Raw genomic sequence first — 57,157 nt, forward strand, 5'->3', positions numbered from 1 at the left:
GCCGCGGACAAGACGCTCGGTCGTCTGGCTACCGAAATTGCTCGCCGCCTGCGTGGCAAGCATAAGCCGGAATACACTCCTCACGTTGATACCGGCGACTACATCGTCGTGATCAATGCCGAGAAGGTTAAGGTCACCGGCAACAAGGCCAGCGACAAGATGTACCATCGTCACACTGGTTACCCGGGTGGCCTGCGTTCCATGACCTTCAGCCAGCTGATCGACCACGCTCCCGAGCGTGTCATCGAAGGTGCCGTCAAGGGCATGCTGCCGAAGGGTCCGCTGGGCCGTGCCATGCACGCCAAGCTCAAGGTCTACGCCGGTTCCGAACATCCGCACGCTGCCCAGCAGCCGCAAGAACTGAACATCTGAGGGGATCTTCGCCATGACACAGCAGTATTACGGTACCGGGCGCCGCAAGACCTCAACCGCGCGCGTCTTCCTCAAGCCGGGCACCGGCAAGATCACCGTCAACAGCCGTGACCTGAACGAATACTTCGGTCGCGTGACTGGCCGCATGGTGGTTCGCCAGCCGCTGGAACTGACCGAGACCCTCGGCCAGTTCGACGTCTATGTCACCGTCAAGGGTGGCGGCGGCAGCGCCCAGGCCGGCGCCATTCGTCACGGCATCACCCGTGCCCTGATGCAGTACAACGAGGACTTCCGTCAGCCGCTGCGTGCTGCCGGCTACGTCACTCGTGACGCACGTGAAGTCGAGCGTAAGAAGGTCGGTCTGCGCAAGGCGCGTCGTCGCCCGCAGTTCTCCAAGCGTTAATCACCCACGCTTGCCGATCAACAACGCCCGGGCCATTGGCCCGGGCGTTGTCGTGTCCGGGGTTCGAAAAATTGTGTGCTGTAGTGCTCTGGTGGTGGGGGTCATCGGGTCGCCTGGCGGCGCTTGTTTCCCTCGTTAATCTGTCATCGTCTATGCCTTTTGAGCCGCCCTGTCCCTCAAGGCGAACAGGCACAGTGGTATAAAGTTGTTCCACGTCAATTGTCTGGGGCTTGCGCAGGGGGTCTGGGTCAGCCGGCTTCTTGTGCCGGTGGGGGGGATTTCCTAACATACAATCCACTTGTATCCGTGGTCACGGACATTCAAGGGGCCGTGAAAACAACAACGGATAAAGTCTGATGGGAGAAACCAGATCATGGCAGACAACGGCGTGAACAAAGGGCGACGCCGTTTCCTCGTAGGGGCGACCTCCGTAGTTGGAGCAGTCGGCGCCGTCGGGGTAGCGGTACCCTTTGTGGCTTCCTGGCAGCCTAGTGCCAGGGCTCGGGCGGCGGGTGCGCCCGTTCAGGCGGATATTTCGAAGCTCGAACCCGGGCAGCGAATGACCGTCGAGTGGCGGGGCCGTCCTGTATGGGTCATCAATCGCACGCCGGAGATGATCGAACGTACCGAGGCGTTGACCGACGAGGTGCTGGCAGACCCGGATTCCGCCAAGCCGATGCAGCCGGACTATGCCGGCGGTTCGCTGCGCTCCATTCGGCCCGAGATCGGTGTGCTGGTCGGCATCTGTACGCATCTGGGCTGTTCACCGCTGTTCAAGCCGGAGCCCAACGCCGAAGGCGTCGGTGTCGATGACTGGCCCGGTGGCTTCTTCTGCCCGTGCCATGGTTCGCGCTTCGACCTGGCGGGCAGGGTGTTTCGCAATGTGCCCGCTCCGGTGAACCTGGAAGTTCCACCCTACTACTTTGTCAACGAGTCGGTCATCGTGGTCGGCGAAGACGGGGAGGGCGCATAATGGCGAATCCCAACAAGGCCAAGGCCGAACGCGGTTTCATGCGCTGGGTCGATGATCGCTTCCCCGCCACCCAGATGTGGCAGGAGCATCTGTCCGAGTACTACGCGCCCAAGAACTTCAACTTCTGGTACTTCTTCGGCTCCCTGGCGCTGCTGGTGCTGGTCAATCAGATCCTCACCGGTGTCTGGCTGACCATGAGCTTCAACCCCAGCGCGGAGGGTGCCTTCGCCTCCGTCGAGTACATCATGCGTGATGTCGAGTACGGCTGGCTGATCCGCTACATGCACTCCACCGGCGCCTCGGCGTTCTTCCTAGTGGTCTACCTGCACATGTTCCGCGGCCTGCTCTATGGCTCCTACAAGGCGCCGCGTGAGCTGGTGTGGATCTTCGGCATGGCGATCTACCTGGCGCTGATGGCCGAAGCCTTCATGGGCTATCTGCTGCCCTGGGGACAGATGTCCTACTGGGGTGCCCAGGTCATCATCTCGCTGTTCTCCGCTATCCCGAGTATCGGTCCCGACCTGGCCCAGTGGGTGCGCGGTGACTATCTGATCTCCGGGATCACGCTGAACCGCTTCTTTGCCCTGCACGTGGTGGCGCTGCCTATCGTGATCCTGGCGCTGGTGGTGTTGCACATCATTGCCTTGCACGAGGTGGGGTCCAACAATCCCGATGGCATCGATATCAAGGCCAAGAAGGACGAGACCGGCAAGCCGCTGGACGGCATTCCCTTCCATCCCTACTACACGGTGAAGGATATCGTCGGAGTGGCGGTGTTCCTGTTCGTGTTCTGTGCGGTGATCTTCTACTTCCCGGAAGGCGGCGGCTACTTCCTCGAGAAGCCCAACTTCGAACCGGCCAACCCGCTGAAGACGCCGGATCATATCGCCCCGGTGTGGTACTTCACGCCCTTCTACGCGATCCTGCGCGCCATCACCTTCTCGCTGTTTGGGCTGGACGCCAAGTTCCTCGGGGTCATCTTCATGGGGGCGGCCATTGCGGTGCTGTTCGTGCTGCCCTGGCTCGACCGCTCTCCGGTGCGCTCCATGCGCTACAAGGGCTGGATCTCCAAGGTGATGCTGGTGCTGTTCGCGATCAGCTTTGTCATCCTCGGGGTGCTCGGGGTGCTGCCGCCGACCGGCGCCAGGACACTGCTGGCCCAGATCTGCACCGTGATCTACTTCGCCTTCTTCGTGTTGATGCCCATCTATACGCGGCTGGAGAAGACCAAACCCGTTCCTGAAAGGGTGACTGGCTAATGAAAAAGCAACTGTTCGCACTGCTCTTCGCGCTGGTCCCGCTTTGCTCCTTCGCCGCGGGCGGCGAGGGGGTGCACCTGCGCAGCATGTCGCCGGATCTGGAGAACCAGGCCTCGCTGCAGAACGGGATGAAGCTCTACGTCAACTACTGCATGGGCTGTCATTCCCTGGAGTACCAGCGTTTCTCCCGCGCGGCCGAGGATCTGGGGATGCCCCAGGATCTGGTCGAGGACAATCTGATCTTCTCGCCGGAACTGGGGTACAACGACCAGATGCACAAGGCGATGAGTGCCGAGGATGCCGAGGTATGGTTCGGCAAGGCGCCGCCGGATCTGACTCTGGAGGCCAGACTGCGCGGCACCGACTGGATCTACAGCTATCTGCTGAGCTTCTATCGTGACAGCGAGCGTGCCACCGGGGTCAACAATGTGGTGTTCCCGGCGGTGGGCATGCCCAACGTGCTCGAGCCGCTGCAGGGGGTGCAGGAGAAGGTCTGTGCAGCCTCCGATCATGCGGTCGGTGACGCCGAACTCGATCCGCTGACCGGCAAGTACCAGTCCTGCGAGACCCTGCAGGTGACGTCGCCGGGCAGCATGGAGCCCAAGGAGTTCGAGCAGGCGGTGTATGATCTGACCAACTTCCTGGCCTACGTGGGTGAGCCGTCCAAGCTGCATGCCCAGGCGCTGGGACCGAAGGTGCTGATCTTCATCCTGCTGTTTGGCATCATCGCCTACTTCCTCAAGCGCGAGTACTGGCGAGACATTCACTGACCGATTGGTCCACCATGGCGGGCGCGGGGTCGATGACCACGCGCCCGTTGCCTTTTCTGGTATCATCGTTGCGCCCGGGCGGACCCGCTGCGGGAGCAAAGATGTGCCCCTGATGCCCCCCCGAGAAGGGGGTTGTCGTGTTATCATCCCGGCTTGAACTGATGCGAGGATTGTTTCATGGGTGTAGTGGCCAAGCGGTCGTCGATGATCTTCTACTCCGGTGGCGAGGACCATTTCAGCCATCGTGTGCGGATCGTGCTGGCTGAGAAGGGCGTGGCCGTGGATATTGTCGAGGTGACCGACGACAAGCATCCCGAGGAGTTGGCGGACCTGAACCCTTACAACAGCGTCCCCACGCTGTTGGATCGTGACCTGGTGCTCTACGAGTCCAAGGTCATGATGGAGTATCTGGACGAGCGTTTCCCGCACCCGCCGTTGCTGCCGGTCTATCCTGTCGCGCGTGCCCAGAGCCGACTGTGGATGCATCGTATCGAGCGCGAGTGGTGCCCGATGGTCGATCGCATCCTGTCCGGCAGCAAGAAGGAAGCCGACAAGGCGCGCAAGGAGCTGCGTGAAAGCCTGATCGGTATCTCGCCGATCTTCGAGGACATGCCCTTCTTCATGAGCGAGGAGTTCACCCTGGTGGACTGCTGCCTTGCGCCGATCCTGTGGCGTCTTCCTGCGCTCAATATCGAGCTGCCCGAGAAGCAGGTACGGCCGCTGATGGGCTACATGGAGCGCGTGTTCGCCCGTGATGGCTTCCGTGCTGCGCTGTCCGAGGCCGAGCGCGAAATTCGTCCCTGATGTTTTGCTTGAACGGAATGCCTGAGCCGTGTGTGTCCGGTCGCCACCGGAGTCGCCCGAGTTCCCATTCGCCAACCAAGAGGGCCATATCATGAAGTCGAGCCGTCCCTACCTGGCCAGGGCGCTGTACGAGTGGCTGCTGGATAATGAATTGACGCCGTATATCGTCGTCGATGCGGAGTACGAGAACGTCGAGGTTCCCAGGCAGTTCGTGCAGAACGGCCAGATCGTGCTGAACCTTGGCCCTACCGCCGTGCGTGATCTGGACATGGGCAACGACGTGATTCGTTTCTCGGCGCGCTTCAGTGGCAAGTCGGAGTTGCTGTTTGTACCGCTGCCTGCACTGATTGCCCTGTACGCCCGCGAGAACGGCGTCGGCATGGTCTTTGGTCACGAGCCTGAGCTTCCCGTCGAAGAGGCCAACGACGTCGATGCGCCGGCCCTGGAGAGCGTCAAGGATTCGTCAGAGGAGGAGTCTCCTGCCGCTTCCGATGAGGACGCAGGCGGTGAGTCCGATGGCGGCGATGGCGTGGATGAAGGTGTCGAGAGGTCCAAGCCGCCTCGCAAGGGGCGTCCATCCCTCAGGGTGATCAAGTAAGGCCATCGGGCGCATCGCGCTCTAAAGGTGGTCGGCGGCGAGCTGTCGTCGGCTTGATCTGCTGGAAAAGCGTGACCTCTTCACAAGCGGGACCTCTTCACAAGCGTGATCTCATAAAAAGCGGCGAGCCCTCAGGCTCGCCGCTTTTTTGTGCATCTTTTGCGCTTGAGGGGCGTGCCTTCTTGCGAGGGCACGCCTGTCGCCATCAGTCGATGTAGTCGAATACCTTGACGATACGCTCCATGCCGCCGGCGTTGGATACCACATTGACCGCACGGTCGGCCTCGGCGTGGGTCACCAGGCCCATCAGGTAGACGGTAGCGTTCTCGGTGACCACGGTGATGCGGCCGGAGTCGACCTGATCGCTGGTGGCGAGGGCGGTACGTGCCTTGGTGTCCAGCCAGGCGTCGTTGAGGCGCTGACTGGTGGGCAGGTTGGCCGCCACGCTGAGTTCATTGTGGACCCGGCGAACGTTGCGCACCTGGCTGACGATCTCTTCGGCGCGCTGCTTGAGCTCTTCGCTGGGGACCTGGCCGGTCAGCAGTACCACGCCGTTGTAGCTGTCGACGTTGATCCTGGCGTCCTTCAGGCGTGCATCGACGCGTCCCAGGTTGTGGGCGGCCTTGGTCTCGATGCTCTCGTCCTCGACGGTCGCGCCCAGGGTGCGCTCGCCGTAATCCTCGTCGATGGTGCCGGGGTTGGTCACCGAGGTTACGGTGGTGCAGCCGGCCAGCAGGGCGGACAGCAGCAGGGCGGTCATCAGGGGGCGTGTCGAACGGGAATCGCGTTGCGTCATGTTATTCACTCGCACCAAAGAGTTGTTCGTCGATAAGGTCACACAGGCAGTGGATCACCAGCAGGTGAACCTCCTGAATACGGGCCGTGGAGGTGGCCGGCACCCGGATCTCGCAATCGTCCTGTCCCAGCAGGGAGGCCATGTTGCCGCCGTCCCGTCCAGTCAGGGCCACCACCGTCATGTCACGGTCATGAGCGGCCTGAATGGCCTGGATGACATTGGCCGAGTTGCCGCTGGTGGAAATCGCCAGCAGCACGTCGCCAGGCTGGCCCAGGGCGCGCACCTGCTTGGAGAACACCTCGTTGTAGCTGTAATCGTTGGCGATGGAGGTCAGCGTCGAGGTGTCGGTGGTCAAGGCCAGGGCCGGCAGGCTGGGGCGCTCGCGCTCGAAGCGATTGAGCAGTTCGGAGGAGAAGTGCTGGCTGTCGCCGGCGCTGCCGCCGTTGCCACAGGCGAGAATCTTGCCGTCGGTGACCAGGCTCTGGACCATCATCTGGCTCGCGACCTCGATGAACGGTGGAAGCACTTCGCTGGCGTAGGTCTTGGTGTCGATACTGTCGTTGAACTGTCCGAGAATTCGGCTCTGGAAATCCATGCTGCCTTCCTGGTCCATGGGGGCTCGCCGGGAGCCCGCTGTGTCAGTTTGCTTCGAATGCACCGGCGATCCACTGGATGTCGAGGCTCGGTGACGAGCCGGTAACGGCCAGGACATCGAAGCGGCAAGGACATGATAGCCCGTTGCGGTGGAGATAAAAACGCGCCGCCTGGATCAGACGGCGTTGTTTGGTGATGGTGATTGTTTCTGCAGGATGGCCGTGGCGGATGCTGCGGCGGTGGCGCACCTCGACGAACACCAGGGTCTCGCCGTCGCGCATCACCAGATCGATCTCGCCTCCCTTGGCGCGCTGGTTGCGCGAGATCGCTATCAGTCCACGCTGGCACAGCCAGGCCTCGGCGTGACGCTCGATGGCCTGGCCGCGGGCGACGGCGTCTATGGCGTCAGGGCGCCGCATCACCGAGGCCGTCACTGAACACGGGTGCCGGCACGCCGCTGCTGAACTGCGCCCATGGCAGTTCGCGGTAGATGCGGCCATCGCTGGCGGCGCTCAGGGTGCCGGTGGCGCCCTGCATGCGTGAACCCGGCAGGGCCTGGATCTGCGGCATGCGGCGTGCCAGTTCGTAGGCGTCGACGCCCATCGCCATCAGGCGGAAGATGGCTGGCTTGTTCTCGGCCTTGAGCTCTTGATAGGTGTCGTAGAAGGGCAGGGCCTCGGCACCGCCCACGGCGGCGTCGGGAATGTTCCAGGGAATATCGGGGAACTGCACGCCGTCGAGGTCGCGGTCCAGGCGCGACTGAGGGGTGCCTTCGTAGAGGTGTGAGGTGGCGTACACCGGCAGATCGGAGGCCGAATAGTATTCCAGTGTCGGCGGCACCTGGCGGGCGAAGTCCGGCAGGGCCAGCAGGAACAGCATGTCCGGACGCGGGTTGCTGATGGCGCGGCGGGTGCTGTCGGTGGCCGAGGCGCCGGGGTTGTAGCGCACCGCCGTGGCGATATCGCCGCCCAGTTCGCTCCAGGTGTTCCAGAAGGCCTCGCCGACCCGCTGACCCCAGTCGTTGTCCGGTACCAGCATGGAGGCGCTGCGGTGGCCGTCCTGCCAGCCGCGGCGGGCCGCCTGGCGGGCTTCGTCTTCTGCCGACAGGCCGTACTCGTAGAGGTTCTTGGTCTGGTTGGAGGCGGACTGGCCGTAGTTCAGCGCCAGGGTCGGCAGGGGCACCTCGGCGCGGCTTTCGAGACGGGTCACGTCGCTCTTGTCCAGCGGGCCGATGACCACCTGGGCGCCGCTGCTCTGGGCCTGCTGATAGAGTTCGTCGAGGTTGCCGTTGGAGGCGTCGAAGAAGCTGAGCTGGGCCCCGTTTCCGCCGCCGTTGACCACATTGGCCTGGTGGCTGCGAATTCCCTTTTCGATGGCGTCGGCGACGCCGGAAAGCGGGCCCGACTCGGGCAGCAGCACCGCGATGCTCTGCACGCTCTTGCCACGCAGTTCGCGCAACTGGGTGATCTGGGTGGGCAGGCGACGGTTGGCGGGGTGGTCCGGATTGGCCACGCGCCAGTCATCGAGGCGAGCGAATAGCCTCTGGATGTCACCGCCGCTCTGGTTGACCAGGCGGGTCAGCTCGAGCCAGCCGGTGACGATGGCGTTGTCGGGCTCTTCAAGTGCCTCGAGCTGGCGGCCGTTGAGTGCGCTCAACTGGTCCCAGATGGCGTCGTTGATGTCCTCGCGGCCGGTGGCGCTCTGCACCTGCATCAGCAGGCGAGCCGACTCGAGAGGTTCGCCCAGCTGGCCCAGCGCCAGCCCCTGGCGCAGGCGCAGCAGATTGGCTTCATCGTTGGGCAGCTGCATCTCGTCGAGCACGCTGGCGGCTCTGACGACCGCCTGGGGATCGCCCTCACTGTCCCCCAGTTCGGACAGCAGCAGTGCCCACTGACGCCGGCTGTCGCCGGAGAGCTGGCTGTCGTCCAGGCTGTTGAGGACTTCCAGTGCCTGGGGGCGGCGTCCGGAGCGTGCTAGGATGTCGGCCGCCCTCAGCCGGGTCTGCGCCGCTTCGGTGCCTTGTTGCTGGGCGGCTTGCGCCAGTAGTTGGTCCGGGTCGTCGTCCATGGCCCGCTGTACGATGCTCGGCGTGAAGCTGCAGCCGGCCAGCGTGATGGCCAGTACAGCGGCGGCCACGGGGCCGCGAGTCAAAGTCCTCATGAATCCTTCCTTGTCCGTGTTCCGGATGGCAGCCCAGGGAGCCAAGATGTCAGAAGCGAAAGCTGGTTCATTGTACGTGGTCGCCACGCCAATTGGGAATCTGGAAGATCTCAGTCCCCGCGCCGCCCAGGTGCTGGGCCAGGTGGCGTTGGTCGCGGCGGAGGATACCCGCCACAGTGGCCGCCTGATGCGTCATCTCGGTCTGTCGCCGGCGATGATTTCCGTGCACGACCATAACGAGGCGTCCCGGGTCGAGACGCTCAGGCAGCGGCTCGTCCAGGGCGACGATGTGGCGCTTATCAGTGATGCCGGGACTCCCTTGATCAGCGATCCCGGCTACGTCGTGGTGCGTGAGCTCAGGGCGGCGGGTTTTCGGGTGGTGCCGATCCCCGGTCCCTGCGCCCTGGTCACTGCGCTGTGTGCCGCCGGGCTGCCTACCGATCATTTCAGTTTTCATGGCTTCCTGCCGGCCAAGGGTGCGGGGCGGCGAGCGCGCATCGAGGCCTGGAGGAATTCACCCGTCACCCAGGTCTGTTACGAGTCTCCCCATCGTATCCGCGACACCCTGGCCGATCTGGCCGCCGTACTGGGCGAGCGCAGAGTGGTGCTCGGGCGAGAGTTGACCAAGACCTTCGAGACCTTCCTCGACGGCAGCGCCGCCGAGCTGCTGACACTGATGGAGTCTGATCCTGATCAGGCGCGTGGCGAATTCGTGGTGATGGTGGCCGGGGCCTCGGGGCCGGCACCGGACCAGCGAGCGGTGGATGATGAAGCGCTGCTGCGCGCGCTGCTGGCCGAAGGGGTGGGGGTCAAGCAGGCCGCGGCAGTGGCCGCGCGCGTGCTCGGCGGGCCGAAGAAGCAGTGGTACGCCCAGGCGCAGGCGTTGAAGGACGCCGATTGATCCAGCCGCTGGTGCACTGGAGGACGCCCTGTGATCGTCGCTGCAAGGCGGGGATTGGGGGCGTCGAGAGGGCATCGAGAGGGCATCAGGAGCGATCGCCTGAAGAGGCTGGGGGTTGTCCCAGGCCCGTCACGGCAAGGCGGGGATTGAGGGCGTCGAGAGGGCATCGAGAGGGCATCAGGAGCGATCGCCTGAAGAGGCTGGGGGTTGTCCCAGGCCCGTCACGGCAAGGCGGGGATTGAGGGGGTGGCAGGGCACTGGTATGCTTGCCGCGGGAGTTGGCCAGACAGTCGCCGCCGCTTGATGCGGGGGAGGAAAGTCCGGGCTCCATAGGGCGGAGTGCCAGGTAACCCCTGGGCGGCGTGAGCCGACGGAAAGTGCAGCAGAGAGTAGACCGCCTACGTCTCCCTCGGGAGGCCGGCAAGGGTGAAAGGGTGCGGTAAGAGCGCACCGCGCGCCTGGCAACAGTGCGTGGCACGGTAAACCCCACTCGGAGCAAGACCAAATAGGGACCCGTTGGCGTGGCCCGCGCTGGGTTCGGGTAGGTTGCTTGAGGGCAGTGGTGACACTGCTCCTAGAGGAATGACTGTCCTCGACAGAACCCGGCTTATCGGCCGACTCCCCATTTTTCTTGCGCGCTCGGGCCTGGCTCGAGCGGCGCGATCACTAGTTTGTGCGGCCAGGAGTCCAGTGGCGTGAGGGTTTTCCACCGCTGACGGCGCTGATGGCTGGCCGCGCGTAGGAACACCGCCGTCGAACGAGACCCGCATGCCGTCACCTTCCCCTGAATCCTCCGTGCGCGGCTTCGCTCATGAAAGCGTCCTGCTCGACGGTGCCGTCGACGCCCTGGTGCATGATCCCGCTGGCGTATATCTGGATGGCACCTTCGGACGAGGCGGTCATTCCCGCGCCATCCTTTCCCGCCTTGCACAAGACGGTGGCCTGCTGGCCCTTGATCGCGACCCCCAGGCGATCGCCGAGGCGGCCAGCATCGATGACCCACGCTTTACCATCGAACGTGCCGAGTTTGCGCGGCTGAGAGAGGTCGCCCGCGATCACGGCCTGGATGGCAAGCTGTCCGGTATCCTGCTCGACATTGGCGTGTCCTCCCCTCAGCTTGACGATCCCGATCGCGGTTTCAGCTTTCTGCGCGACGGCCCGCTGGACATGCGCATGGACCCGACCCAGGGCGAGAGCGCGGCCCAGTGGATTGCGCGTGTGGGCGAGGCCGAGATGGCTTCGGTGTTCAAGCGTTACGGCGAGGAGCGCTACGCTCGTCGGCTGGCGCGGGCCATCATCGCTCGGCGCCAGGAACGGCCTTTCACCCGCACGGCCGATCTTGCCGAGGTGGTCAAGGCCGCCCATCCCGCCTGGGAGAAGGGCAAGCATCCTGCCACTCGCGTGTTCCAGGCCATGCGTATCGAGATCAACGGTGAGCTCGATCAGCTCGATCTGGCGCTGGAAGCCGCGCTGGAGGCACTGGCGCCCGGGGGGCATCTGGTGGTGATCAGCTTCCACTCGCTGGAGGATCGACGGGTGAAGAGATTTATCCGCGATCACGTCAAGGGCGATACCCAGGTGCCCCGGGGTATACCGCTGCGCGACGATCAGATCGCGCGACGGCTGGAGTCACTGGGCAAGGCGATGAAGGCCAGCGCCGAAGAGGTCGAGGCCAATCCACGCTCCCGCAGCGCCGTCATGCGCATGGCGCGCAAGCGCTACTGAGGACCTTCCATGGCTCAAGGACGACTGGACATCAACGCCTTTGGCTGGCCGCTGCCGCGCACCATGTCGCCACGCCTTTTGCTGGTGGTGGCGCTGCTGCTGGCATGCCTGGTGTCGGCGCTGGCGGTGATCAGCGTCAGTCACCAGACTCGCCAGCAGTATGCTCGGCTCCAGGAGCTGGAGCGTGAACAGCAGCAGTTGCAGACGGAGTGGGGGCAGTTGCTGCTGGAGGAGAGCGCCTGGTCGACGCCGTCGCGTGTCGAACGCCTGGCGGTGGAGCGTCTGGAGATGCGGCTGCCCGATATCCATGACATCGAGGTGATCACGCCATGACCGCGGAACTTCCCCGGGGCGTGACACCTCGCCGCCCGCCACCGATGGAACCGATGGGGCGGGCGCGCTACGTGGTGATGATGACGCTGATCCTGCTGGGCCTGGGTCTGCTGGCCGGGCGGATCGTCGATCTTCACGTCATCGATCGAAACTTTCTTCAGGTGCAGGGGGACGCCCGTACCCTCAGAACCGATCCGATCCCCGCCCACCGGGGCATGATCACCGATCGTCACGGCGAACCGCTGGCGATCTCGACTCCGGTGGTGACGCTGTGGGCCAACCCCCAGGACCTGCCCGCCGACGACATCCAGCGGTTACGCCTGGCTCAGGCGCTGGGCCAGGACCTCGATGCCCTCAACGAGCGCATCGCGCGTTACAGCGAACGTGAATTCATGTACCTGCGTCGGCGCATGACCCCGGCCCAGGCCGAGGAAGTGCTCAAGCTGCGGGTGCCTGGCGTCCACGCCCGGGAAGAGTACAAGCGCTACTATCCTGCCGGCGAGGTGACCGCCCAGTTGCTGGGGGTCACCAACGTCGACGACCAGGGCCAGGAAGGACTGGAGCTGGCCTATCAATCCTACCTGTCCGGTGAGCCCGGCAAGCGCCGCGTGCTCAAGGACCGCCGTGGACGTCTGGTGCGCGACCTGGAGGTGCTGCAGGAGGCAGAGCCAGGCGGCAACCTGACGCTGTCCATCGATCAGCGACTGCAGTACATGGCCTACCGTGAGCTCAAGGCTGCCGTGGATGAGAACGACGCCGACGGCGGCGTACTGGTGATGATGGACGCGCGCAGCGGCGAGGTGCTGGCGATGGCCAATCAGCCCTCCTACAACCCCAACAACCGCGCCGGCCTGGACCCCCAGGGGCTGCGCAACCGGGCCATGGTCGACGTGTTCGAACCGGGCTCAGTGATGAAGCCGCTGGCCATGTCGGCGCTGCTCGAGACCGGTCGCTTTCCACGTGACACCGTGGTGGATACGTCGCCTGGCTGGATGCGAATCGACCGCTACACCATCCGCGACGTCTCCAACAATGGCGAGCTGACCCTGGCCGGGATCCTGCGCAAGTCCTCGAACATCGGCATGGCCAAGCTGACCCTGCAGCTCGACGACCCGGTGGTGCCAGATCGCTACCGCGCGCTGGGCTTCGGCCAGGCCCCGGGCACCGGCTTCCCCGGAGAGGCCACCGGCAACATGCCGGCGCCGGCGGTGTGGTCGAGCAGTCAGTGGGCCGCGCTGTCCTACGGTTACGGTCTGTCGGTCACCGCCTTGCAGCTGGCCAGTGCCTATACCTCCATCGCCAATCATGGCGAACGCCTGCCGCCGTCGCTGCTGCGCCTCAACCGCGCCGCCCAGGGCGAGCCGGTCATCGAGCCTGACGTCGCCGACCGCGTCCTGGCCATGATGGATGAGGTGGTGGCACCAGGCACCGGCGCCCGACGCGCGCTGGTGCCCGGCTACAGTGTGGCCGGCAAGACCGGCACCGTGCGCAAGAGCGGCAGCGGTGGCTACGAGCAGAACGCCTACCGGTCGTTGTTTGTCGGGATTACCCCGGTCTCCGACCCGCGCATCATCACCGTAGTAATGATCGACCATCCCCGGGGCGACGCCTACTACGGCGGCGCCATCGCTGCCCCGGTGTTCTCGCGGGTGGCGGGCAGTGCCCTGCGCATCCTCGACGTACCGCCGGATCGCCCCGAACAGGAGGGCGACAGCCCATGACGCAGAAGGCGACGGAATCCGCCATGACCCTATCCCTGGCGCGTCTTGAAGACGTGCTGACCCAGTTCTGGAGTGAGCTTGCGCCGAACGCCGCGGTCGCCGGCGAGGTGGCGACCTGGCTCACTACCGACAGCCGCGAGGTGTCGCCCGGCGCGACCTTTGTCGCGATCCCCGGCGTCGCCGCCGATGGCCGCGACTACATCGACAAGGCACTGGATGCCGGCGCCTGCCTGGTGCTGGCGGAAGGTCCGCAAGACGCTCCGCCGCGGGTCGATGGTCGCGTACTGTGGCTGCCCGGGCTGCGCGCCCGACTCGGCGAGCTCGCGCGCACCCTGTATCAGGTGCCCGATGGGCTCGAGCTGATCGGTGTCACCGGCACCAACGGCAAGAGCTCGGTGACCCACTATATTGCCGAGCTGTCCCGCGCCACGGGCAGCGACTGTGGCCTGATCGGTACCCTGGGTCACGGTCGCCCGGGTGCCTTGACCCAGGGCATGCTGACCACCCCCGAGCCACTGGCGCTGCAGCGCCAGTTGGGTGAGCTCGCCGACCAGGGCATCACTCGGATAGCCATGGAAGTTTCCAGTCACGCCCTGGAGCAGGAGCGGGTGGCGGGCTGTCGCTTTACTGCCGCGGTGTTTACCAACCTGAGCCGCGACCACCTCGACTATCACGGCAGCATGATCGCCTACGCCGCCTCCAAGGCGAAGCTGTTCAAGCGCCCGGAGATCACTCTGGCCGTGGTCAATGGCGACGATCCCCTGGCTCGGCTGATGCTGGCGGGCATCGGCGAGGGCACCCGGGTGCTGGCCTGTGGTGAAGACGATGCCGTCTCGCTCAGGGTGCTGGATGTCGAGCCCGACGTCGGTGGGCAGCGTGCGCTGATCGCCACGCCGGAAGGCGAGAAGGTGGTGGTGCTGCCGCTGCTTGGTCGCTTCAATCTCGACAACGCCCTGCTGGCCATGGCCACCCTCTACGGTCTGGGTGTCGGCATCGACGAGCTGGTGACTGCCGCCGCGACCCTGACGCCGGTGCCGGGACGGATGCAGGCGTTGACGCGGCCCGGGGCTCCCACCGTGGTGATCGACTACGCCCACACGCCGGATGCGCTGGACAACGCCCTGGCGGCGCTTCGCGCCCACCTGCCCGGACGCGGGGCGCTGTGGTGCCTGGTCGGCTGCGGCGGTGATCGCGACAGCGGCAAGCGCCCGCTGATGGCCCAGGCGGCCGCAGGCCAGGCCGATCGAGTGGTGATCACCGACGACAACCCCAGAAGCGAGGACCCGGACGCCATTCGCCAGGCGATGCTCGCGGGGCTGGAGGGCCAGGCCCGCCAGCAGGCATGGAACATCGCCGGGCGCGGTGACGCCATCGCCCGTACCATCGCCGAGGCGAGCGCCGATGACGTGATTCTGATCGCCGGCAAGGGACACGAGGCCTACCAGGAGATTCAGGGCGTGCGCCACGACTTCTCCGACCTGGCCGAGGCCGAAGCCGCCCTGGACCAGCGTCGACAGGGGCGGGACCAATGAGCGCGCCAGGGCTCGCGTCGCTGAGGTCGGTGTGCCGTGCGCTGGGTGTCGATGAAGAGGGCGGCGGCCTTCAGGGGCTTGCGAACTCGCCGATAGCCGCCATCGTCACCGACACCCGTCGGGTGGCGGCGGACACGCTGTTCGTGGCCTTGAAGGGCGAGCGCTTCGATGCCCATGACTTTATTGCCAAGGCCCGCGAAGGCGGTGCCGTGGCGGCGGTGGTCGAGCACCCGGTGGACGACCCCTTGCCCCAGTTGGTGGTGGGCGATACCCGCATGGCCCTGGGGCTGCTGGCCCGTGAGCGGCGCCGGGCCTGGGATGGTCCGCTGGTGGCGGTGACCGGCAACAGTGGCAAGACCACGGTCAAGCAGATGCTGGCGACATTGCTGGCTCGTCAGGGCGAGACCCTCGCCACCCACGGCAACCTCAACAACGATATCGGCGCGCCCTTGACGCTGCTGGCGCTTGCCTCGGATCACCAGAGAGCCGTGGTGGAACTCGGCGCCAACCACCTGGGCGAGATCGCCTGGACGGCAGCGCTGGCCGAACCCCAGGTCGCCATCATCACCAATGTCACCGGGGCCCACGTCGGCGAGTTCGGTGGCATGGGGCGCATCGCCCAGGCCAAGGGGGAGATTCTCGGCGGACTCGGCCCCGAGGGCGTCGCCGTACTCAACCGTGACGACCGTTACTTCTCGCTGTGGCAGCGCCTGGCGTCGCCCCGTGAGGTGATCGATTTCGGACTGACGCCCGAGGCGCGACTCCATGCCGGGGAGCTGGTCTGCGATACGCTCGGGCGCTATGCTTTCACGCTGACTTTCGACGCTCAGGTGCTGGGGCGTGTCGAGCTGCCGCTGATGGGTCGTCACAACGTGTCCAATGCCCTGGCGGCTGCGGCCGGGGCGCTGGCCATGGGACTGCCCGCCGCCGACGTGGTGGCGGGGCTTGGCGAGGTGGTGCCGACGCCGGGACGCCTGACCGTGGAGGAGGGGTTACGCGGTGCGCGGCTGCTCGATGATACCTACAATGCCAACCCGGGGGCGATGAAGGCGGCCATCGACGCCCTGCTGGGACTGCCCGGCCCGCACTGGTGCCTGCTCGGCGCCATGGGAGAGCTGGGTGAAGCGTCTGCCGATCTGCACGCAGAGATCGGACGCTACGCGCGGGAACGCGGCATCACATTTCTCGGTACTCTGGGCGAGGCGGCCGAGACCGCCGCCCGAGCCTTCGGCGAAGGCGGGTACCATTTTTCTGATCAGGCGGCGATGGTCCGCCATGTGCGTCAACATCTGCCCGAGGCGGCCAGCGTGCTGGTCAAGGGCTCCCGCGCCGCGGGGATGGAAGGCGTCGTGGCGGCCTTGCGGCCGGATGTTTCAAGGTGAACCTGATACATGTTGCTTTTCCTGGCTGAATTGTTGGCGAACTATCAAAGCGCCTTCAACGTCTTTGGATACCTCACCCTGAGGATGATTCTGGCGACCATCACCGCGCTGGTGCTGTGTCTGTGGTTTGGCCCCCTGATGATCCGCCGTCTGGTGGAGCGTCAGATCGGCCAGGCGGTGCGCGATGACGGTCCCCAGTCCCACCTGTCCAAGGCCGGTACGCCGACCATGGGCGGCGCCATGATCCTGATGGCCATGGCCGTCAGTACCCTGCTGTGGGGCGATCTGACCAACCATTATGTGTGGGTGGTGCTGGTCGTCACGCTGGGCTTCGGCGCCATCGGCTGGGTCGACGACTATCGCAAGGTAGTGGAAAAGAACCCGCGTGGACTGCCGGCTCGCTGGAAGTACTTCTGGCAGTCGGTGATCGGCCTGGGGGCTGCCGTGGTGCTCTACCTGACCGCGGCCTCGCCGGTGGAAACCAGCCTGATCCTGCCGCTGCTCAAGGACTTCGTGCTGCCCCTGGGTGGCTTCTACATCCTGCTGACCTACCTGGTGATCGTCGGCTCCTCCAACGCAGTCAACCTGACCGACGGCCTCGACGGCCTGGCGATCATGCCCACGGTGATGGTCGCCATGGGCCTTGGCGTCTTCGCCTACGCCAGCGGCAACGCGGTATTCTCCGAGTACCTGCAGATTCCGATGATCCCCGGTGCCGGCGAGCTGGCGGTATTCTGCGCCACCATTTCCGGCGCCGGACTCGGCTTTCTGTGGTTCAACACCTATCCCGCCCAGGTGTTCATGGGTGACGTTGGCGCCCTGGCGCTGGGTGCGGCCCTGGGCGTGGTCGCGGTGATCGTGCGCCAGGAAGTGGTGCTGTTCATCATGGGTGGCGTCTTCGTCATGGAGACCATCTCGGTGATCCTTCAGGTCGGCTCCTACAAGCTGACGGGTCGTCGTATCTTCCGCATGGCGCCGCTGCATCACCACTTCGAGCTCAAGGGCTGGCCCGAGCCTCGCGTAATCGTGCGCTTCTGGATCATCACCGTGGTGCTGGTCCTGCTGGGTCTGGCCACCCTCAAGATCCGCTGAGGTGGCCATGGACGCCAGTCAGGATGTGCGACTGCCGCAACGCCATGTCGTGCCCGCCCACCTGAGCGTGGTGGTAGGGCTCGGCCTGTCGGGGATGGCGATCTGTCGTCATCTCAAGCGTGAAGGCCGCGATTTCATGGTGGTGGATACCCGCGAGGCGCCGCCGGGACTCGACGTCTTCCTGGCGGACTTTCCGGGGGTGCCGGTGCGCCTGGGGCCGCTCGATGGATTGGTGCTGGACGACGCGCGGGAGGTGATCCTGAGCCCCGGCATCGACCCCCATCAGGCGTGCTTCGAGACGCCGGCCAGGCGCATCGATCCGGATACCGGCGAGCCCCGTCTGGTGGGTGAGATCGCGCTGTTCCGGCGGGCCTGTCGCGCGCCGCTGGCGGCCATCACCGGTGCCAACGCCAAGTCCACCGTGACCACCCTGGTCGGCGAGATGGCCCGCGAGGCGGGGCGGCGGGTGGCCGTGGGGGGTAACCTCGGTACCCCGGCGCTGGACCTGCTGGTGCAGGAACCCGAGGCGGATCTCTTTGTGCTGGAGCTGTCCAGCTTTCAGCTCGAGACGACCCCGTGTCTGGGGGCCGACAGTGCTGCCTTCCTGAACCTCAGCGAGGACCACCTCGATCGCCACGGCGACATGGCCGGCTATCGCCGCGCCAAGCTCGCGATCTTTCGTGGTGCCAGGCACGCGGTGGTCAACGCCGAGGACCCCCTGACCTGGCCCGACGAGGCGTTGCCTGCACTGTCGCGCTTCGGCGTGATGGCGCCGCAATCCGGCGACGACTGGGGCGTGGTGGAGCACCAGGGCGAGCCCTGGTTCTTCCACGCGGACCAACCGCTGTTGCCGGTGGCTCGCATGCGCCAGAGCGGCCGTCACCACCAGGCCAATGCGCTGGCCGCCCTGGCCATGGGCCAGCGTCTCGGTTTTCCGCTGGAGGCCATGGCCCGGGTGCTCGAACGTTTCAGCGGGCTTGCCCACCGCAGCGAGTGGCTCGCCACCATCGACGACGTCGACTGGATCAACGACTCCAAGGGCACCAATGTGGGCGCGACCCTGGCCGCCATCGCCGGACTCGGCCCGACCCTGGATGGGCGTCTGGTGCTGCTGGCCGGCGGTGTCGGCAAGGGTGCCGATTTCTCGCCGCTGGCCGCCCCGCTGTCGCGCTACGCCCGTGAGGTGGTGCTGTTCGGCCGCGACGCCGAGGCGCTGGCCCAGGCCCTGAAGGGCGCGGTCGCCATCACCCGCGTCGACGACCTGGACGCAGCCATGTGTCGCGCACGGGATGTGGCAAGGCCCGGTGATGCGGTGCTGCTGTCACCGGCCTGCGCCAGTCTCGATCAGTTCGTCAACTATCAGGCCAGGGGAGACGCCTTTCGCGCCTGGGTGCAGGACCTTTCCAGCGGAGCCAAGCCATGAGTCGTCTCGCCCGATCTCGCCAGCGCCTCGGTGCCCTGCGCGAGCGTCTTTCCACCCGCGACCATGCCTTCGATGGCTGGCTGGTGGTGGCTACTCTGTCGCTTCTGCTGATCGGCTGGGTGATGGTGACGTCGGCCTCCACCGAGGTGGCGTCGAGCCTGACCGGCAACGCCTGGTACTTCAGTATTCGCCACGGCATCTTCGTGCTGGGTGGGTTGACCGTGGGGTGCCTGGCGCTGCGCGTCCCCCTGGCCTGGTGGAAGGCCAATGGCCCGCTGCTGCTGGTGGTGGGGCTGGTGCTGCTGTTGCTGGTACTGCTGGTGGGGCGCGAGGTCAACGGCAGCCGCCGCTGGCTGTCGATCCCCGGGGTGCCCTTCAATCTACAGGCCTCGGAGGTCGCCAAGCTCTGCTTGATCGCTTACATGGCGGGCTATCTGGAACGCTTTCTGCCACAGGTCAGGCGTCAGTGGGGGGCCTTTCTGCGCCCGTTGGTAGTGGTTGGAGTGGTGGCCGTGCTGCTGATCCTCGAGCCCGACTACGGCGGTGTGGTGGTCATTACCAGCTGCGTCATGGGCATGTTGCTGATGGCCGGGGCGCCCTGGGGGCGCTTTCTGCTGTTGTTCGTGCTGGTGGGAACCCTGGGTGCCATCCTGGCGGTGGCCGAACCTTACCGCATGGCGAGACTGACAAGTTTCATCGATCCCTGGGCGGACCAGTTTGCCAGCGGTTACCAGCTGACTCAGGCGCTGATCGCCTTCGGTCGCGGCCACTTGATCGGCATGGGCCTCGGTAACAGCGTACAGAAGCTGTTCTACCTGCCGGAGGCCCACACCGACTTCGTCTTTGCGGTGCTCGCCGAAGAGCTCGGCATGGTCGGCGCGATCGCCGTGGTCGGCCTGTTCGCACTGCTCATGTGGCGGGCCATGGCGGTAGGGCGTCGGGCCGAGCTTGCGAGGCTGCCGTTTGCCGCCTACCTGAGCTATGGCATCGCCCTGGTGATCGGCGCCCAGGCCTTTATCAACATCGCGGTGAGTACCGGCATGTTGCCGACCAAGGGGTTGACCCTGCCGCTGTTGTCCTACGGTGGGTCGAGCCTGGTGGTGAGCTGTATCATGGTGGCGTTGTTGCTGCGGGTGGACATCGAGACGCGCGAGCGCCAGCGTCGGCAGTCGCCGGCGGCGCGGCGTGACCAGGCCCGCGAAGCGCCCAGGAGAACCAAGGCTGCAGGAGTGAAGCCGTGAGTGACACACAGGGAAGGCGAGCGCTGATCATGGCCGGCGGCACCGGGGGGCACGTCATCCCGGCGCTGTCGCTGGCCAGGGGATTGCAGCAGCGGGGCGTCGAGGTGGCGTGGCTGGGTAGTCCCAGAGGTATCGAGAATCGCCTGGTGCCCGAGGCCGGCATAGTGCTTCACCAGATCGCCATCAGCGGCCTCAGGGGCAACGGTCTGGCGGGCTGGCTCAAGGCGCCGGTGCGCCTTGGGCGCGCCGTGTGCCAGGCGAGAAGCGTGATTCGCGAGTTCGACCCACAGCTGGTGGTCGGGCTCGGAGGCTTTGCCAGCGGTCCCGGCGGGCTTGCCGCCCGACTGTGCGGCAGACCGCTGGTCATCCACGAGCAGAACGCCGTGGCCGGGCTGACCAATCGTGCACTGTCGCACCTGGCCAAGCGAGTCTACGCCGCCTTTCCCCAGGCCTTCGGTGGCCGCGCCGAGGTCGTCGGCAATCCGGTCAGGGATGACATCGCCGCCCTTGGCGAGCATGCACGTGTGGCCGACCAGATGCGCGGACGACGCCTTCGTCTGCTGGTGGTCGGTGGCTCCCTGGGGGCGCTGGCGCTCAACCAGCAGATGCCCAGAGCGCTGGCCGAGCTACCCCCCGAGTCGCGTCCCGAGGTGCGCCACCAGGCCGGTAGAGACAAGGACCAGGCGACCCGCGAGGGCTATCAGGCTGCCGGCGTTGACGCCGAGGTCAGCGACTTTATCGCAGATATGGCCGACGCCTACGATTGGGCGGATCTGGTGGTCTGTCGCTCCGGCGCGCTGACCGTGGCGGAGCTGGCGGCGGCGGCCAAGCCGGCGCTGTTCGTACCTTTCCCCCACGCCGTGGATGATCATCAGACGGCCAACGCCCAGGCGCTGGTCGGTGCCGGTGCCGCGGCGCTTATTCAGCAGCGTGACATGAATCCGACGTCCCTGGCCGAGCGCCTGGGGACCTTGCTTGAGCCCGACACCCTGGCGGCCATGGCGAGCAAGGCAAGGGCCGAGGCCCACCTTGACGCTGTGGAACGGCTGGTGGCGGGCTGTATGGAGACAGGTTTTGAGTAATTCGACCCAAGGGCCGGTCCCCGGCCAACTGAGCTCATCCGCTGCCACCAGGCCCGGTCTCGGCATGCGGCGCATTCGTCGTATCCACTTCGTCGGCATCGGCGGCGCCGGCATGTGCGGCATCGCCGAGGTGCTGGCCAATCAGGGCTACCAGGTCAGCGGCAGCGATCTGCGTCATTCGTCGGTGGTGGCGCGACTCGAACAGTGCGGCGCCCAGGTGTTCATCGGGCACGCTGCCGAGCACGCTGCCGGTGCCGATGTGGTGGTGGTATCCACCGCCGTGGACGCGGACAACCCGGAGCTTGTGTGGGCCCACGAGCATCGCGTGCCGGTGGTACGTCGCGCCGAGATGCTGGCCGAGCTGATGCGCTTCCGTCACGGCATCGCCGTGGCCGGGACCCACGGCAAGACCACCACCACCAGCCTGACCGCCACTCTTCTGGGTGAGGGCGGGCTGGACCCGACCTTCGTCATCGGCGGCAAGCTGACCAGCGCCGGCACCAACGCCCAGCTGGGGCAGGGCGACTACCTGGTGGCCGAGGCGGACGAGTCCGATGCCTCCTTTCTGCACCTGCAGCCAATGGTCAGCATCGTCACCAATATCGATGCCGACCATATGAGCACCTATGGTGGCGACTTCGAGCGTCTCAAGCACACCTTCATCGAGTTTCTGCATAACCTGCCGTTCTACGGTCTGGCGATACTGTGCATCGATGACGACAACGTGCGTGGCCTGCTCGACCGCATCAATCGCCAGTTCGTCACCTACGGCTTCTCCGACGACGCCGACTATCGCATCGAGAACTTCACCCAGAGTGCCGGCGAAGTCCGCTTTACCGCAGTGCGGCCCGGCAACCTCGAGGATCTCGATGTCAGTCTGGCCATGCCGGGCCGTCACAATGCGCTCAATGCGCTGGCGGCGATCGCCGTGGCCAGCGACGCCGGGGTCGACGCCGAGGCGATTCTGCGGGGACTCGCGAGCTTTGCCGGGGTTGGCCGTCGCTTCCAGGTACACGGTCACTTCGCCGCGCCCAACGGTGAAGGTGAGGTGATGCTGGTGGACGACTATGGTCACCACCCCCGCGAGGTGGAGATGGTCATCAAGGCGGTGCGCGATGGCTGGTCCGAGCGCCGGCTGGTGATGGTCTACCAGCCTCATCGCTACTCACGCACGCGCGATCTCTACGAGGACTTCGTCAGGGTGCTGTCCGGCGTCGATACGCTGGTACTGCTCGACGTCTACAGTGCCGGCGAAACCGCGCTGCCCGGCGCCGATGGTCGCAGCCTGGCGGGTTCCATCCGTCAGCGTGGCGAAGTCGATCCGATCTTCGCCCAGGACAAGGCGGAATTGCCGGCGCTGCTGGCCAAGGTGCTCAGACCCGGCGATATCCTGATTACTCAGGGCGCCGGTGACGTGGGTGGCATCTCCCAGCGTCTGGCGGATGCCCAGCTTCAGTTCGACGAGGTGATCCTGTGACACGACAAGTACAGTCCTACGGCCATGTGGTGGTCATCTACGGTGGCCATAGCGCCGAACGAGAAGTGTCGCTGAACAGCGGTGCCGCCGTGCTGGCGGCGTGTCAGCGCCAGGGCCTTGAAGTGACCGGCTATGACCTTGCCGAGGGCGACGTTGCCGGGCTGCAGGCGCTGAACCCCGATCTGGTGTTCATTGCCTTGCACGGCAGGGGAGGGGAGGACGGCTGTCTGCAGGGGGCCCTGGAGCTGGCGGGAATCCCCTATACCGGCAGCGGTGTGCTGGCCTCGGCGCTGGGCATGGACAAGCTCAGGACCAAGGCGCTGTGGCAGACCCTGGGTCTGCCGACGCCCGAGAGCGTGCTGCTGTCGCCCGAAGCCGACTGGAACGAGGTGGCCGACCGACTGGGTCTGCCGCTGGTGGTCAAGCCGGTCCATGAGGGTTCGACCATCGGCATCAGCATCGTCAACAGCCGTGATGAACTCGAAACCGCCTATCGTGAGGCCGCCACCTTCGATACTCGGGTGATGGCCGAGCGTTTTGTGTCGGGAGACGAATTTACCTTGTCGGTACTTGGCGACAGCGCGCTGCCGGCCATTCGCGTCGAGGTGCCCAGCGGCTTCTACGACTACGAGGCCAAGTACCTGTCCAACGAGACGCTTTACCACCTGCCCTGTGGTCTGGATGCCGAGCAGGAGACCGCGCTGGGCGAGCTGTGCCTGGCGGCGTTCGAGGCGGTGGGCTGTCAGGGCTGGGGCCGCGTCGATGTGATGCGCGACGCTGAAGGTCGGTTCTGGCTGCTCGAGGTCAATACCGTGCCCGGCATGACAGATCACAGTCTGGTGCCCCAGGCGGCGGCCCATGCCGGCATCGACTTCGACGAGCTGGTCCTGCGTATTCTCGATACCGCCAGGGAGCGCGGCTGAGATGGCCAGGCGCGGCACCTGGCTTGGCGTCGTGCTGCTGGCTGCCCTGGTGGGCGCCGGTGGCAAGGCGCTGTGGTTGTGGCTGGATCGGCCCATCGAGCGGGTGTCCATCGGTGGTGAGTTGCACCACGTGGACGCCAGCTATCTCAAGGGCCAGCTGGCGCCGCTGGTCAGGGGCCGCACCTGGCTGTCGGTGGACCTGGAGGCGCTGCGTGAGCAGGCATTGCAGGTGGGCTGGCTCAAGGAGGTGCGTATTCGTCGCGAGTGGCCCAATGCACTGACCTTCGAGCTCGAGGAGCAGCGCCCGGTGGCGCGCTGGAACGACGATCAACTGCTCAACGGCGATGGCGAGCCCTTTGTCTTTGCCCCGGTGGAGCCGCCCATGGGACTGCCGGATATGGCGGGACCCGGTGGCGCCGGTCCCGAGGTGCTGGCCTACTTCGATGACCTGGGGCAGCGGCTGGACAAGATGGGGCTCGGGATCGACCAGCTACGTCTGGAAGCCCGCGGCGCCTGGCGCTTTCAGCTGGACAGCGGCGTCTGGATCATGCTCGGCCGTGGAGATCTGGACGCCCGCCTCGGGCGCCTCGAGGCGGCCTGGCGGCGTGAACTGGGTGAGGTCGCGTCGCACATTCGCTACATCGATCTGCGCTACCCCAACGGCGTCGCCGTGGCCTGGCATGGCGAGACGGAGCCGGTCGATGATGAGGCCGCGACTCGCGGTTAACGAAAAGACGGCATGGATCAGACGCGAGAACGGAATTATATGGCGACACTTTTCCGGCCATCGGCAAAGTTTTCTCGGTTTCTTTTGTTTAAATGTGTCCGTATCGTGGAATGAATGTACGCCCCGGGCTGGTCGAACAAGCGCTATTGTTCCTATAATCGTCCCAGGTTTTTTTATAACAGAGGCAGGTTCCGAGGTAACGGAATCCGTTCAAGGAGATTTCCCGGCTCATGGCAGGTCCATCCAACGTGTCCAATATGGTAGTCGGGCTGGATATCGGAACATCCAAGGTCGTCGCGATCGTGGGGCAACCCACCGACGATGGTGGTATCGAAATTGCCGGTATCGGCTCTCATCCCTCCCGTGGCATGAAGAAGGGAGTGGTGATCAATATCGAATCCACGGTCCAGTCGATTCAGCGTGCGGTTGAAGAAGCTGAGTTGATGGCCGGTTGCGACATACATTCGGTTTATGTGGGCATTGCCGGCAGTCATATCAGTTCCATGAATTCCGATGGGGTCGTGGCGATCAAGGAGCGCGAAGTTGCGCCTTCCGATATCGAGCGAGTGATCGACTCGGCGCGGGCCAGGGCCATTTCCGAAGGGCAGCGGGTGCTGCACGTGTTGCCCCAGGAGTTCGCCATCGACACCCAGGGCGGTATCCGTGAGCCGCTGGGCATGTCGGGTGTGCGTCTGGAGGCGCGAGTTCATCTGGTGACCGCCGCACTCAACGCGGTACAGAACATCGAGAAGTGCGTGCGTCGCTGTGGGCTCGACGTCGACGCCATCATCCTCGAGCAGCTGGCTTCCAGTCATGCCGTGCTGACCGAGGATGAGCGTGAACTGGGCGTCTGCATGGTCGACATCGGCGGGGGCACCACCGATATCGCGGTATTCACCGAGGGCGCCATCCGCCACACTGCGGTGATACCCATCGCCGGTGACCAGGTCACCAACGATATCGCCATGGCGCTGCGTACCCCGGCTCAGTACGCCGAGGAGATCAAGGTCAAGTACGCCTGTGCGCTGACCCAGCTGGCATCCAGCGACGAAATGATCAAGGTACCGAGCGTCGGCGACCGTCCCGCCAGAGACCTGTCTCGACAGTCGCTGGCCGAAGTGGTCGAGCCGCGTTACGAGGAATTGTTCACCCTGGTGCGCGACGAACTGCGCCGCAGCGGCTTTGAGGATCTGGTCGCCGCAGGGGTGGTGTTGACCGGTGGCACATCGCGCATGGAAGGTGTGGTGGAGCTTGCCGAAGAGATATTTCACATGCCGGTCAGGGTCGCTTGTCCGCAGAATGTGAGGGGCCTGGCCGACGTGGTGCGAAATCCGATTTATTCGACGGGTGTCGGTTTGTTACATTACGCTCTACATGAGGCCCGTCAGGGTCGTGTCCACCAGGGGCAGGGTGGCACCATCTCGTCGCAATCGAGACGCGAGGACGTCTCCCGGCGTGGACCAGAGGAAAGGACTCCGGCGCTGGAAAAGATCAAAGGCTGGTTCAAAGGAAATTTCTGAAAGGGCCGCACAAGCGGCTCAGGAGACGGGGCAAATGTTCGAAGTCGTAGATAGCGCGCCCTCAAGCAGCGCGGTCATAAAGGTCATCGGCGTCGGTGGCGGCGGCGGCAATGCCGTCAATCACATGGTCGAGAGCAGCATCGAAGGGGTGGAGTTCATCTGCGCCAATACCGATGCCCAGGCGCTCAAGCGCGTCTCCGCCAAGACCGTGCTGCAGCTCGGCAGCGAGATCACCAAGGGGCTCGGCGCCGGTGCCAACCCTGACGTGGGTCGTCAGGCCGCGATGGAAGATCGTGAGCGGATCGCCGAGTTGCTCGGTGGCGCCGACATGGTCTTCATCACCGCCGGCATGGGTGGCGGTACCGGCACCGGCGGGGCACCGGTGGTCGCTCAGGTCGCCAAGGAGTTGGGCATCCTGACCGTTGCGGTGGTCACCCGCCCGTTCCCCTTCGAGGGCCCCAAGCGCATGCGCGCAGCGGAAGAGGGCATGAAGGAGCTGTCCGAGCATGTCGACTCGCTGATCACCATTCCCAACGAGAAGCTTCTGTCCGTGCTTGGCAAGAGCGCGACACTGCTGACTGCCTTCAGCGCCGCCAATGACGTCCTGCTGGGTGCCGTGCAGGGTATCGCCGAGCTGATCACCAGCCCGGGCATCATCAACGTCGACTTTGCCGACGTGCGCACCGTGATGTCAGAGATGGGCATGGCGATGATGGGCACCGGTGGTGCCACCGGCGAAAATCGCGCTCGCGAGGCCGCCGAGAAGGCGATCCGCAGTCCGCTGCTCGAGGATATCGATCTGCACGGCGCTCGCGGCATCCTGGTCAACATCACCGCTGGGCCGGATCTGTCGATCGGTGAGTTCAACGACGTCGGCGCCACGGTGCAGGAGTTCGCCTCCCAGGACGCCACCATCGTCGTGGGTACCTCCATCGACATGGACATGACCGACGAACTGCGGGTCACCGTGGTCGCGGCGGGTCTCGACAATCAGGTGTCACGCCAGCAGAAGCCGGCGGCGCAGCAGCAGGTTCGTCGTCCCGAGGCGCGCCAGCGTCCTCAGCAGAGTGCGATCAATCGCGCCCAGGGCGGCGCCGGTGTGGCCGCAGCGAGCAAGCCAGAGGCGCAGGAATCACCGCGTCCGCAGGCCGAGAAGCGCAAGTCTCAGGAGTTGGACGATTATCTCGATATTCCCGCCTTCCTGCGGCGTCAGGCGGACTGATCGAGAGCAGAGTGCGCGAAATTTCCGGGGTGCAGGGATCGAAAGGCGATGTTTTTTTGTTGAAACGTCCGTTTGGTGTTATAGTGAACGGTGTTTGATAACCAACGACTGCCTGGCGACTGCACAATGATCAGACAACGTACCCTCAAGAATGTCATCCGCGCCACGGGCGTGGGACTGCACTCCGGCAAGAAGGTCTACCTGACGCTTCGCCCCGCGCCGGTGGACACGGGCATTGTGTTCGTGCGCACCGACCTCGAGCCGGAGGTCCGCATTCCCGCCCAGGCGTTGAATGTGACCGACACCACTCTCTGCACCGCCCTGTCTCAGAATGGTGAGAAGGTCGCGACCGTGGAGCACCTGATGTCCGCCTTCGCGGGTCTCGGCATCGACAATGCCTACGTCGATGTGAGCGCGCCCGAAGTGCCGATCATGGACGGTAGTGCCGGACCCTTTGTGTTCCTGATCCAGTCCGCCGGGATCCAGGAGCAGAGCGCGGCCAAGAAGTTCATCCGCATCAAGCGTGAGATCAAGGTCAGCGAAGGCGACAAGGAAGCCGTCTTCCTGCCCCATCAGGGCTTCAAGGTCTCCTTTGCCATCGACTTCGATCACCCGGTGTTCGAGGACCAGAAGCAGACCGCCATGGTCGACTTCTCCACGACGTCCTTCGTCAAGGAGGTGTCTCGCGCGCGGACCTTCGGCTTCATGCGTGATCTCGAGTACCTGCGCTCGAACAACCTGGCGCTTGGTGGCAGCCTCGACAATGCCATCGTGGTGGATGACTACCGCATCGTGAACGATGGTGGTCTGCGCTACGACGACGAGTTCGTCAAGCACAAGGTGCTGGACGCCATCGGTGACCTTTACCAGCTCGGTCACAGCCTGATCGGCGAGTTCCGTGGCGTGAAGTCCGGCCATGCGCTGAACAACCAGCTGTGTCGTGCGCTCATCGAGCAGCCCGAGGCCTGGGAGATCGTGACCTACGAGAGCGAAGCCGAATCGGCGCCGATTTCCTACGCGGCACCGGCCATGGCGTGATGCCAGCCTCGGTGATGGCCAGGCCAAGGTTAGCCCCGCAGATCGCCAGTCTTCCGTAGCAACTTGTCTTCGGCCATCACTCGCTTGAACGCCGCCCCTCGGGGCGGCGTTCTGCTGTCTGGGGTTTCATGTTCGCCTCATGTTCACGTCGTGTTCGGCGTCGCCAAGCGGCGCGGGCGGGGTCGGGAGGCCGCGGCGATTCATGCGTGGGGAGCGCCGATGGGGCTAGGTGTCGTCTTTCCCTGAAGGCGACTCGGCGTGGGCCGCCAGGCGCTCCAGGGCGCGCTTGAGTCGCGGATCCTCGACATCGGCGGCGCAGCTCGAGAGCTCGTCACCGGCCTGGGCGGGCAGGCGCCTTACCTGGCGCGGCGCCACCTTGGCCGGGCGCACCGGACGTACCTTGAGGTGGAAGCCGGTCACCGCCTGGAACTCCGGCAACTGGTGCAGGCAGTCGAGCAGACGCGGCTGCTCGTAGCGCAGACGGGTCAGCCAGGCTGCGCCATCGGTGATCAGGGTCAGGCGGCCGTCACGGAAGCCACCGACAAACAGGTGTTCCGCCAGAGTGGGCGAGAGTTCATTGCGCAGATGCTCCTGAGCGCGCTCGATCAGGCGCGCCATGCGCATCAGTCCGCCCAGTTCGCCGCGGCCCTGAAGAAGCCCTGTCATGGACTGGGCGCGGAACCGCTTAACCTTTATACTCATGTGCTTGTGTCTTGGGATGCCCCAGGATCAATGAATTTGTCGCTCGGCGGCGTTCGTCTGTGGAACGCAGGTGTCATGGCCGTTTGCATGATGGCCGCTCGAGTGATGGGCAGCCGGCATGGCGCCGGCCCGAGACTAGCACGCCAGGGAGTTCCCCGACAGCATGACTGCCATCGACCCACATCGCTGCTGCCCCCGCGAGGCTCGTGCCCGTCGGGTGGCCAGATGGTGGTTGGCAGGGCTGCTGGTGGGCTGCCTGCTGCCGGCGAGCCTGAGCGCCGCCGAATCTCCCCGAGCCACCGAGCGACTGGTGCAGATCTGCATCATGGCGCCGGCGGTCATCCGGGCCCATACCATGCTCAAGGCCTGCCGCCATCGGCTGGCCCGACATCCCCTCAAGACCCTGCCCAAACCATCGTCCCCGTCGGTGGCCTGGTCGGCGCCAATGCTGGTGCCGGTGGCCGCCCTCGACGTGGTGTCCCGCCGGGGTCCTCCTGACATCGCCTGAATTCGATGAAGCGTGACGGTCGCCAATGCCTGGCGGCCTCTTTTTCAGGTTCCAGATTTCAGGAAGTTTCATGATCAATTCTCTGCTGCGTAAAGTCGTCGGCTCCAAGAACGACCGCGACGTCAAGCGCATGTCCCGCCAGGTTCGCGCCGTCAATGAGCTCGAGCCGAGCCTCGAAGCCCTCGATGACGCTGCGCTGGCCGCCCGCACCGCTGAGTTCCGTGAGCGTCTGGCGGCCGGTGAGTCGCTCGATGCCCTGTTGCCCGAAGCCTTTGCCACCGTGCGCGAGGCCAGCAAGCGGGTGATGGGCATGCGTCACTTCGACGTACAGCTGATCGGCGGCATGACCTTGAACCGCGGCCGGATCGCCGAGATGAAGACCGGTGAGGGCAAGACCCTGGTCGCGACCCTGGCGGTGTACCTCAACGCCTTGCCCGGCAAGGGCGTGCACGTGGTCACGGTCAACGACTACCTGGCCCGGCGTGACGCCAACTGGATGCGCCCCCTGTACGAGTTCCTCGGCCTGTCGGTAGGCGTGATCTACTCCGGCCAGACCTCCGAGGAGAAGCGTGACTCCTACGCCTGCGACATCACCTACGGCACCAACAACGAGTTCGGCTTCGACTACCTGCGCGACAACATGGCGTTTTCGCTGGAAGACAAGGTTCAGCGGGAACTGCACTTTGCCATCGTCGACGAGGTGGACTCCATCCTTATCGATGAGGCGCGCACGCCGCTGATCATCTCCGGTGCGGTGGACGAGAACACCGAGCTGTACAAGGTGGTGGATCGGCTCGCCAGGGAGCTCACCCCCTGCAGCGACGAGGAAGATCCCGAAAGCGGCGACTTTACCCTCGACGAGAAGCAGAAGCAGGTCGAGGTGACCGAGCGCGGCCACCACAAGGTCGAGGAGCTGATGCGCGCCCAGGGGCTGCTCGGCGAGGACGACTCGCTCTACGCCGCCCAGAACCTCAACCTGTTGCAGCATATGCACTCGGCGCTGCGTGCGCGCCACCTGTACCACCCTGACGTCGACTACATCGTCAGCGAGGGACAGGTGGTCATCGTCGACGAACACACCGGGCGTACCATGCCGGGACGTCGCTGGTCAGAGGGCCTGCACCAGGCGGTGGAAGCCAAGGAGGGTGTGACCGTCCAGCGCGAGAGCCAGACCCTGGCCTCCACCACCTTCCAGAACTACTTCCGCCTGTACGAGAAGCTGTCCGGGATGACCGGTACCGCCGATACCGAGGCCTTCGAATTCCGTCAGATCTACGGGCTCGATGTGGTGGTCATCCCCACCAACAGGCCGCTGGCGCGCAAGGACATGAACGACCTCGTCTACCTCAGCGCCGAAGAGAAGTTCGAGGCGATCATCGAGGACGTCAAGGTCCAGGTCGAGGCCGGCCGTCCGGTGCTGGTGGGTACCGCGTCCATCGAGACGTCCGAATACCTGGCCGAGTTGATGCGCAAGTCCGGCATCGACTTCAACGTGCTCAACGCCAAGCAGCACCAGCGCGAGGCCGAGGTCATCGCCCAGGCCGGGCGCCCAGGTGCGGTGACCATCGCGACCAACATGGCCGGTCGTGGTACCGATATCGTGCTCGGCGGCAACTGGGAGGCCGAAGCGGCCAAGCTGGAGAACGCCAGCGACGCCGAGAGAGAGGCATTGAAGGAGGCCTGGCGCGAGCGCCACGAGGCGGTGCTGGCCGCTGGTGGCCTGCACGTCATCGGCTCCGAGCGCCATGAGTCACGGCGCATCGACAATCAGCTGCGTGGTCGTAGTGGCCGCCAGGGCGATCCGGGCTCGACCCGCTTCTTCCTGTCGCTGGAAGACAACCTGATGCGTCTGTTCGGTTCCGAACGGGTGCAGAAGCTGATGCAGGCGCTGGGCCTGGAGCGGGGCGAGGCCATCGAGCACAAGATGGTGTCCAACGCCGTCGAGCGTGCCCAGAAGAAGGTCGAGGGTCGCAACTTCGATATCCGCAAGCAGCTGCTCGAGTACGATGACGTGGCCAACGATCAGCGTCGCGTGATCTACGAGCAGCGCAACGAGATCCTGGCCGCCAGCGACGTCTCCGACAACGTCATGGGCATTCGTGAAGAGGTGCTGGACGAGGCCATCAGTGCCTACGTGCCACCCCAGAGCCTGCCCGAGCAGTGGGATCTGGCGGGGCTCGAGGCTCACCTCAAGAGCGAGTACCAGTTGGACGCGCCGGTGGTGCAGTGGGCCGAGGAGGACGAGCGCTTCCACGAGGAGCAGCTGCGTGAGCGACTGCAGACCCAGCATCGCGAGACCTATCAGGCCAAGGTCGCCATCGCCGGCGAGGAGCTGATGCGGCGCTTCGAGAAGCAGGTCATGCTGCAGGTGCTGGACACCCGCTGGAAGGAACACCTGCAGTCCATGGACCATCTGCGTCGTGGTATCCATCTGCGTGGCTACGCTCAGAAGAATCCGAAGCAGGAGTACAAGCGCGAATCCTTCGAGCTGTTCCAGAACCTGCTGACCAATATCAAGGCCGACGTCACCCGTATCCTCAGTCACGTGCAGGTGCGTGCCCCCGAGGAGGTGGACGCCCTGGAGCGTCAGCGTCGCGAGGCCCTGGCCCGTGAGAGCGCCCAGGCGGCCAGTCGCCACGACGCACCTGCCGCGACGGACGCCGAGATGGCCGACGAGGGCGGCGAGCGTCACGTCAACGAGGTTGCCGATCAGCGCCCGGTGCGTCGAGACGCCCCCAAGGTTGGCCGCAATGATCCCTGCCCCTGCGGCTCCGGCAAGAAGTACAAGCAGTGCTGCGGCAAGCTCAGCTGAGCAAGCCTCGCAACCCATGACGACGGCGACCCCGGGCTTCAAGGCCTGGGGTCGTCTTTGACGCAAGGAGAAAACAATGGCAGTCGGTGACAGCATTTTTCCGGCAATGGGGCCGATCCCCGGGGTTCGCCTGGGCAGTGCCATGGCGGGCATCAAGAAGCCGGGCCGGCGTGATCTGGTGGTGATCGAGGTGGCCCCGGGCGCCAGGGTGTCCGGCACCTTTACCCGCAACGCCTTCTGCGCGGCGCCGGTCCATGTGGCCCGCCAGCATCTGGCCGCGGGCGACGCGGTTCGCTACCTGGTCATCAATACCGGCAATGCCAACGCCGGCACCGGCGAGATCGGCATGCGCGACGCCCACGCCACCTGTCAGGCGCTGGCCGAACTCGCCGAGGTGTCGGCCGACCAGGTGCTGCCGTTCTCCACCGGCGTGATCGGCGAACCGCTGCCGATGGAGCGACTTCTCGGTGGCCTGCCAGAGGCGCTCGACCAGCTCGACGACGGTGGCGACGCCTGGGCTCTGGCGGCCGAAGGCATCCTCACCACCGACACCCGGACCAAGGGCGCGACCCGCCAGGTGACGCTCAAGCAGGGCACTGTCACCCTCAATGGCATCGCCAAGGGGTCGGGCATGATCCGTCCCGACATGGCCACCATGCTGGGTTTTGTCGCCACCGACGCGGCGATCGAGTCCGAGCGTCTTGATGCCCTGCTCAGGGAGGGCGTCAAGCGCTCGTTCAACAGCATCACCGTGGACTCCGATACCTCGACCAACGACGCCTGCATGCTGATCGCCACCGGCCAGGGCGCAGCACTCGCCGATGACGATGACGAGCGGATATTTCGTCAGGCCCTCGATGAGGTGCTGGTGGAACTGGCCCAGGCGATCATTCGCGACGGCGAGGGTGCGACCAAGTTCGTCACCCTGGATGTCAGCGGTGCCCTGAGCGTCGAGGAGGCGCGCGAGGTAGCCTTTACGGTGGCCCATTCGCCGCTGGTAAAGACCGCGCTGTACGCCAGTGACGCCAACTGGGGCCGTATCCTCGCTGCGGTGGGGCGTGCCCGGGTCGAGGACTTCGATGTCGATCGGGTGACCATCGATCTGGGTGATGTGCGCCTGGTCGAGAACGGTGGGCGTGCAGAGGGCTACAGTGAGGACGCCGGCAGTGCGGTGATGGCGGCAGAAGAGATCACCATTGCCATCGATCTGGGGCGTGGTGACGCTGCCGCGCGGGTGTGGACCTCCGACCTGTCCCACGACTATGTATCGATCAACGCCGACTACCGCAGTTGATTCCGCATGGGTTCGTCGGCGGCAGATGAATCTCGGCCAGTGAATCGGTATCCTGTGTCGTCTTTTTTGCCTGTCCGGCGGGTAGCGGTGGAGCCGATCCATCGGCGATGCATCAGCGGCAGATGAATCTCGGCGAGCGAATCGGTATCCTATGCCGACTTTTATCGCCCTCCCGACTGAAAACTGGTGCGGGCGTGGCCCGCGAACCGAAGCTGGTATTGTTGAATGAACACTATGGTGAAGAGAAGGGTGCACGTGGCGGCGGCCGCCATCATCAGCCCGAACGGTGACGAAGTGCTGCTGGCCCGGCGTCCTTCCAATGTGGACCACGGCGGCCTGTGGGAGTTTCCCGGTGGCAAGCTGGCGCCCTACGAGACCGGGCTTGAGGCGCTCAAGCGCGAGCTGCACGAAGAACTCGGCATCGAGATTCGTCGCGCCCAACCGCTGATTCGCATCCACCACGAGTACTCCGACAAGCACATTCTGCTCGACGTCTGGCAGGTCAAGGACTTCTCCGGTGAGCCCTTCGGTCGAGAAGGACAGGCGGTACGCTGGGTGCCCATGGGCGAACTGATTGGCTATCCCTTCCCGGCCGCCAACCTGCCGATCCTGCGTGCGGTGATGCTGCCCTCGGAATACCTGATCAGTGACGAGGAAGCCGACGAGGACGCCTTCGACGCCAAGCTCGAGCGGGCCCTCGAGGAAGATGGCGTGCGTCTGGTTCAGCTGCGCGCCAAGACCCTCGACGAGGACGCCTACGTGGCCCGTGCGGAGCGTGCCCTGGCGCTGTGCCGTCGTTACGGTGCCAAGCTGATGCTCAACGGTGAACCGGAGCTGCTCGAGCGGATCGATGCCGATGGTATCCATCTGACCAGCGAGCGGCTGATGGGCCTGGAGCGTCGCCCCATCGCCGAGGCCAAGTGGTTGGCGGCCTCGACCCACGACAAGGCCCAGCTCGACCAGGCCCACGCCATTGGCTGCGACTTCGTGACCCTGTCACCGCTGCGCACCACTCCGTCCCATCCGGAAGTGGCACCGATCGGCTGGCATGACTTCCAGCAACTGGTCGAACGCGCCGGCATGCCGGTCTACGCGCTGGGGGGCATGACGCGCCACGACGCCAGCCATGCCCGCGCCGTGGGGGCCCAGGGGATCGCGTCCATCCGTGACTTCTGGCGCTAGGGCATTGGCGAAAAGGGCCAGCACCGGCCGTTAGCTACCAGATGCAAGAAACCCCGCCAGGGAGACCTGGCGGGGTTTCTTGCGTTCAGGGGCATGTCGTTCCATTGCCGCGTGGCTCTGTTCTCAAGCTCGACGAGCGTCGGCGCTTTTCGTACAAGCCCTGGGCTTTATGCGAGAAGTCGACGAAGCCCGGCTCTTTGGCGGCAAGCCCTAGTCGCGGTAGCGGCGGGTCAGATCTCCATAGGCGTCGATGCGCCGGTCCCGCAGGTAGGGCCAGATCCGCCGCACGTTTTCGCCATGGTCGAGATCCAGGGTCACCAGCAGGGTCTCGGGCTCGGTGCCGGCGTGGGCCAGCAGCTCCCCCTGGGGCCCGGCGACAAAGCTGCCGCCCCAGAAGTCGATGCCTTTGCTTACCTTCGAGTGATCCTCCTCGTGGCCCACCCGGTTGGCGACCAGTACCGGGACGCCGTTGGCCACGGCGTGACTGCGCTGGATCAGCGTCCAGGCGTCCTTCTGGCGCGTCTTTTCGGCGTCGTCGTCGCCCGGCGCCCAGCCGATGGCGGTCGGGTAGAGCAGCAGTTCGGCACCGGCCAGGGCCATCAGGCGCGCGGCCTCCGGGTACCACTGATCCCAGCACACCAGTACCCCGAGCCGGCCCACCGAGGTGTCGATGGGGGTGAACCCTTGTCCGAGAGTGGCGTCATGGTCTCCGGGGGTGAAGTAGAACTTCTCGTAGAAGCCCGGGTCGTCGGGGATATGCATCTTGCGGTAGTGACCCACCGCGCCCTTGGCGCCGTCGTAGACCACCGCCGTGTTGTGATAGATGCCCGGCGCGCGGCGCTCGAACAGCGAGCCCATCAGCACGATGTCGAGCTCCGCGGCGAGTTCGGCCAGTCGTGTGCCGGTGGGCCCGTCCAGCGGCTCCGCCAGGTCGAACAGCGCCGGATCCTCGTACTGACAGAAGTAGTGGGTGGCGTGGAGTTCCTGCAGCATCACCAGTCTGGCACCGCGGCCTGCGAGATCGCGGATGCTCGCTTCACTGGCGTCAAGGCTTCTGGCCTTGTCGGGCCAGGCGGGTTGCTGGACCAGGCCCACGGTCAATTGGCGTGTCATCGGCGGTCTCCTTCGGCGGTGGTGAGGGTGCCCTGGGGCCACTGCATGGTCAGGCAGTGCAGGCTGCCGTGTTGAACGATGGCGGCGCTGGCGTCCACCGGGATGATATCCCGGTCGGGGAAGGCCCCGGCCAGGGCGTCGAGCGCCGCCAGGTCGTGACGATCGCCGTAGACCGGCACCAGCACCGCCCCGTTGATGATCAGGAAGTTGGCGTAGGTGGCCGGCAGGCGGTGGCCATCCTCAGCGTCATGGCAGGCGCCAGGCCAGGGCAGCGGTACCAGACGATAGGGCGAGCCGTCGGCGCGGGTCAGCGCCTTGAGCTCGCGCTCCATGGCGGCGAGCTCGGCGTAGTGCGCATCGCTCGGATCATCGCAGCGCACATAGGCGATGGTCTGGGGGTCACAGAAGCGCGCCAGGGTATCGATATGGCTGTCGGTATCGTCGCCTTCGAGATGTCCGTGGCAGAGCCACAGCACCCGTTGGATGCCCAGCGTCTCGGCCAGCCAGGTCTCGATATCGGCCCGCGACATCGAGGGGTTGCGGTTGGGATTGAGCAGACAGGCCTCGGTGGTCAGCAGCGTCCCTTCGCCATCGGTCTCCAGGGCGCCGCCCTCCATGATCACCGCGCTCTCGCTTGTCGGGCAGGCGATCAAGCCGGCATCCTTGAGCTGGCGGGTCAGGGTGTTGTCGCGATCGGCCGGAAACTTGCCGCCCCAGCCGTTGAAGCCGAGGTCATGGAAGGTAACGCCGTCGCCGTCACTGGTCGCCAGCGGGCCATGGTCCCGGGCCCAGGTGTCGTCGGCGTCGACCACGGTCAGGCGCAGACGCTCGGGTGTCGCGCCTCGGGCCAGCAGGCGGCCTGACAGCGCTTCGCCGGTGTCACGGTCGGGCACCCCGATGATCACGCTCTGATAACGACTGATGATCAGGGCGAGCTGCTCGAGCATCGCCTCGATGGCGGGCAGCGTCTGCGCCCAGTCGCTGTCGCGGCGGGGCCAGGTCAGCTGGACGGCATCCTGAGGGTGCCATTCGGGTAGCAGGCGGGGCATGGGTGATGTCCTGGGGCCAAGAAACGGCGAAATGTAGGCGGCTGTGACCGAAGATGCAAGGATCTCGCAATTCCTCTGCCGTGGCGATGCAGTCGCTCGCAAAAAACCGTACCATGACGGCCCGCCGACAAGGAACGAGTCCATGCTTGATCGATTGCCCTTTCTGATCGGGTTGCGTTATGTGCGAGCCAAGCGACGCAACCACTTCATTTCGTTCATCTCGCTGACCTCCATGCTGGGTCTTACCCTGGGCGTGGCGGTGCTGATCCTGGTGCTCTCGGTGATGAACGGCTTCGACCGGGAGCTGCGCCAGCGGGTGCTGGGCATGGTGCCCCACACCCAGATCGAACAGGCCGGTGGGATGACCGACTGGCAGCCCCTGGCCGAGCGCCTGACCCAGCGCGAACATGTCATCGGGGCGGCGCCCTATATCCAGCAGCAGGGCATGTTCTCGGTGGCCGGGCGCAATCAGGGCGCCATGGTCAACGGCATCGAGCCCGAGTGGGAGAGCCGGGTGTCGATCGTCGACGAGAACATGTCGCGTGGCTCGCTGGACGACCTCAAGGCAGGGGAGTGGCACATCGTGCTCGGCTCCATCCTCGCCAACAACCTCAACGTCGACGTGGGGGACAGCGTGACCCTGCTGGTGCCGGAGGCCTCGATCACCCCGGCAGGCGTCTTCCCCAGGCTCAAGCGCTTCACCGTTAGCGGCATCTTCAGTGTCGGTGCCGACCTGGACGCCAACCTGGCCTACGCCAACATCGAGGACATGCAGACCCTGGCGCGCATGGGGGACAGCATTGGCGGGTTGCGTCTGGAGCTCGACGATCTGTTCCTGGCCGGTCAGGAGACCCAGGCCATCGTCAATGAGCTGGGCGGTGGCTATCGCGGCTACGACTGGACCTTCACCCGGGGCAACCTGTTCCAGGCGATCCAGATGGAAAAGCGCATGATCGGCCTGCTGCTGACCGTGATCATCGCCGTGGCTGCCTTCAATATCGTCTCGACCCTAGTGATGGTGGTGACCGACAAGCACGCCGACATCGCCATCCTGCGGACCATCGGTGCCACCCCGGGTTCGATCATGGGCATCTTCATGGTCCAGGGTATCGCCATCGGGGTGATCGGTATCGTCATCGGGGTCGCGCTGGGTATTCTGCTGGCGTTGACGGTGTCCGATATCATTGCCTTCGTCGAGTCGACCTTGGGTATCCACTTCCTCGACGCGGGGGTCTACTTCATCAGTGACCTGCCGTCCCAGCTGATCTGGAGCGATGTCTATCAGATCGTGGGGGCCGCCTTCGTGCTGACGTTCCTGTCCACCCTGTATCCGGCCTGGCGCGCGGCGCGGGTCCAGCCTGCCGAGGTGCTGCGCTATGAATGATTCGGTAATCGCCAAGCCTGGTGTCGAGGCATCGACCCCCGCCGGCAACGACCTGATGCTCGAGTGCCGCGAGTTGTCCCGGGTCTACGATGAAGGTCCCGCCGACCTGGTGGTGCTCGACCAGCTCGAGCTCAAGGTGCACGCCGGCGAGCGAGTCGCGGTGGTCGGCAGTTCCGGTTCCGGCAAGACCACCCTGCTCAACCTGCTCGGTGGGCTCGACAGCCCCAGCGCCGGCGAAGTACGGGTGGCCGACACCGTGTTGCACAAGATGGGCGACGCCGAGATCGGGCGCTTCCGCAATCGCCACATCGGCTTCGTCTACCAGTTCCACCATCTGCTGGCGGAGTTCTCGGCGCTGGAGAACGTGGCGCTGCCGTTGATCATTCGCGGTAGCCGCAAGCGTGACGCCGAGGACAAGGCGCGCGCTCTGCTGGACAAGGTAGGGCTGGGCCCCAGGGCCGAGCACAAGCCCGGCGAGCTGTCCGGCGGTGAGCGTCAGCGTGCGGCGATCGCCAGGGCCCTGGTCACCGATCCAAGCCTGATGCTGATGGACGAGCCCACCGGCAACCTCGACAAGCACACCGCCGCCAGCATCCTGGCGCTGATGGATGAGCTTGCCGCCAGCGCTCGCTGCGCCTTCGTCATCGTCACCCATGACCCGGCCCTGGCCGCCCATCAGGACCGCGTGCTGAGACTCGACAACGGCAAGCTGCACGCCGAGTAGGTCTTTCGCATCGTCCTGAAGAAGCCAGAAGAAGGCCCCGATGCAATCGCATCGGGGCCTTCTTTCGTAGGGGATTGCTCGTCCGGGCTTTCTCGTCCCGGCTTTTTCGTCCGAGCTTTGCAGACCAGCGGGAACGGCGTCGGGCCGAGCAGAGCCTGTGGCTGGGTCGATGCCGCTGGGTCGATGCGGCTTGGTCAGTGCGGCTGGGTCAGTGCGGCTGGGTCCTGCGGCGTCGCCGGCGCGCGCGTGCCTTCCAGCTGCGTGCCACCTGCCAGCGCCACAGCAGGCGTATCACCAGGTTGGCCAGGCCGCCGACGGCGATCGCCGCCACCAGCGAGCCGATCAGCAGGGACGGCAGGATGTCCAGCAACTGGGACTGCAGCCAGTCGGTGGTCAGCCGGTGGGGCGCCTCCAGCGCCGGGCGTTGCATCAGCCAGGCGCCGAGACAGTAGTTGGCGTAGAAGATGATCGGCATCGTCAGCGGGTTGGTGATCCACACCAGAGCCACCGACAGCGGCAGATTGCAGCGTCCGACACGGGCGCCGAGGGCGGCGACGACCATCTGACACGGGATCGGCAGCAGCGCGCTGAACAGGCCAACGCTGAAGGCGTTGGCCACGCTGCGGCGCGTCAGCACCCACAGGGCGGGGTCGGCGATCAGGTGCGCCATGAAGCGTAGCGAGCGCTGCCGGCGCAGGGCGTCCGGCGAGGGCAGATAGCGCTTGAGTAGTCGACGCGGCATGGCGAATCAGCTCGAGGCTGCGGATGCGTGGCTATTATCCATACAAGCCGCCGCCCTTGCCATGACGTCGGCCAACGATGGGCATGCGTGACGCCGCCGACAGGCTGTCGGGCTTCGGGGCCCCAAGCCTCCAGGGCTCCAATGCTCCAAGGCTTCGGGGCCCCAAGCCTCCAGGGCTCCAGGGCTCCAGAGAGAGGGCGATGGAATCTGACGAAGATTGGCAACGATCGATACGTCGGCCGCCAGGCCGCTCCTGTCAAGGCACCTGTTCCCTCTCGCTGGCATGGGCGCTGGCCTTGGGCAGCGTCCTTGGAGGCGCCGGTCTGACGCTGCCCGAGGCCGCCCTCGGCCTGAATCTGCTGACAGTGGCGGCACTGGTATCACTGGCCTTGCGCCGGACGGCGGCGCTGCTGGTCTGTCTGGCCGGGCTGTGGGTGCTTGGCTGTCTGTTGCAGCAGCAGGCGGCCCGCTTGCCCTCGGGGCTTGCCGGGGTGCCGCTGACGGTCGAGGGGCGGGTGTTGGCAAGTCGCCAGAGCGATGGCCTGCAGCGTCTGACCATGAGGGTCGAGAGCTGCCGTCCCCTGGAAGCCGGGCTGCCTGACTGCTCGGGACTCGAGCGGATACGGGTCAGTCGCTATAGCACCATGGACGGCGAGGTCGCCTCTCCTTCAGGCGCGGCCATCAGGGGACTCGGGACCGCGTCGGCAACAGCGCACACGATGATGGCCGTCGGTGAGCGCTGGCGCATCAATGTACGACTGCGCCCACCTGGTGGCCTCGCCAATCCCGGGCGCTTCGACTATCGCCGCTGGCTGTGGCGGGAAGGCATCCACGCCACCGGGTCGGTCATCGCACAACCGCCGCCGCAACGCTTGGCCGCCGCACCCCGGGACCCACGCCGAGTGTTACTGCGACAGCTCGCTGGCCAGCCGCTGCATGAGACGACGCAGCGCTGGCTGGCGGCCTTGACCCTGGGGCGTGGCGAGCGACTCGAGGCCGACGACTGGGCGCTGCTCAACGCCACCGGGACGACCCATCTGGCGGTGGTGTCCGGGCTGCACGTGGGCCTGGTGGCAGCGCTGGCGCTGACCCTGTCGCGCCTGGTAGCGCGGTTGATTCAGCCGGGGCGCTGGCGGCTGTTGCGTTGGCCGTGGCTGGCCGCCGCAACGGCCACCACCAGCTTTGTCTGGCTGGTCGGCGCCGAACCGCCGGCGCTGCGGGCACTGGTGATGGTCCTTATCGCCCTTTGGGTGGCCGGGGGGCGGCATTCTCCTTCGCCGTGGCAGGGCTGGGCACTGGCCTGGGCGGTGGTCGTGCTGTGGGATCCTCTGGCGCTGTGGCGCCCCGGGCTTTGGCTGTCCTTCGGTGCTGTGGCCCTGCTGATCCTGATGTGGCAGGGCAGGCAGGCGACCTCCGGCATCAAGGGCGCCTTGGCGGCGCTATTGCGTACCCAGCTGTTGCTGGCGCTACCCATGGCGGGTCTGGTGCTGCTGGCGATGGGTCAAGTGGCGCCGTTGGCCCCCTTGGCCAATCTGCTGGCGGTGCCCCTGGTGACGCTGGTGCTGGTGCCGCTGGGGATGCTGGGCTGGGTGCTGTCGACGGTGTCGTCTGAGGCGGCGATGGCGAGCTGGTGGCTGTTCGAAGCGGGCCTTGAGGTGATGCTGGCGTCGTTGCGGATGTTCGCCGAACTGTCACCCGGTCTGTCGCTGCGAGAAGGAGGGCGCTGGACACTCGGTATTCTGCTGCTGGGCCTGGGCGCGCTGCTGTTGCTACCTGGCCTGGGTGCCGGGCTGCGATCAGCAAGCGTCCTGGCACTTGTTGCGGCCATGGCGATGATTCCGGCCTTCGGTGGCAGGCCCGGACCGGGCGAGGTGCGGCTGATGGTCTGGGACGTGGGGCAGGGACTGATGGTGGAGCTGATCACCGCCCGTCATCGACTGCTGTACGACAGCGGTCCTCGCTTTCGCTCCGGCTTTACGCCGCTGGCGTCCATCTGGGCATCTCCGCAAGCCTTTGACGAGGTGGTGATCAGCCACGCCGACCAGGACCACGCAGGAGGACTCGCCAGCCTGGTGCGTGATCATCGGGTGGCTCATTGGTGGTACCCCGAGGGCGAGACGCTGGCGCTGTCGGCGCACACGCCGCGACACCCTTGTCATGCCGGGGAGGGGTGGCGCTGGGACGGTGTCGACTTCACCTTTCTGTGGCCGCCTGCCTCGGCCGGCAGCGCAACGGCAAGCGACGTTGCCGGGCATGGCAGCAATGATCGCTCCTGCGTGCTGCTGGTGAGTACCGCCGGTGGCAGCGTGTTGCTTACCGGCGATGCGGGAAAACGCGTCGAGCGCTTCCTGATCCCGCGCTTGCCGCTGGCGCCTGCGGTTCTGGTGGTGGGGCATCATGGCAGCGCGGACAGCACCGGCGAGGCCCTGGTGACGGCCAGGCCGCCCCGCCTGGCGGTGATTTCCCGCGGTGCCTACAATGGCTTCGGTCATCCTGCCGACCAGGTGGTGCGTCGCCTGCGACGCGCCGGCAGTTGCCTGATGGACACCGCTGTGGATGGGCGGGTGAACATCCTCCTGTCGCAGGTCGGGATAGCAGCGGCGCAGGGTATCCATTCCCGTCTGACCGGTGGCGGTGTCGAAGGCCCCTGCCATGGGGTAGAATCGCGGCACTGAATCTCACTGCCCTGTGTGTCGGCCGGCCAGGAGCGACGCCGCGTCCGCTGTCGGCGGCAGACGGCCGTGCGGGTCCGGGTGATCGCCACCTGGACCATCCGCGGCGGCCAGACAGGACCGATTCCCTCGCAACTGGAGCCAACGTGATCGAATACTCCGGCTGGACGCTCTACAAGCGTCTTCTTGGTTACGTCAAACCCTTCTGGAAGTCCTTTCTCGTCGCCGTGCTCGGCTACGCCATCTACGCGGCGTCCAGTACCGCCCTGGCCGAGATGATGAAGCGCCTGATCGATGGCATCCAGAATCCCGACGCCGCCTTTCGTCTGTTTCTGCCGCTGTTCGTCGTCGGCATGTTCGGCGCCAGGGGTGTCGGCACCTTTCTCGGCACCTACTTCATGAGCAACGTTGCACGCAACATGGTGCACGCGCTGCGCTGTGACGTCTTCAACCATATGCTGCGCCTGCCGGGGCGCTTCTTTGACAATCATTCTTCCGGCCACCTGATCTCGCGGGTGACCTACCATGTGGAGCAGGTGACCGGCGCAGGCACCAAGGCGATCACGGTAATCCTGCAGGAAGGGCTGTTCGTGCTCGGCCTGCTGGGCTATCTGCTGTGGACCAACTGGATGCTGACGCTCTTGTTCATGGCAGTGACGCCGCTGATTGGTGGCGTGGTGAGCTACGCCAGCAAGCGCTTTCGGCGCATTTCCAAGCGCATCCAGCGCTCCATGGGGGACGTCACCCACGTCGCCTCCGAGGCCTTGACCGGCTACCGCGTGGTGCGTACCCACGGCGCCGAGAAATACGAGATGGGGCGCTTCCACGACGCCAGTGAAGTCAACCGTCGCCAGAGCCTGAAGGAGGCCCTGACCAAGGCCACCAGCACTCCGGTCATCCAGATGCTGGTGGCACTGTCGCTGGCGCTGCTGGTGTGGCTTGCCATGTCACCGGCGCTGATGGACAACATGACGCCGGGTGAATTCGTGGCCTTCATCACCGCCGCCTCGCTGATGGCCAAGCCGATTCGCTCGCTCAGCGAGATCAACGGCACCATCCAGAAGGGCATCGCTGCCTCCAGTGAACTGTTCGGGCTGCTCGACGAGCCTGAGGAACGCGATACCGGAACCCTGATGCCCGAGCGCCTGCAGGGGCGGATACAGCTCGAACAGGTGCGCTTCGCCTACGGAGACGATCAGCCCGAGGTGCTCAAGGGCATCGACCTGGACGTGCGCAAGGGCGAGATGGTGGCCATCGTCGGCCGCTCGGGCAGCGGCAAGTCGACCCTGGTCAGCCTGTTGCCGCGCTTCTACCGACCGACGGGCGGGCGTATCCTGATCGATGGCACCCCCATCGAGGAGTACCAGCTGACGGCGCTACGACAGCAGATTGCGCTGGTGTCCCAGCAGGTCACCCTGTTCAACGCCACCATCGCCGAGAACATCGCCTACGGGGTCCCCGATGCCGATCCTGCTGACATCGAGGCGGCGGCCCGCGCCGCCCACGCCCATGAGTTCATCGAGCGCATGCCCGGCGGCTACCAGGCGCTGGTCGGAGACAACGGCGTGATGCTCTCCGGTGGTCAGCGTCAGCGCATGGCGATCGCTCGGGCGATCTTCAAGGATGCTCCCATCCTGATCCTCGACGAGGCGACCTCGGCGCTGGACACCGAGTCCGAGCGCCATATCCAGGCAGCCCTGGAAGAGGTCTGCAAGGACCGCACCACCCTGGTCATCGCCCACCGCCTGTCGACCATCGAACGGGCCGACCGCATCCTGGTCATGGAGCAGGGCGAGATCATCGAGCAGGGCTCCCACGCCGAGCTGCTGGAACGCGACGGCGGTGCCTACGCCGCGTTGCACCAGCTGCAATTCCAGGAGGCGTAGATGGGGCTTGGGCAGCGCTGGCTCGAGGCGGCCTATCGTGGGGCTCCCTGGCTTGCCGTCCTGCGGCCGCTAGAGGCGCTCTATCGCCGCGAGGTACGCCGGCGAGCCGACGCCTTTGCGCGTGGCGACAAACCGGTGTGGCGCGCTTCGGTACCCGTCATCGTGGTCGGCAACCTGACTCTCGGCGGCACCGGCAAGTCGCCGCTGGTCGCCTGGATGGGGCGGCACCTGGCCGAACGCGGCTTTCGCCCCGGGATTCTGTCACGGGGCTACGGTGGCAAGGCCGATGGCTACCCCCTGCACCTTGCCGCCGATACACCAGTAGCGGCCAGCGGCGATGAGCCGCGAATGCTGGCCGATCAGACCGGGCTGCCGGTGGTGGTCGACCCGGACCGCCCGCGTGGGGCCCAATGCCTGATCGACGCCGGTTGTGACGTCATCGTCACCGACGACGGTCTTCAGCACCATGCCCTGGGGCGTGATCTCGAGGTGGTGGTGGTGGACGCCAAGCGAGGCTTCGGCAACGGGCGCTGCCTGCCGGCAGGGCCGCTGCGCGAACCGCTGGAGCGGCTGGAGCGCATCGACGCACTGATCGTCAACGGCGAATCGTCGAGCGCGCTTGCCGCTGACGGCTTCACCATGCAACTGGAGCCCGCCTGCTGGCGCAGGGTCGGTGACGACGAGCGGCGTCCACTGACGCCGCTGCCTTTCGCCACGCCGGTCACCGCGGTGGCAGGGATCGGTCATCCGGAGCGTTTCTTTACCACCCTGTCGGAGCTGGGGGTCGCCCATCGACCGGCCCCCTTTTCCGACCACCACCGGTTCAGCCCGGCCGACCTGACCACCAGCGACCAGCGACCTGTGGTGATGACCGCCAAGGATGCGGTCAAGTGTCGAAGCTTTGTTCCCGACGATTGCTGGGCCCTGGATGTCGAGGCTAGACCCGAGGCGTCCTTCGTGGCCTGGTTCGATCGGCGAGTGTCCGCCTGGCGAGGCACCGACGATGCGCGGGTCGCTCATGATACCGGGATCGCGCAGCGGCAGAGTGACTGAGCGCTGCCGCCGAAGGCTCAAATTCAACAGGAGAAACGATGATGGACAAGGAACTACTGGCGATGCTGGTGTGCCCCCAGTGCCAGGGCAAGCTGCGCTACGACCGCGATGCCGGCGAGCTGTGCTGCCAGTTCGATGGCCTGGCCTATCCGATCCGTGACGGCATCCCGGTGATGCTGGTCGAGGAGGCGCGGGTCATGGAGGTCGACGAGACCCTCAAGACCAACCCCGGGCGGGGCGCCTCCAGCACGGACCAGACGTGAAGGAGCGCTAGCCGATGCAGGATTTTATCGTTGTCATACCGGCGCGTTACGGCTCGAGTCGTCTGCCCGGAAAGCCGCTGGCAGATATCGCCGGCCGCCCCATGGTCGCCCGGGTCTGGGATCAGGCCCGGCGCTCCTCGGCGAGTCGAGTGGTGATCGCCACCGACGATGCGCGCATCGAAAGCGTGATGCTCGAGCTGGGCGCCGAGGTGGTGATGACCCGCGAGGACCATACCACCGGGACCGATCGGCTGGCGGAGGTGGTCGAGCGCCTGGCGCTGCCGGACGAGGCGGTGCTGGTTAACGTCCAGGGGGACGAACCGCTGTTGCCGCCCGAACTGATCGATCAGGTGGCGGGGCGGCTGATGCGCGACGAGGGCGCCTCGGTCGCGACCCTGGCCGAGTCCATCGGCGACGTCGATACCTTGTTCAACCCCAATGTGGTCAAGGTAACCCGGGCCGCATCGGGCAGGGCGCTGAGCTTTTCTCGCGCCCCGATGCCCTGGGACCGGGAGGGCTTTCGTGAGCCGCCAGCGCTGCTCACCACCGACGCCTGGCTACGCCATATCGGCCTCTATGCCTATCGAGCGAGCTTTCTGCGGGCCTTCAGCCAGTGGCTGCCGGCTCCCATCGAGCAGCTCGAACAGCTCGAGCAGTTGCGCGCGCTGCACTATGGGCACGCCATCCAGGTGGCGCTGGCCGAGCAGACGCCCGGGGCGGGGGTGGACACCGCCGAGGATCTTGAGCGGGTTCGCGCCCATTTCGCCGGCCAGCAGACGTCGCCGGACCAGTGAAGGCCAACGATCAGGAGACAAGCATGCGGGTACTGTTCGTATGTCTGGGCAATATCTGCCGCTCGCCCACCGCCGAGGGGGTAGTGAGGCAGCGACTCGAGGAGCACGGTCTGGCGGACCGGGTGGTGCTGGATTCCTGCGGCACCGGGCCCTGGCACGTGGGTGAGCCACCGGATGCCCGCGCCCAGCAGGCCGCGTGCAAACGGGGTATCGACCTGTCGGCCCTGCGCGGTCGCCAGCTCGAGGCCGCCGATTTCGAAACATGTGACTACCTGCTGGCGATGGACGCCGACAACCTGAGCGTGCTCGAGCGCCAGGCGCCGGCGAATTGCCAGGCCCATATCGGCCTCTTGATGGAGTTCGCCGGGGAGCCCGGCGTTGCGGTGCCGGACCCCTACTACGAGGGCGGCTTCGATGGTGTCTACGCGATGATCGAGCGTGCCGCCGATGGCCTGGTGGCCACCTTGTCGCAGCGTCTGGGGGCGTCGTCTTGAGGCCCGTCATAGGCCTCGATCAGGACTTGACCCGAGCCAACACCCTGGGGCTGCCCTGTGTCGCCGAAGAGGTCGTCGACGTCTTCAGTCGTGATCAGCTCGCCTCCCTGATCAGGCAGGTCGGAGACCGCCGATTGACCCTGCTCTCCGGCGGCAGCAATCTGATTCTGCCCGACTATCTGCCGGGGATGACGCTGCGACCGCGGCTCGATTACTGGTGGGTCGAGCGGCGCGGACAGGATGCGTTGGTGCATGTCGGTGCCGGGGTCAACTGGCATCGACTGGTCATGGCGCTGGCGTCGAAGGGGTGGTGGGGCATCGAGAATCTGGCGCTGATACCCGGGCACTGTGGTGCGGCACCGGTACAGAACATCGGTGCCTATGGGGTCGAACTGGCCGATGTGCTTGAGTCGGTGACCCTGGTCCATCGCGACAGTGGTGCGGTGGAAAGCTTGCCGGCTGGTGCCTGTGGCTTCGGCTATCGGGAGAGCCGCTTCAAGGGGGAGTGGGACGGCAAGGTCATCATCACCGACCTCACCTTGAGGGTCAGCCGTCACGGCGCGCCGAAGCTTGGCTACGGCGATCTGGCGTCCCGGGTGGGGGAGGCCCCCGCTCCTCTGGCGGTGGCCGAGGCGGTCTGCCAGGTGCGCCGCGAGAAGCTGCCCGACCCCGAGCAGCTCGGCAATGCCGGCAGCTTCTTCAAGAATCCTGTGGTCGAGGCAGCGCGTGCCGGGGCACTGCGCGAGCGCTATCCGGGTATGCCGGCCTATGAGCTGGAAGACGGACGGGTAAAGCTGGCGGCGGGGTGGCTGATCGATCAGTGCGGCCTCAAGGGCTGGCGACAGGGTCACTTTGGCGTCCATGATCGTCAGGCGCTGGTGCTGGTGCACCACGGTGGCGGCAATGCCACGGAATTGCTGGCGTTCGCCGACCAGGTGTCGGCGCGGGTCGCCGAACGCTTCGGTGTGACGCTCGAACGAGAGCCGCGCCTGGCCTGATTTGTAGCACCTGACTTGGCCGGCGCCGAAGGCGCTGTGTGAGTATCGAAAGCGCATAAATGAAAACGCCCGCGTCCTTGGACGCGGGCGTTTTGCTTTCCGGCGAGTGATCAGCTGTTGTGGCCGTCACTTGCCTTTTCGGCCTCGAGCTTGCGACGCTCGCGCGGGTCGTTGTGGGCCCGGCGACGGCGACGGCGGCGAGGCGCCTGGCCATCATCAGTGGCGCCACTCAAGGCGTCGTCTTCGGCCTTGGCTTCTGTCTTGGCTTCTGTCTTGGCTTCTGTCTTGGCGTCGTCGGCCTTGGCGTCAGTCTTGGGCGCCTCGGCTTTCTCTTCCGCCTTGGCATCGGCCTTGGGTGCCTCCGCTTTCTCTGCAGCTTTCGCTACGGCTTTCTCTGCAGGTTGGGCGTCAGCCTTGGGAGTCTCGGCCTTGGGGGCGTCAGCCTTGGGAGTCTCGGCCTTGGGAGTCTCAGCCTTGGGAGTCTCGGCCTTTGGCGTCTCGGCCTTTGGCGTCTCGGCCTTGGGGACCTCAGCCTTGGCTTCGGCTTTCGGCTCGGCTTTCTCGTCAGCTTTCTCTGCAGGCTTGGTGTCAGCCTTGGGGGCCTCAGTCTTGGGAGCCTCGGGCTTGGGAGCCTCAGCCTTGGCTTCGGCTTTCGGTTCGGCTTTCTCTGCAGGCTGCGCGTCAGCCTTGGGAGTCTCGGCCTTGGCTTCGGCTTTCGGCTCGGCTTTCTCTCCAGGCTGGGCGTCAGCCTTGGGAGCCTTGGCTGCAGCTTCAGGCTGGGCGTCAGCCTTGGGAACCTCGGCCTTGGCTTCGGTCTTCGGCTCGTCCTTCTCTACGGGCTTGGCGTCGTCCGACTTGGGAGTCTCGGCGTTGGCGACGGCCTTGTCGTCAGCCTTGGGAGCCTCGGCTTTGGCACCGGCCTTGGCGTCAGCCTTGGCAGTCTCGGCTTTGGCATCGGGCTTGGCGTCAGCCTTGGGGGCCTCGGCTTTGGCGTCGGCCTTGTCGTCAGCCTTGAGAGCCTCGGCTTTGGCATCGGCCTTGGCGTCAGCCTTGGGGGCTTCAGTCTTGGAGGCTTCGGCCTTGGCGTCAGCCTTGGGGGCTTCGGCCTTGGCTTCGGCTCTTGTTTCGGCTTTTGCTTCAGGCTTGGTCTGTTCGGCCGTAGCTTCCGCAGCGCTTGCCTGGCCCGCATCGGGCTGAGCTTCCTGAGCCGCGGCCGCGGCCGCGGCCGCTTCCGCCTGCAGGCGTTGCTGCTCTTTCAGCGCCTCGGGGTTGATGGCCTGCTTGCGGCTGCGGTTGCGCGGATTGTTGCGGGTGCGCTTGGGCTTGCTGTCCTTGGCAGCATCGCTGCTGCCAGCATCTGCCTGCTGCGTTTCACCGCGGCTGGCCGAACGGGGCGACTTGTTGTCGTCGCTCTTGCGGCTATCCGGCTGGCGGTTTTCCTGCTGACGACCCTCCTGCTGACGACCCTCTTGCTGACGTCCTTCAGCCTGGCGGTTGTCCTGCTGACGATTGTCGTCGCGGCGAGAGCGCTGGCGGTTGTCGTTGCCGTCATTTCTGTCGGCTCGAGTGTCTGCCTTGCTGTCGGTGCGTGCGTCGTTTCGAGTCTCGCTGCGAGCGTCGGTGCGGCCGTCGCTCTTGGCGGCCGGCTGACGGCGATCCTGCTGGCGACGGTCCTGGCTGTTGCCATCGCTACGGTTGGATCTATTGGTGCTCTGACGCTGGCCGTTCTGGCTGCCACCACGGCGATTGCGCTGGCGCGTGTCGCTACCGCGCTGCTGGCCGTTGTCGCTGCGCTGTTGGGCGCCGCGCTGAGCATTGTCGTCGCGACTCGAGGACTGAGTGCGAGTGCTGCTCGAGCCTTGGCTGCCGCTCGCGGCGCCGTTACTGGTTTCTTCCTCGCCGCCGAGGAAGCGAGCGAAGCCCTTGACCAGTCGACCGAACAGGCCGGCGTTCTGAACCGCCTGACGAGACTCTGCGGGGCTCTGACGGCCTGACTGGCGATTAGCCTGAGGGCTGCTCTGCCTGCGGCTGGACGACGAGGCCTGGCGACCGGATTGAGCGCCCTGAGCGCTGGGCTGACGACTGGGCTGTGCGGGCTTGTCCTCGCTGGCGGCCTCTTCCTGGCTCAAGGAAGCGGGGGCAGGGGCGTTGTGGACCACGCTCTTGACCGCGGCTTCGGCGCGTTGCACCGGCTTGCCGAAGGCGGCGTCGGGCTCCTTGCCGACCTCGGTGTCGGTGGACAGCTCGAAACTGGAGGCGTTGGCGGTGCCTTCCTCGTCGACGTGGTCGTCGCGCAGACGCTGGACGTCGTAGTGGGGGGTGTCCATGTCCGGGCTTGGCAGGATGACCACGCGGACGCCCTGGCGACGCTCGATATCGGCCAGGATGGCGCGCTTCTCGTTAAGCAGATAGGTAGCGACAGGCACCGGCAGGATGGCGCGGATCTGAGCGCTGCGCTCCTTCATGGCCTCTTCTTCGATCAGGCGCATGACCGACAGCGAGAGCGAACGCACGTCACGGATGGTGCCCTGGCCGTCACAGCGGGGGCATACCACGCCGCTGGTTTCGCCGAGGGACGGGCGCAGACGCTGACGCGACATTTCCATCAGGCCAAAGCGCGAAATACGGCCGATCTGTACCCGGGCACGGTCGAGCTTGAGGGCGTCGCGAGCGCGGTTTTCGACCTCGCGCTGGTTGCGTGCTGGCCCCATGTCGATGAAGTCGATGACCACCAGGCCGCCGATGTCACGCAGGCGCAACTGGCGAGCGATCTCGTCGGCCGCCTCCAGATTGGTCTGCAGCGCAGTCTCTTCGATGTCACTGCCGCGTGTCGCTCGCGCCGAGTTGATGTCGATGGACACCAGTGCCTCGGTGTGGTCGATCACGATGGAGCCGCCGGAGGGCAGCTTCACTTCACGCTCGTAGGCGGTCTCGATCTGCGACTCGATCTGGAAGCGCGAGAACAGCGGCACCTCGTCGGCGTACAGCTTGATCTTCTGCTGGTAGGACGGCATCACCTGGCGAATGAAGGCCAGCGCCTCTTGGTGCACCTCGGGGCTGTCGATCAGTACCTCGCCGATATCCTGGCGCAGGTAGTCGCGCATGGCGCGAATGATGACATTGGACTCGCGGTAGATCAGGAAGGGGGCGGCGCGCTTGCCGGCTTCCTCGGTGATGGATTCCCACACCTGTACCAGGTAGTCGAGGTCCCACTGCAGCTCTTCGGGCGACCGACCGATACCGGCGGTGCGCACGATCAGGCCCATCTTGTCGGGCACGCTGAGCTGGCCCATGGCTTCCTTCAGCTGGGCGCGTTCCTCGCCCTCGATGCGACGCGAGATGCCGCCTGCGCGGGCGTTGTTGGGCATCAGCACCAGGAAGCGACCGGCCAGGCTGACAAAGGTGGTCAGGGCGGCGCCCTTGTTGCCACGCTCTTCCTTGTCGACCTGAACGATGACTTCCTGACCTTCCTTCAGTACTTCCTTGATGCTGGGGCGGCCGGAAGGCTCCTTGACGAAGTACTCGCGAGCAATTTCCTTGAGGGGCAGAAAACCGTGGCGTTCGGCGCCGAAATCGACAAAGGCGGCTTCGAGGGAGGGTTCCACGCGGGTGATCTTGCCGCGATAGATATTGGCTTTTTTCTGTTCCCTGGCACCGGATTCGATGTCCAGGTCGTACAGGCGTTGTCCATCCACCAGGGCGACACGCAGCTCTTCGGGCTGGGTCGCGTTGATGAGCATCCGTTTCATGTTGTCTCGCAATATGGGCGCGCCGGAGGGCGCCCATGGGCAACGGCAAGGGTGAACCGTTGGTGCAGCGTGCTTGTGCTCAGCGCATGTCGCGGAAGCTGCGCCCGGCCGCGACGTTACTTCATCAGGAACGTCACGGCATGATCATGTTGAGTACGGGGCGGAGGGAGGACGTGTCTCGGTGGGGCCTTGCCCATCCGGTCCTGCCGTCACCGCCAACACCTGGCATTCATCGATTCACCGCTGCCGGCCTCCGGCACGGTGTTGTACGTCTCCCGGCGACGGCCCACCCCTTCGGAAAGGTATCCAGCTGGGGTGGGGCGCGCCGGGCTCGGTGTTGTCACTTGACATCGGCGGCGGGACCTCTGTGGGTCGTCGCGGCCTCTGTGGCAAACGCTGTGTCAGTCACGTTTCGCTCGGGCCTGCGTGTCTAGTCGTGCAGGCGCTTGCAGGGGTCAATCGGACCCGGGGAGCGAACAAGCAATATAACAGCAATGCCAGGGGTCAGCAATTGGCGACAAGCTGCGCTAGAATGGCGCTTTATTGCGGGTTTCGAGTGGGGTGACAGCGTGGCCGAAGGGCGTGAAGTGCAGTGGGTGGAAGTGACCGAAGGCCAGGTCGGCCAGCGCGTCGACAATTTTCTGATGAGTCGCCTCAAGGGCGCCCCCCGTTCGCTGGTGTATCGCATCGTGCGCAAGGGTGAGGTGCGCGTGAACAAGAAGCGGGTCAAGGCGGATACCCGTCTGGCGCTTGGAGACCTGGTGCGTATTCCCCCGCTCAAGCTGGCACCGCAGGAGGCAGTGCGCGAGGTCAGCGATAATCTGCGTAATCTGCTGGCCGGCAGCGTGCTGCTGGAAGGGCCTGACTGGATGGTCTTGAACAAGCCGTCGGGACTGGCGGTGCACGGCGGCAGTGGTGTCAAGATCGGACTGATCGAGGCGCTGCGGCAGGTGCGCGAGGACCTGGACTTCCTGGAGCTGGTGCATCGGCTGGATCGGGATACTTCAGGGTGTCTGCTGCTGGCCAAGTCCCGGCCGGCGCTGCTTGCGCTGAACCAGTCGCTCAAGCAGCACAAGATGAACAAGCAGTATCTGGCGCTGGTGGCAGGCCGCTGGCCAGCCCGTCGGGATTTCGTCAGTGCCCGCCTGGATCGCTACGACGCCGGCAACGGCGAGCGTCGAGTCAGGGTCGATCCGCAGGGCAAGGTGGCTCGGACCCGCTTTGGTGTGCGTGAGACCTTTGCCGGTGCAACCCTGGTGGAGGCGGAGCCGATCACCGGGCGTACCCATCAGATTCGCGTCCACGCTGCCCACGCCGGACACGTGCTGTTGGGCGACGACAAGTACGGTACCCGAGAGGGCGCTCGCCTCGGGCGCGAACTGGGGCTGGATCGCCTGTTTCTGCATGCTGCCTCGCTGACCTTCCCCGAGCCGACCAGTCAGCGGCCGGTGCAGATTCGCGCTCCCCTCGACGATGCCCTGGAAACTGTGCTCGACAAGGCTCGGCGGCGACAGTGAAAGATGTCGCCTGCGGCCTTGCCTGGTGCCGGCCTTGTGGCAAGAAAGACTGAAATTACAGTGCGCTAAATGAGCAAGTGTGGGTGAATCGCTGTGTCTGGCGGACATGGTGAGCCCGCGCCGGGCAGGCGAGCCAGGTTGCCAAACGATCGTCCTCGGCCAAGGATTCAGGTAAGGCATCGGCGGTTTGTGCCGGCGATGCGCCCATGAGTCTTCGGAGGGTAGGACGGTCATGCGTGTCATCAGCGAAAGAGAACAGTTTCCCGGTCACGACGGCAACCAGCTGGCGGCGAGGTTCGACCGGCCGGAGGTGGGTGAGCCCCAGGCGGTGGCGATCTTCGCCCATTGCTTTACCTGTACCAAGGATATCCTCGCCGCCAAGCGTATCGCGGCACGACTGGTGTCGCGGGGCGTGGCGGTACTGCGCTTCGATTTCACCGGTCTTGGTCATTCCGAGGGTGAGTTCGCCAATACCCATTTCAGCTCCAACGTGGATGACCTGGTGGCCGCCGCCAAGCATCTCGAGGGGCGTGGGCTGTCACCGTCTCTGCTGGTCGGTCATTCGCTGGGCGGTGCGGCGGTGATCGCCGCCGCCGAGCGACTGCCCGGGGTCAAGGCGGTGGCCACCGTCGGGGCGCCTTACGACCCGGCTCATGTAGTGCACAATTTCGGCTCGAACCTCGACGTCATCGAACGCGAAGGGGAGGCCGAGCTGGTCCTGGCAGGCCGTCCCTTTACCATCCGCAAGGCCTTTATCGAGGATCTCCAGAGTCAGCGTCAGCACGAGCGCATCGAGAACCTGGGGCGTCCGCTGCTGGTGCTGCACGCGCCCAACGACGAAACGGTGGAGATCGAAAACGCCTCGGCCATCTTCACCGCCGCTCGTCATCCCAGAAGCTTTGTTTCGCTGGATGACGCCGATCATCTGCTGACCCGGCCCCAGGACGCCGAGTACGCCGCCGAGGTCATCGTCGGCTGGGCGTCGCGCTATCTGGGCCTGGAGGCGCCGAAGCCCCCCGCGGGAGCGCCTGAAGGCGTCACCCGAGTATCCGAAGCCGATCCTGCAGGTTTTCGTCAGGACGTGGTCGCGGGTGCGCACCACCTGCTGGCCGACGAGCCGCTTTCCTACGGTGGGACCAATCTCGGTTTTACGCCGTACCAGTTGCTGGCGGCGGCGCTCGGCTCCTGCACGGCGATGACCGTGCGCAGCTACGCCAGGCGCAAGAAGCTTCCGCTCGATGATGTCACCGTGGACGTCTCCCATGACAAGATTCACGCCAAGGATTGTGGCGAGTGCGAGGCGACCAGTGGCAAAATCGACCACTTCGAACGTGTCCTTTTCCTGACGGGGGATCTCGACCAGGAAGCCCGCGACAAGCTTTTGGCCATCGCTGACCTGTGTCCGGTGCATCTGACGCTGGAGGGCAAGGCCAGGGTGGTGACTCGGCTGGCCGACTAGCCCTGGCGGGCGCATGCCGCTGTCACTGCTAGTCGTGGCGTCTGGTTCTCTGATGCTGCGCCGAGCCGGCCTGCGTGCTTGAGTGACCCATCATCGGGGAAGAGGCATTTATCCATGGGCGATGGCGTGGACGCCGTCGTCTCTCGAGGAGTTGTCTCTTGCGCTATGACCTGACCATCTTTGACTGGGATGGCACCCTGATGGATTCCATCGCCCGGATCGTATCCTGCATGCAGGCCGCTGGCCGCGAGGCCGAGTGGGGCGAGCTGGGGGAGGGAGAGATTCGCGATATCATCGGTCTCGGTCTGCCGGAAGCCATCGCCACACTGTGTCCGGGTATCCAGCCGGAGCAGGCCGAGCGTTTGAAGGCACGCTATGCCTGGCACTTCGTCGAGGGTGATGCCACCCCGGTCACCTTCTACCCCGGCGTCGAGGCAGGGCTGGCCTCGCTGGCCTCGACCTCGGTGCTGGCCGTGGCCACCGGCAAGAGCCGTCGCGGGCTCGATCGTATCTTCCGCCAGAGCGACACCGGTCGCTTCTTTCGTGCCAGTCGTACCGCCGACGAGACGCGTTCCAAGCCGGATCCCCTGATGCTGGTCGAGCTGCTCGAAGAGTGCGGCGTCGACGCCTCCCGCGCCGTCATGATCGGCGATACCGAGTACGATATGGAGATGGCGCGTGCCATCGGCATGCCGCGCATCGCTGTCTCGTATGGTGTGCACGATGTGCAGCGGCTGTCGCGCAGTGAGCCGCTGCTGGTGGCGGATCGCTTCGATCAGGTGCTGGATCACCTGGCTGGCTGAATCGCGTCGATCGTCTGGCAAATCGTTTTCTATTCCTGGTTGTCGCCAGGCTTGCAAGGAGTGGTGGGATGTCGGATACCCCCAAGGATGACCCCTGGACCCAGGGGGAGATGTCGTCTTCCAGCGGCAAGGGAGCGGCTGCGGCAGCCGGCGGTAGTGGGCCGGACAAGAGCGGCGGCAGCGGGTCGGCTGAACCCGGTGGCAACGGGCCGGTTGGATCGTCCGGCGGCAGCGGGCCGGTTGGATCGGGCGGCGGCAGCGGGCCGGCTGAATCGTCCGGCGACAGCGCCGAAGTATTGCGGGAGCGCCAGCGCCTTGCCCAGATCGAGAGCATGGACCGCTGGATCCAGAGCGTACTGGTCGAGCAGCGGCGCAGTCGGCGCTGGAAGCTGTTCTTTCGTTTCGCCTGGCTGGCGCTGCTGCTGGGAGTGGCGGCGCTGGTGGGCTTTGCACTGCTGATGGTGCCTGGCGATGAGCGAGAGCAGGCCAGGCATCTTGGGGTGGTCAAGGTCGACGGTGTGATCGATAGCGAGTCGCCGGCCAACGCCGAGCGCCTGATCGAAGGTATCGAAGCCGCCTGGGAGTCGCCCAGCAGCGCCGCGGTGGTATTGCATATCAACAGTCCGGGCGGCAGTCCGGTGCAGTCCCAGCGGGTCTACAAGGCGGTGATGGCCCTGCGCGAGCGCGGCGACAAGCCGATCGTCGCGGTGGTCGAGGACCTGGGGGCCAGCGGCGCCTATTACATGGCGTCTGCGGCGGACGAGATTGTCGCTGCGCCGTCCAGTCTGGTCGGCTCTATCGGCGTCATCTACGCCGGCTTCGGGCTGGAGGGGGCCATCGATGAGCTGGGTGTGGAGCGGCGCGTCTTCACCGCAGGCGACAACAAGGCCTTTCTCGATCCCTTCTCCGAGATGCGTCCCGAGCAGCAGGCCTTCTGGCAAGAGGTGCTGGATACGACCCATCAGCAGTTCATCGATGCGGTCAAGGCAGGGCGCGGTGATCGTCTGGCCGATGATCCCCGGATCTTCAGCGGCCTGATCTGGACTGGAGAGCAGGCGCTGGAGCTGGGCCTGGTGGATCGCCTGGGTACCCTGGACGAAGAGGCCCATGAATGGCTCGACCAGCCGCGAATAAAAGACTACACCCCATCCCAGGACCCCTTCGACCGCCTGGCTCGGCGCTTCGGTGTGGGCGTGGCCCAGTGGATGGGGCTGCCCCAGGCGTCATCGCCGGTGCGTTATCAGTTGCCCTGATCGCCGTTCGCGACATCGGTGGCGGATGCCGCCAGGGGGTCGGCGCCAGCCTCGCGCAGCCACCGGCACAGCAGAATCAGAGGGAGGCCGATCAGGCTGTTCGGGTCGTCACCCTCCAGGCGCTCGAACAGGGTGATGCCGAGGCCCTCCATGCGAAAGCTGCCAGCGCACTGAAGCGGCTGCTCGCGGGCGACGTAGGTGCTGATCTCGGTGTCGGTGAGACGACGAAAGACCACGTCATAGTGCTGGTAGCCGACCCAATGGCGATGCTCGGCGGTGTCGAGCAGCGCCAGTCCGGTGACAAAACGCACCCGTTGCCCCGAGAAGGCTCGCAGTTGTGCGCAGGCGCGCTCCTGGGTGTGGGGCTTGCCCAGGATCTGGTCGTCGAACAGGGCTACTTGGTCGGAGCCGATGATCAGGTGGCGCGAGTAGGCGTCGGCCAGCGCTTCGGCCTTGGTCAGCGACAGCCGCTGCACCAGTGATGTGGGCGTCTCGTCCGTGCGGCGAGTCTCGTCGATGTCCGGGCTCGCCCAGGAGAAGGGCAGGCCCAGCCGTTCAAGCAGTTCGCGGCGCCAGGGTGAGCTGGAGGCAAGCACCAGTGGGGTCATGCGTCCTTCCTTGCAATGTGTGGAGTCGTG

General features: G+C 65.5%; 50 protein-coding genes and 1 other RNA gene (1 of these 51 cut by a window edge). 41 read left to right on the plus strand and 10 right to left on the minus strand.

Features of this window, described 5'->3' with window-relative positions:
- The 7 genes from rplM to KUW00_RS13770 all read left to right on the plus strand — a co-directional run.
- On the plus strand, positions 1-372 hold the 3' portion of the coding sequence (gene rplM, locus KUW00_RS13740) for a 50S ribosomal protein L13 (protein ID WP_045993422.1). Its footprint begins 57 nt before the window's first position; 372 of the gene's 429 nt are visible here — the last part of the coding sequence; its start codon lies beyond the left edge, outside the window; the stop codon is at positions 370-372.
- Positions 373-385: 13 nt separating this feature from the next.
- Positions 386-775, plus strand: a complete 390-nt coding sequence (rpsI, locus tag KUW00_RS13745; RefSeq protein ID WP_045993363.1) for a 30S ribosomal protein S9 — start codon at positions 386-388, stop codon at positions 773-775.
- Between the two features lie 373 nt (positions 776-1,148).
- A complete protein-coding gene (gene petA / locus KUW00_RS13750; protein WP_045993364.1) occupies positions 1,149-1,748 on the plus strand; it encodes a ubiquinol-cytochrome c reductase iron-sulfur subunit in 600 nt (199 codons plus the stop codon).
- The gene (locus tag KUW00_RS13755; RefSeq protein ID WP_045993365.1) at positions 1,748-3,007 is read left to right on the plus strand and encodes a cytochrome b; all 1,260 of its coding nucleotides are present in this window, start codon (positions 1,748-1,750) and stop codon (positions 3,005-3,007) included. Before petA ends, KUW00_RS13755 begins: the two co-directional genes overlap by 1 nt.
- Positions 3,007-3,777: a cytochrome c1 gene (locus tag KUW00_RS13760; protein WP_045993366.1), complete on the plus strand. Its 771-nt coding sequence runs from the start codon at positions 3,007-3,009 to the stop codon at positions 3,775-3,777. The genes KUW00_RS13755 and KUW00_RS13760 overlap by 1 nt, the downstream gene beginning before the upstream one ends.
- Positions 3,778-3,954: 177 nt before the next feature.
- Positions 3,955-4,581 (plus strand): stringent starvation protein SspA, encoded by a 627-nt coding sequence (sspA, locus tag KUW00_RS13765; RefSeq protein ID WP_045993367.1) that lies wholly within the window; start codon positions 3,955-3,957, stop codon positions 4,579-4,581.
- Between the two features lie 91 nt (positions 4,582-4,672).
- Positions 4,673-5,179 (plus strand): ClpXP protease specificity-enhancing factor, encoded by a 507-nt coding sequence (locus KUW00_RS13770; protein WP_045993368.1) that lies wholly within the window; start codon positions 4,673-4,675, stop codon positions 5,177-5,179.
- Positions 5,180-5,384: 205 nt separating this feature from the next.
- Here the strand turns inward: KUW00_RS13770 and KUW00_RS13775 are convergent, their stop codons facing one another.
- The 4 genes from KUW00_RS13775 to KUW00_RS13790 are packed head-to-tail and all read right to left on the minus strand — an operon-like array spanning position 5,385 to position 8,729.
- Complete coding sequence (locus tag KUW00_RS13775; RefSeq protein WP_108132656.1) at positions 5,385-5,975, minus strand: BON domain-containing protein; 591 nt, start codon at positions 5,973-5,975, stop codon at positions 5,385-5,387.
- A 1-nt stretch (position 5,976) separates the two neighbouring features.
- Positions 5,977-6,570: a phosphoheptose isomerase gene (locus KUW00_RS13780; RefSeq protein WP_045993370.1), complete on the minus strand. Its 594-nt coding sequence runs from the start codon at positions 6,568-6,570 to the stop codon at positions 5,977-5,979.
- Between the two features lie 43 nt (positions 6,571-6,613).
- Positions 6,614-6,988 (minus strand): YraN family protein, encoded by a 375-nt coding sequence (locus tag KUW00_RS13785; RefSeq protein WP_108132657.1) that lies wholly within the window; start codon positions 6,986-6,988, stop codon positions 6,614-6,616.
- Positions 6,975-8,729, minus strand: a complete 1,755-nt coding sequence (locus KUW00_RS13790; protein WP_222569323.1) for a penicillin-binding protein activator — start codon at positions 8,727-8,729, stop codon at positions 6,975-6,977. Before KUW00_RS13790 ends, KUW00_RS13785 begins: the two co-directional genes overlap by 14 nt.
- Before the next feature lie 46 nt (positions 8,730-8,775).
- Here KUW00_RS13790 and rsmI point away from each other — a divergent pair, with 46 nt between their 5' ends.
- The 17 genes from rsmI to lpxC all read left to right on the plus strand — a co-directional run bounded on the left by rsmI (position 8,776) and on the right by lpxC (position 28,068).
- Positions 8,776-9,630 carry a 16S rRNA (cytidine(1402)-2'-O)-methyltransferase gene (rsmI, locus tag KUW00_RS13795; protein WP_108132659.1) on the plus strand — a complete coding sequence of 285 codons (855 nt, stop codon included), beginning with the start codon at positions 8,776-8,778 and terminating at the stop codon, positions 9,628-9,630.
- A 274-nt stretch (positions 9,631-9,904) separates the two neighbouring features.
- Positions 9,905-10,256, plus strand: an RNA gene (gene rnpB / locus KUW00_RS13800) — RNase P RNA component class A.
- Positions 10,257-10,398: 142 nt separating this feature from the next.
- On the plus strand, positions 10,399-11,355 hold the full coding sequence (gene rsmH, locus KUW00_RS13805; protein WP_108132660.1) for a 16S rRNA (cytosine(1402)-N(4))-methyltransferase RsmH: 957 nt from the start codon (positions 10,399-10,401) through the stop codon (positions 11,353-11,355).
- Positions 11,356-11,364: 9 nt separating this feature from the next.
- Positions 11,365-11,688 carry a cell division protein FtsL gene (gene ftsL, locus KUW00_RS13810; RefSeq protein ID WP_052704393.1) on the plus strand — a complete coding sequence of 108 codons (324 nt, stop codon included), beginning with the start codon at positions 11,365-11,367 and terminating at the stop codon, positions 11,686-11,688.
- Between the two features lie 53 nt (positions 11,689-11,741).
- Positions 11,742-13,409 (plus strand): peptidoglycan D,D-transpeptidase FtsI family protein, encoded by a 1,668-nt coding sequence (locus KUW00_RS13815; protein ID WP_375038222.1) that lies wholly within the window; start codon positions 11,742-11,744, stop codon positions 13,407-13,409.
- 23 nt (positions 13,410-13,432) lie between these two features.
- The gene (locus tag KUW00_RS13820; RefSeq protein WP_222569324.1) at positions 13,433-14,941 is read left to right on the plus strand and encodes a UDP-N-acetylmuramoyl-L-alanyl-D-glutamate--2,6-diaminopimelate ligase; all 1,509 of its coding nucleotides are present in this window, start codon (positions 13,433-13,435) and stop codon (positions 14,939-14,941) included.
- Entirely contained in the window at positions 14,938-16,323 is a 1,386-nt protein-coding gene (murF, locus tag KUW00_RS13825; protein WP_222569325.1) for a UDP-N-acetylmuramoyl-tripeptide--D-alanyl-D-alanine ligase, read from the plus strand. The genes KUW00_RS13820 and murF overlap by 4 nt, the downstream gene beginning before the upstream one ends.
- A 9-nt stretch (positions 16,324-16,332) precedes the next feature.
- A complete protein-coding gene (gene mraY / locus KUW00_RS13830; RefSeq protein ID WP_108132663.1) occupies positions 16,333-17,415 on the plus strand; it encodes a phospho-N-acetylmuramoyl-pentapeptide-transferase in 1,083 nt (360 codons plus the stop codon).
- A 7-nt stretch (positions 17,416-17,422) separates the two neighbouring features.
- A complete protein-coding gene (gene murD, locus KUW00_RS13835; protein WP_108132805.1) occupies positions 17,423-18,838 on the plus strand; it encodes a UDP-N-acetylmuramoyl-L-alanine--D-glutamate ligase in 1,416 nt (471 codons plus the stop codon).
- Positions 18,835-20,079 carry a putative lipid II flippase FtsW gene (gene ftsW / locus KUW00_RS13840; protein ID WP_222569326.1) on the plus strand — a complete coding sequence of 415 codons (1,245 nt, stop codon included), beginning with the start codon at positions 18,835-18,837 and terminating at the stop codon, positions 20,077-20,079. The genes murD and ftsW overlap by 4 nt, the downstream gene beginning before the upstream one ends.
- Positions 20,080-20,108: 29 nt before the next feature.
- Entirely contained in the window at positions 20,109-21,161 is a 1,053-nt protein-coding gene (murG, locus tag KUW00_RS13845) for an undecaprenyldiphospho-muramoylpentapeptide beta-N-acetylglucosaminyltransferase (RefSeq protein WP_222569423.1), read from the plus strand.
- 64 nt (positions 21,162-21,225) lie between these two features.
- On the plus strand, positions 21,226-22,638 hold the full coding sequence (gene murC / locus KUW00_RS13850) for a UDP-N-acetylmuramate--L-alanine ligase (RefSeq protein ID WP_222569424.1): 1,413 nt from the start codon (positions 21,226-21,228) through the stop codon (positions 22,636-22,638).
- Complete coding sequence (locus tag KUW00_RS13855) at positions 22,635-23,561, plus strand: D-alanine--D-alanine ligase (RefSeq protein ID WP_222569327.1); 927 nt, start codon at positions 22,635-22,637, stop codon at positions 23,559-23,561. Before murC ends, KUW00_RS13855 begins: the two co-directional genes overlap by 4 nt.
- 1 nt (position 23,562) lies before the next feature.
- Positions 23,563-24,288, plus strand: coding sequence for a cell division protein FtsQ/DivIB (locus KUW00_RS13860; protein ID WP_108132665.1), 726 nt, complete (start codon positions 23,563-23,565; stop codon positions 24,286-24,288).
- Positions 24,289-24,518: 230 nt separating this feature from the next.
- Positions 24,519-25,808, plus strand: a complete 1,290-nt coding sequence (gene ftsA, locus KUW00_RS13865; RefSeq protein ID WP_045993382.1) for a cell division protein FtsA — start codon at positions 24,519-24,521, stop codon at positions 25,806-25,808.
- A gap of 34 nt (positions 25,809-25,842) precedes the next feature.
- On the plus strand, positions 25,843-27,030 hold the full coding sequence (gene ftsZ / locus KUW00_RS13870) for a cell division protein FtsZ (protein WP_124804360.1): 1,188 nt from the start codon (positions 25,843-25,845) through the stop codon (positions 27,028-27,030).
- 126 nt (positions 27,031-27,156) lie between these two features.
- Positions 27,157-28,068 carry a UDP-3-O-acyl-N-acetylglucosamine deacetylase gene (lpxC, locus tag KUW00_RS13875; protein ID WP_045993384.1) on the plus strand — a complete coding sequence of 304 codons (912 nt, stop codon included), beginning with the start codon at positions 27,157-27,159 and terminating at the stop codon, positions 28,066-28,068.
- A 225-nt stretch (positions 28,069-28,293) separates the two neighbouring features.
- Here the strand turns inward: lpxC and KUW00_RS13880 are convergent, their stop codons facing one another.
- The gene (locus KUW00_RS13880) at positions 28,294-28,770 is read right to left on the minus strand and encodes a DUF721 domain-containing protein (RefSeq protein ID WP_222569328.1); all 477 of its coding nucleotides are present in this window, start codon (positions 28,768-28,770) and stop codon (positions 28,294-28,296) included.
- 163 nt (positions 28,771-28,933) lie between these two features.
- Between KUW00_RS13880 and KUW00_RS13885 the strand changes: the two genes are divergently transcribed.
- The 4 genes from KUW00_RS13885 to KUW00_RS13900 all read left to right on the plus strand — a co-directional run bounded on the left by KUW00_RS13885 (position 28,934) and on the right by KUW00_RS13900 (position 34,566).
- Positions 28,934-29,278 (plus strand): hypothetical protein, encoded by a 345-nt coding sequence (locus KUW00_RS13885; protein ID WP_222569329.1) that lies wholly within the window; start codon positions 28,934-28,936, stop codon positions 29,276-29,278.
- A gap of 70 nt (positions 29,279-29,348) precedes the next feature.
- Positions 29,349-32,090, plus strand: coding sequence for a preprotein translocase subunit SecA (secA, locus tag KUW00_RS13890; RefSeq protein WP_108132667.1), 2,742 nt, complete (start codon positions 29,349-29,351; stop codon positions 32,088-32,090).
- Between the two features lie 76 nt (positions 32,091-32,166).
- Complete coding sequence (gene argJ, locus KUW00_RS13895; protein ID WP_222569330.1) at positions 32,167-33,384, plus strand: bifunctional glutamate N-acetyltransferase/amino-acid acetyltransferase ArgJ; 1,218 nt, start codon at positions 32,167-32,169, stop codon at positions 33,382-33,384.
- Positions 33,385-33,618: 234 nt separating this feature from the next.
- Positions 33,619-34,566, plus strand: coding sequence for a Nudix family hydrolase (locus KUW00_RS13900; RefSeq protein ID WP_045993389.1), 948 nt, complete (start codon positions 33,619-33,621; stop codon positions 34,564-34,566).
- Positions 34,567-34,776: 210 nt separating this feature from the next.
- Here KUW00_RS13900 and KUW00_RS13905 read toward each other — a convergent pair whose 3' ends face one another.
- Positions 34,777-35,679, minus strand: coding sequence for a carbon-nitrogen hydrolase (locus KUW00_RS13905; RefSeq protein ID WP_222569331.1), 903 nt, complete (start codon positions 35,677-35,679; stop codon positions 34,777-34,779).
- A complete protein-coding gene (locus KUW00_RS13910; RefSeq protein WP_222569332.1) occupies positions 35,676-36,728 on the minus strand; it encodes an agmatine deiminase family protein in 1,053 nt (350 codons plus the stop codon). The genes KUW00_RS13905 and KUW00_RS13910 overlap by 4 nt, the downstream gene beginning before the upstream one ends.
- Before the next feature lie 142 nt (positions 36,729-36,870).
- Between KUW00_RS13910 and KUW00_RS13915 the strand changes: the two genes are divergently transcribed.
- The gene (locus tag KUW00_RS13915; RefSeq protein ID WP_045993392.1) at positions 36,871-38,112 is read left to right on the plus strand and encodes a lipoprotein-releasing ABC transporter permease subunit; all 1,242 of its coding nucleotides are present in this window, start codon (positions 36,871-36,873) and stop codon (positions 38,110-38,112) included.
- A complete protein-coding gene (locus KUW00_RS13920; RefSeq protein ID WP_045993393.1) occupies positions 38,105-38,836 on the plus strand; it encodes an ABC transporter ATP-binding protein in 732 nt (243 codons plus the stop codon). Before KUW00_RS13915 ends, KUW00_RS13920 begins: the two co-directional genes overlap by 8 nt.
- 208 nt (positions 38,837-39,044) lie before the next feature.
- Here the strand turns inward: KUW00_RS13920 and KUW00_RS13925 are convergent, their stop codons facing one another.
- A complete protein-coding gene (locus KUW00_RS13925) occupies positions 39,045-39,578 on the minus strand; it encodes a DUF2062 domain-containing protein (RefSeq protein WP_045993394.1) in 534 nt (177 codons plus the stop codon).
- A 296-nt stretch (positions 39,579-39,874) separates the two neighbouring features.
- Here KUW00_RS13925 and KUW00_RS13930 point away from each other — a divergent pair, with 296 nt between their 5' ends.
- The 7 genes from KUW00_RS13930 (at position 39,875) to murB (ending at position 47,738) form a co-directional block, all read left to right on the plus strand.
- Positions 39,875-42,253, plus strand: a complete 2,379-nt coding sequence (locus KUW00_RS13930) for a DNA internalization-related competence protein ComEC/Rec2 (RefSeq protein ID WP_261392181.1) — start codon at positions 39,875-39,877, stop codon at positions 42,251-42,253.
- 146 nt (positions 42,254-42,399) lie between these two features.
- On the plus strand, positions 42,400-44,136 hold the full coding sequence (gene msbA / locus KUW00_RS13935; protein ID WP_222569426.1) for a lipid A export permease/ATP-binding protein MsbA: 1,737 nt from the start codon (positions 42,400-42,402) through the stop codon (positions 44,134-44,136).
- Positions 44,137-45,189, plus strand: coding sequence for a tetraacyldisaccharide 4'-kinase (gene lpxK / locus KUW00_RS13940; protein ID WP_222516970.1), 1,053 nt, complete (start codon positions 44,137-44,139; stop codon positions 45,187-45,189).
- A 41-nt stretch (positions 45,190-45,230) separates the two neighbouring features.
- Positions 45,231-45,452: a Trm112 family protein gene (locus tag KUW00_RS13945; RefSeq protein ID WP_045993429.1), complete on the plus strand. Its 222-nt coding sequence runs from the start codon at positions 45,231-45,233 to the stop codon at positions 45,450-45,452.
- A gap of 14 nt (positions 45,453-45,466) precedes the next feature.
- Positions 45,467-46,246: a 3-deoxy-manno-octulosonate cytidylyltransferase gene (gene kdsB / locus KUW00_RS13950; RefSeq protein ID WP_213228679.1), complete on the plus strand. Its 780-nt coding sequence runs from the start codon at positions 45,467-45,469 to the stop codon at positions 46,244-46,246.
- Positions 46,247-46,269: 23 nt separating this feature from the next.
- A complete protein-coding gene (locus KUW00_RS13955) occupies positions 46,270-46,740 on the plus strand; it encodes a low molecular weight protein-tyrosine-phosphatase (RefSeq protein WP_213228678.1) in 471 nt (156 codons plus the stop codon).
- A gap of 26 nt (positions 46,741-46,766) precedes the next feature.
- Positions 46,767-47,738, plus strand: a complete 972-nt coding sequence (gene murB / locus KUW00_RS13960) for a UDP-N-acetylmuramate dehydrogenase (protein WP_261392182.1) — start codon at positions 46,767-46,769, stop codon at positions 47,736-47,738.
- A 110-nt stretch (positions 47,739-47,848) separates the two neighbouring features.
- On the opposite strand, the gene rne is transcribed toward murB, so the two are convergent.
- The gene (gene rne / locus KUW00_RS13965) at positions 47,849-51,487 is read right to left on the minus strand and encodes a ribonuclease E (protein ID WP_222569334.1); all 3,639 of its coding nucleotides are present in this window, start codon (positions 51,485-51,487) and stop codon (positions 47,849-47,851) included.
- Positions 51,488-52,056: 569 nt separating this feature from the next.
- Between rne and KUW00_RS13970 the strand changes: the two genes are divergently transcribed.
- The 4 genes from KUW00_RS13970 to sppA all read left to right on the plus strand — a co-directional run bounded on the left by KUW00_RS13970 (position 52,057) and on the right by sppA (position 56,519).
- Positions 52,057-53,004 (plus strand): RluA family pseudouridine synthase, encoded by a 948-nt coding sequence (locus KUW00_RS13970; protein ID WP_045993400.1) that lies wholly within the window; start codon positions 52,057-52,059, stop codon positions 53,002-53,004.
- A gap of 232 nt (positions 53,005-53,236) precedes the next feature.
- Positions 53,237-54,463, plus strand: a complete 1,227-nt coding sequence (locus KUW00_RS13975) for a bifunctional alpha/beta hydrolase/OsmC family protein (RefSeq protein ID WP_045993401.1) — start codon at positions 53,237-53,239, stop codon at positions 54,461-54,463.
- A 158-nt stretch (positions 54,464-54,621) separates the two neighbouring features.
- Complete coding sequence (locus KUW00_RS13980) at positions 54,622-55,266, plus strand: HAD-IA family hydrolase (protein WP_222569335.1); 645 nt, start codon at positions 54,622-54,624, stop codon at positions 55,264-55,266.
- Between the two features lie 68 nt (positions 55,267-55,334).
- Positions 55,335-56,519 (plus strand): signal peptide peptidase SppA, encoded by a 1,185-nt coding sequence (sppA, locus tag KUW00_RS13985; RefSeq protein ID WP_261392183.1) that lies wholly within the window; start codon positions 55,335-55,337, stop codon positions 56,517-56,519.
- Here the strand turns inward: sppA and KUW00_RS13990 are convergent.
- The gene (locus KUW00_RS13990; RefSeq protein ID WP_045993404.1) at positions 56,507-57,127 is read right to left on the minus strand and encodes a Maf family protein; all 621 of its coding nucleotides are present in this window, start codon (positions 57,125-57,127) and stop codon (positions 56,507-56,509) included. The two genes, sppA and KUW00_RS13990, sit on opposite strands and share 13 nt — an antisense overlap.
- Between the last annotated feature and the right edge of the window lie 30 nt (positions 57,128-57,157).

This window comes from Halomonas sp. DP5N14-9 (assembly GCF_019802175.1).
GTDB lineage: Bacteria > Pseudomonadota > Gammaproteobacteria > Pseudomonadales > Halomonadaceae > Halomonas > Halomonas litopenaei.

Bases quoted from the DNA above. Each gene is read 5' to 3' on its own strand.
- KUW00_RS13975 (WP_045993401.1), top strand. From the start codon at position 53,237: ATGCGTGTCATCAGCGAAAGAGAACAGTTTCCCGGTCACGACGGCAAC.
- lpxC (WP_045993384.1), top strand. From the start codon at position 27,157: ATGATCAGACAACGTACCCTCAAGAATGTCATCCGCGCCACGGGCGTG.
- KUW00_RS13910 (WP_222569332.1), bottom strand. From the start codon at position 36,728: ATGCCCCGCCTGCTACCCGAATGGCACCCTCAGGATGCCGTCCAGCTG.
- rsmI (WP_108132659.1), top strand. From the start codon at position 8,776: ATGTCAGAAGCGAAAGCTGGTTCATTGTACGTGGTCGCCACGCCAATT.
- murF (WP_222569325.1), top strand. From the start codon at position 14,938: ATGAGCGCGCCAGGGCTCGCGTCGCTGAGGTCGGTGTGCCGTGCGCTG.
- ftsW (WP_222569326.1), top strand. From the start codon at position 18,835: ATGAGTCGTCTCGCCCGATCTCGCCAGCGCCTCGGTGCCCTGCGCGAG.
- KUW00_RS13785 (WP_108132657.1), bottom strand. From the start codon at position 6,988: ATGCGGCGCCCTGACGCCATAGACGCCGTCGCCCGCGGCCAGGCCATC.
- KUW00_RS13945 (WP_045993429.1), top strand. From the start codon at position 45,231: ATGGACAAGGAACTACTGGCGATGCTGGTGTGCCCCCAGTGCCAGGGC.
- KUW00_RS13955 (WP_213228678.1), top strand. From the start codon at position 46,270: ATGCGGGTACTGTTCGTATGTCTGGGCAATATCTGCCGCTCGCCCACC.
- argJ (WP_222569330.1), top strand. From the start codon at position 32,167: ATGGCAGTCGGTGACAGCATTTTTCCGGCAATGGGGCCGATCCCCGGG.
- KUW00_RS13915 (WP_045993392.1), top strand. From the start codon at position 36,871: ATGCTTGATCGATTGCCCTTTCTGATCGGGTTGCGTTATGTGCGAGCC.
- KUW00_RS13770 (WP_045993368.1), top strand. From the start codon at position 4,673: ATGAAGTCGAGCCGTCCCTACCTGGCCAGGGCGCTGTACGAGTGGCTG.
- sspA (WP_045993367.1), top strand. From the start codon at position 3,955: ATGGGTGTAGTGGCCAAGCGGTCGTCGATGATCTTCTACTCCGGTGGC.
- KUW00_RS13780 (WP_045993370.1), bottom strand. From the start codon at position 6,570: ATGGATTTCCAGAGCCGAATTCTCGGACAGTTCAACGACAGTATCGAC.
- lpxK (WP_222516970.1), top strand. From the start codon at position 44,137: ATGGGGCTTGGGCAGCGCTGGCTCGAGGCGGCCTATCGTGGGGCTCCC.
- secA (WP_108132667.1), top strand. From the start codon at position 29,349: ATGATCAATTCTCTGCTGCGTAAAGTCGTCGGCTCCAAGAACGACCGC.
- KUW00_RS13755 (WP_045993365.1), top strand. From the start codon at position 1,748: ATGGCGAATCCCAACAAGGCCAAGGCCGAACGCGGTTTCATGCGCTGG.
- petA (WP_045993364.1), top strand. From the start codon at position 1,149: ATGGCAGACAACGGCGTGAACAAAGGGCGACGCCGTTTCCTCGTAGGG.
- KUW00_RS13905 (WP_222569331.1), bottom strand. From the start codon at position 35,679: ATGACACGCCAATTGACCGTGGGCCTGGTCCAGCAACCCGCCTGGCCC.
- KUW00_RS13925 (WP_045993394.1), bottom strand. From the start codon at position 39,578: ATGCCGCGTCGACTACTCAAGCGCTATCTGCCCTCGCCGGACGCCCTG.
- KUW00_RS13815 (WP_375038222.1), top strand. From the start codon at position 11,742: ATGGGGCGGGCGCGCTACGTGGTGATGATGACGCTGATCCTGCTGGGC.
- rsmH (WP_108132660.1), top strand. From the start codon at position 10,399: ATGCCGTCACCTTCCCCTGAATCCTCCGTGCGCGGCTTCGCTCATGAA.
- KUW00_RS13860 (WP_108132665.1), top strand. From the start codon at position 23,563: ATGGCCAGGCGCGGCACCTGGCTTGGCGTCGTGCTGCTGGCTGCCCTG.
- rpsI (WP_045993363.1), top strand. From the start codon at position 386: ATGACACAGCAGTATTACGGTACCGGGCGCCGCAAGACCTCAACCGCG.
- ftsZ (WP_124804360.1), top strand. From the start codon at position 25,843: ATGTTCGAAGTCGTAGATAGCGCGCCCTCAAGCAGCGCGGTCATAAAG.
- rne (WP_222569334.1), bottom strand. From the start codon at position 51,487: ATGAAACGGATGCTCATCAACGCGACCCAGCCCGAAGAGCTGCGTGTC.
- mraY (WP_108132663.1), top strand. From the start codon at position 16,333: ATGTTGCTTTTCCTGGCTGAATTGTTGGCGAACTATCAAAGCGCCTTC.
- ftsL (WP_052704393.1), top strand. From the start codon at position 11,365: ATGGCTCAAGGACGACTGGACATCAACGCCTTTGGCTGGCCGCTGCCG.
- kdsB (WP_213228679.1), top strand. From the start codon at position 45,467: ATGCAGGATTTTATCGTTGTCATACCGGCGCGTTACGGCTCGAGTCGT.
- KUW00_RS13990 (WP_045993404.1), bottom strand. From the start codon at position 57,127: ATGACCCCACTGGTGCTTGCCTCCAGCTCACCCTGGCGCCGCGAACTG.
- KUW00_RS13820 (WP_222569324.1), top strand. From the start codon at position 13,433: ATGACCCTATCCCTGGCGCGTCTTGAAGACGTGCTGACCCAGTTCTGG.
- KUW00_RS13920 (WP_045993393.1), top strand. From the start codon at position 38,105: ATGAATGATTCGGTAATCGCCAAGCCTGGTGTCGAGGCATCGACCCCC.
- KUW00_RS13775 (WP_108132656.1), bottom strand. From the start codon at position 5,975: ATGACGCAACGCGATTCCCGTTCGACACGCCCCCTGATGACCGCCCTG.
- murC (WP_222569424.1), top strand. From the start codon at position 21,226: ATGCGGCGCATTCGTCGTATCCACTTCGTCGGCATCGGCGGCGCCGGC.
- KUW00_RS13760 (WP_045993366.1), top strand. From the start codon at position 3,007: ATGAAAAAGCAACTGTTCGCACTGCTCTTCGCGCTGGTCCCGCTTTGC.
- KUW00_RS13900 (WP_045993389.1), top strand. From the start codon at position 33,619: ATGGTGAAGAGAAGGGTGCACGTGGCGGCGGCCGCCATCATCAGCCCG.
- KUW00_RS13790 (WP_222569323.1), bottom strand. From the start codon at position 8,729: ATGAGGACTTTGACTCGCGGCCCCGTGGCCGCCGCTGTACTGGCCATC.
- sppA (WP_261392183.1), top strand. From the start codon at position 55,335: ATGTCGGATACCCCCAAGGATGACCCCTGGACCCAGGGGGAGATGTCG.
- murG (WP_222569423.1), top strand. From the start codon at position 20,109: ATGGCCGGCGGCACCGGGGGGCACGTCATCCCGGCGCTGTCGCTGGCC.
- murD (WP_108132805.1), top strand. From the start codon at position 17,423: ATGGACGCCAGTCAGGATGTGCGACTGCCGCAACGCCATGTCGTGCCC.
- KUW00_RS13880 (WP_222569328.1), bottom strand. From the start codon at position 28,770: ATGAGTATAAAGGTTAAGCGGTTCCGCGCCCAGTCCATGACAGGGCTT.
- ftsA (WP_045993382.1), top strand. From the start codon at position 24,519: ATGGCAGGTCCATCCAACGTGTCCAATATGGTAGTCGGGCTGGATATC.
- KUW00_RS13885 (WP_222569329.1), top strand. From the start codon at position 28,934: ATGACTGCCATCGACCCACATCGCTGCTGCCCCCGCGAGGCTCGTGCC.